The following is a 57,671-nucleotide window of genomic DNA, read 5'->3' as shown; positions in this document are numbered from 1 at the left end:
AAAGAAGAAGATATCGAGCTTTTCAAAGACATTGCCGACAAAGTAAAACAAACAAATAGTTATGATCTAGCGTTTGATGAATTAGAAAAAGAAAAAGACTTCCTGCAAGTCATTGTCAAAAACGATGACAAAAACTTACCTACTAATCAAAATGTCGCTCAACTAGTAGAAGATTTACGTCTAGAAATCCAGAAAATGCGCGAAGAACGTCACCTACTTGGTCAAATGATGAATCAAGTACATCAGCAACAACAAGAATTAAAAGAACTTCAAAATCAACTTACAACTAAAATCGATTCAAATAGCGAATCCTTAAAAGCCATCCAAACATCACAAGAGGCTATCCAAGAAGCACAAGCATCTCAAGCAAAAGTATTAGCTGAATCAACAAATAAAGTTGAAAGTTATGCTGTTACTGAAGATAAAGCTGACAGCAAAGATTCAAAAGTTGCTGGAGTGAATACATCAACAGACGCCAAGACGGATACTAAAGCAGAAAATGCAGGCGATGGCACCGCTACTAAAGTAGATAAAGAGGATCAAATTTCTGCAACTGAAGCAATAGAAAAAGCCAGCGTTGAGCAGTCTAAAAATGACAAAGCAGCTGAGACTTCAAATAAAGAAGCTACAGTAGATGCAGAAGCGCAACATGATGCTGAACAACAAGTAGCAGAAGCCCATGCAGAAGCTTCTAAACAAGCTACTTCGAACGATTCATTGGAAGCGAAAGCAGAAAATGACAGCAAAGCTTCACAGGCTGAAATGGCAGAACCTAAACCTCAAGAAGAGAAAAAAGGTTTCTTCGCACGTTTATTCAACCTGTAAACTTGTGATTTGAACACAAGTTTAAGACTCAGTAATATATAGCTATGATTTAAATCTGATCTTTTATAAACCTATAGAACTGTAATTTATTTTCAAATTTAATACTCAATTCATAAAACCTGAAACAAGCTGATATACTCCTTTCAATATCTACTTTGAAGAGAGCATATCAAACTAATTTGTTTCAGGTTTTTTAATTATTCATTATGATTAATATTGAATTTTGAATAAATTTTTGTAGTATGTTACTTTTAAAAGGGATGGCTTCTGTGTACTCCTAAATAGATTCATCTTAATAAGCCCATTCAATTTAAATGTTTGGCTTTGTTAGTAACTGAAGAATCGCACAAGTGCACACTCATATTCACATTTACTACAAACGCCTTTTTGCTCAAACAAAAATATTTGTTTACGGTAGCTTTTGAACTACCACCTGCACACACGAACCCTCAAAAGATGCTAATTTTGATTCGACAGAATTTTTTACAACGTGTTTGTTCGAAGCGTCTTTTCCAGGTTGATCATTTATTATCTTTTCATTCAATAAATATGAGGTTAGCAATTTTTATCAAACCGCCATAGCCACATCTCGATTCAAGGATACATTTGTTTTCTCAAATCTTATCTCTCATGACAGTGCACGATATATATCTTTTCCAAATATTCATCACTTTTTTCCCGTTAAAATCATTTCTAGTATTAACACTGTAATGACAACTTATTTAATTTATTGCATTTAATACCTTGCTTCATTTTCAAATATTAACTTTAATCGACTAGCTCACAACGCTATTAACCCTTTTCACCTTTCTCTACTGAATTCAAAACGATTTGTTTACAAATTCCCTTATGCCAACGGTCGAATTTCATCATGTTTACATTTAATTGCAAATGCCCTCTTGAAATATTTTAAAATTAATATTATTCTTAGCATACTAGTCGGAATTATATTCAAAAATTTGAGGAGTGACGTTCATGAATGCTTTTCTTACACTGATTAATATTATTGTATTGATGATTTTCATCGTAATATTGCACATGATGGCTCGTAAACATATATCTTTTGCGAAACGTGTGTTTACAGCTTTAGGTATCGGCATTGTATTTGGCGTGTTACTACATCTTGCCTATGGCACACATTCTAATATTATTACATCAACAAGTGACTGGTTCAACATTGTCGGACAAGGTTACGTTGCTCTGTTGCAAATGATTGTGATGCCTTTAATTTTCATTTCTATTGTCGCTGCATTCACTAAAATTCAAATCGGAGAAAAGTTTGCTAAAATTGGTAGTCTCATTTTTATCTTTTTAATCGGCACTGTCACGATTGCTGCGATTGTAGGAGTTGTGTATGCCTTGGTGTTTGGTTTAGACGCATCAACAATTAATCTTGGCAACGCTGAACAAGCACGTGGAAGCGAAATTGCTAAACAAGCAAAGGATTTAACAGCACATACGTTACCACAACAAATTTTGGAATTATTGCCTAAAAATCCATTCTTAGATTTCACTGGACAACGTGCAACTTCCACTATTGCTGTCGTGATATTTGCTTCGTTTATAGGATTTGCTTATTTACGCGTAGCACGCAAACAACCTGATCATGGTGAATTGCTTAAGCGTGCGATTGACGCTATCTATTCACTAGTAATGGCGATTGTGACGTTCGTCTTACGTTTAACGCCATACGGTGTATTAGCAATTATGGCCAACACGTTATCGACAAGTGACTTTGGCGCCATTTGGACTTTAGGAAAATTCTTAATCGCATCGTACGCTGCATTAATTACGATGTATATCATTCACTTAATTATTTTAAGCCTGTTAGGCATTAGCCCTATTCGCTATATTAAAAAGACTTTGGAAGTATTAATCTTTGCATTCACATCACGCTCAAGCGCAGGTGCTTTACCACTGAATGTACAAACACAAACAAGACGTCTAGGCGTGCCAGAGGGTATTGCCAATTTCGCTGCGACATTTGGATTGTCGATTGGACAAAATGGTTGTGCAGGCATTTATCCTGCCATGCTTGCAATTATGGTCGCACCCGTCGCTAATGTAGAAATTGATTTACAATTTATTGTAACGTTAATCGCTGTCGTGATTATTAGTTCATTCGGCGTTGCTGGCGTCGGTGGCGGGGCTACATTTGCATCCATATTGGTGTTGTCAACGTTAAACTTGCCAGTCGCTTTAGCCGGCGTGCTCATCTCCGTTGAACCCTTGATTGACATGGGTAGAACAGCATTAAACGTGAACGATTCAATGCTAGCTGGTACAGGTACCGCCAAGTTAACTAAACATTGGGACAAAGATACTTTCGAATCAAATGATAATGCTGCATTAACTTCACACTAATTCATTGCAAGAAATACCCGCCCCCTCTAGCTATACTTATCATTTTAAGCTAGAGGGGGCGGGTTATTTTGGTGTCTTGCTATCGCTGTATTAAGCCTGATTTTTGCAATTGTTCTAACATATCTAATCTTGCTTTGTTTCCTAGGAACATCTCAATTTGCTGCGACCATGTTTCTTTGCGATTCCCGTTTGTACGTTGATCATAGTACTCACTGATTGTCTGATCGTAATCTGCCATTTGTGCATACTGTGTTTCCTTATCAGCATGATACTTATTATGATGGAAGACATGGTCAAATGGTAATCGTGGCTTGGCTGCACCATTTTCGTCATCTGCGGGTTCCCCTACTGCCATACCAAATACCGGGAAGACATAGTCAGGTAAGTCTAAAATTTCTCGAACTCGTTCAACATCATTTCTTAATGATCCTAAAAAGACAATGCCATACCCCATATCTTCAGCAGTTACCGCAATATTTTCGGCAACTAATGCTGCATCGATTGCACCTACTAGCAAACCTTCCGTTGAACCATATGCATTTTCCATATCAGTTTCAGCATGTTGATCAACTAAATGATGATGATAATAATCAATAACAAAGACGAATAAATAGCCATTTTCTACAACATAAGGTTGACCAGAAACTTCTCGTAAATTTTCTTTAATCTTCTCATCGTCGATACCAATAATTGAGTATGCTTGTAGGAAACTTGACGTCGAAGCGCTTTGTCCAGCTTCTACCAATTTCTTAACAACGTCTTCACTTAAAGGTTTATTCTTAAATTTTCTAACAGAATGATGCTTTTTCACAAGATTATATACATGATCTGACACGTTATCCACTCCTCGATACTTTACAGTTAATTAAAAATCTTCATATTGCAATTGTACACGTCCAAACTTTTTTATAGCAATTATTTGCTTATAAGTTAATAATCGAACTTTCGAAAATATTGTCTCGTACTTAAAAAATCCAGTTTCTCACGCATTACCTTCATCCATCTCGAACAAATATTCTCACACCATTATCAATAAGGTTGACTTAGTTGAGAATACAAATCTTCTTTTTTTACATTTTTTACATTAAAATCAAGATATTAAATATAGACACAACCTTTTAAATCATCGACTACAAAATCCATTATCAAAGCACTTTATATTATCTTTCTTTATTTTAAAAGTAATCATTCACTTTACAAAGTTATCCAGTTGACTATTCTGGATCAAAATGTAATAATGCTAACTAAGAGATTAGAATTATTATAATTAAGCACAATCAATTGATAGTTCTAATTCATACTTAAATTCTTAGGAGGAAGATATTTATGTCATTAATTAACAAAGAAATCTTACCATTTACAGCGCAAGCTTTCGATCCAAAAAAAGATCAATTTAAAGAAGTTACACAAGAAGATTTAAAAGGTTCTTGGAGCGTAGTATGCTTCTATCCTGCTGACTTCTCATTCGTTTGTCCAACTGAATTAGAAGACTTACAAAACCAATATGAAGAATTACAAAAATTAGGCGTAAATGTATTCTCAGTATCAACTGATACTCACTTCGTACACAAAGCATGGCATGACCATTCAGATGCAATTAGTAAAATCACTTACACTATGATTGGTGACCCATCACAAACAATCACTCGTAATTTTGATGTATTAGATGAAGCTACTGGTTTAGCTCAACGTGGTACATTCATTATCGACCCAGACGGTGTTGTACAAGCATCTGAAATTAACGCTGACGGAATTGGCCGTGACGCTAGTACATTAGCTCACAAAATCAAAGCAGCTCAATATGTTCGTAAAAACCCTGGCGAAGTATGCCCAGCTAAATGGGAAGAAGGCGCTAAAACATTGCAACCTGGTTTAGATTTAGTAGGTAAAATCTAAGGAGGCATTACAACCATGCTTAATGCTGATTTAAAACAACAACTTAAACAACTATTAGAACTAATGGAGGGCAACGTTGAATTCGTTGCCAGCCTTGGTTCAGATGATAAATCTAAGGAACTCAAAGAATTATTAACAGAAATTTCTGATATGTCACCTAGACTTTCACTTTCTGAAAAGTCTTTAAAACGTACACCAAGTTTCTCAGTCAATCGTCCTGGCGAAGAAACAGGTGTAACATTTGCAGGTATTCCATTAGGTCACGAGTTTAACTCACTTGTTTTAGCAATTTTACAGGTTAGTGGTCGTGCACCTAAAGAAAAACAGTCAATCATTGACCAAATTAAAAACTTAGAAGGTTCATTCCATTTTGAAACATTCATTAGTTTAACGTGTCAAAAATGTCCTGATGTCGTTCAAGCACTTAACTTAATGAGTGTGATCAACCCTAACATCACGCATTCTATGATTGATGGTGCAGTGTTCCGTGAAGAATCTGAAAACATCATGGCAGTCCCTGCTGTCTTTTTAAATGGCGAAGAATTTGGCAATGGTCGTATGACAATCCAAGATATTCTTTCGAAACTAGGCAGTACGGCAGATGCATCTGAGTTTGAAAATAAAGAACCTTATGATGTCTTAATCGTTGGTGGTGGTCCTGCTAGTGGTAGTGCAGCGATTTACACAGCACGTAAAGGTTTACGTACTGGTATAGTTGCTGATCGTATCGGTGGCCAAGTTAATGATACTGCTGGTATTGAGAACTTCATTACTGTTAAAGAAACAACTGGTTCTGAATTTTCTTCTAACTTAGCAGCGCACATTGATCAATATGACATTGATGCAATGACAGGTATACGTGCTACAGATATCGAAAAGACTGACGAAGCAATTAAAGTTACATTAGAAAACGGTGCTATCTTAGAAAGTAAAACAGTCATTATCGCTACTGGTGCAGGTTGGCGTAAGCTAAACATTCCAGGTGAAGAGCAATTGATTAATAAAGGTGTTGCATTCTGCCCTCACTGTGACGGACCTCTATTTGAAAATAAAGACGTAGCAGTTATCGGTGGCGGTAACTCTGGGGTTGAAGCAGCAATTGACCTTGCTGGTATCGTTAATCATGTTACATTATTCGAATTCGCTAGCGAATTAAAAGCAGACAACGTGTTACAAGATCGTTTACGTTCTTTATCAAATGTTGATATCAAAACAAATGCCAAAACTACTGAAGTTGTCGGAGAAGACCATGTTACAGGTATACGTTACGAAGACATGAGCACCGGCGAAGAACATCTACTTAACTTAGATGGTATCTTTGTTCAAATTGGTTTACTTCCAAACACATCATGGTTAAAAGATGCTGTTGAATTAAACGAACGTGGTGAAATTGTTATTGATCGTAACAATAATACGAATGTTCCTGGTATATTCGCAGCTGGTGATGTCACAGATCAGAAGAACAAACAAATTATTATTTCAATGGGCGCAGGTGCAAATGCAGCATTAAATGCCTTTGACTATATTATCAGAAACTAAAGTTTTCACAGTTTCATTGACAGTATCTTACATTTGTTAAGATGCTGTTATTTTTTTATCCTACATAAAATCATGTTATGATAAACTTAATATATACAGCGAGATGTGCGATAATGCTTAAAGTATGTACCTCTTGCAAACAAATCAATATGAAAAATGATATTGAGAAGGAAAAGTATGTGAATGAAATCATTATGCTTTTACGTACGATACCTACGTCTAAATTAGTACAACCAATTATGCAGTTATTTATAGATAATGCTATCCTTAACAACGTTTCAAGCGACGCATTATTGATAGAAAAAGCAACTCATGCACGTAATCATTTACGTCTATGGTCATTGCAAGGTCATCGTGACATTCCACACTAATTCAACGTTACTCTATTAGCATGAATACATATTTTTTCAATTAAAGATAAACTAAGGAGTTATATTACATTATGAAAAAGAGATTACTACTAAGTACATTTTTAGCATCGACATTAATTCTTACAGGTTGCGCGTCCGATCAATCTGATAACGAAGATCATCACACAAGTACTGGCATCCATGCACCTAAAAGCGCTAAAAAATTAGAAACAAAAGATATCTTTAACTCAGATAAGAAAAATAGTGATATTAGTGATGCAGAGATGAAGCAAGCTATAGAAAAGTATTTGTCTGTAAATAGCGATATACTTGATAACAAATATATAATGCAACATAAACTAGATAAACAAATTGACAGTCAAACAAAAGTGACTGAAAAACAAGCAGAAACACTTAGTCACTTATCTAACTTAGCTGTTAAAAATGATTTGCATTTCAAGAAATTTGTCACTGAAAACAATATTCCTAAAGAATATAAGAAACCCGTTGAATTAATGATGAATTACTTCAAAGCTTTAAATAGTACAATCGCCAATGTTGATGAAGATATTGAAAAGCTTAGCTATCAACCGCAAAATAAAATCAATGTTGTCGATGTGCCAACAAAATATGCCGGTGATGTTAATAAAAAGCAACAAGATAAAATTAAAGATTTCTTAAAATCTAAAGGTATCAAGAGTGATGTTATCGATAAATAACTGAATGCCATTATTGCGACATGTAACACATCATTACATGAGCTTTAATTCATGACAATTCTTTATCTTTAAAAGTGACTAATCTTTGAGACAATACATTTTAACCAATACCATACCATTTTGGGAGTGGGACAGAAATGATATTTTCGCAAAATTTATTTCGTCGTCCCACCCCAACTAGCATTGTCTGTAGAAATTGGGAATCCAATTTCTCTGTGTTGGGGCCCATCCCCAACTTGCACATTATTGTAAGCTGACTTTTCGTCAGCTTCTGTGTTGGGGCCCCTGACTAGAATTGAAAAAAGCTTGTTACAAGCGCATTTTCGTTCAGTCAACTACTGCCAATATAACTTCGTAGAGCATAGAACATTGATTTATGTCCCAGCCTGTTTTTTATTGGTTTTAAATTCTCTATCCATCCTAAAATCCCCATTAGTTGACGCATTTGACTATATCCCTAACATATTCCATACTTATATTGACTCTATAAACAAAGGATGGTCATGATGAAAGTTCGAATTACTTTTATTATTTTAGCAATTTTATCGACGATTGTTTGCTTGTTCTTAGCAGCAATGCATCCAACAGGACCAAACACAGTAACTTTTGAACAGCCATATTTATTCACCCTCAACATCATTATAATGGTATTAGTCGCATTACCTTCACTTGTTTTAGCTATATATGATTATATGAGTTTTAGAATTTCTTCTGCTATTTTACAATTTCTAGGGGCTATCTCTTGGTTCTTTTTATCATTGATATTATCGCTCACACAATTTACACCTTTTACATTAGCGTCATTTATAACTTCAATTATTTTGTTCGTAAGCGCAATTATCACATTAGCTATTGGTGATAAGTCTGTTGATAAGAATGATTCCCATTAAATTCCAAATGCAAAAAAGGTTCTGAAGGCCGCTATAAAACACAGTTTTTCAGAACCTCTATACTTCTATTCAATGATATATGGTTTGCAATTTTCAACTTTTAAATCCACAGCTTCTTCCCGTGAAACGTTATTAAAATAAACCATTAAACAACGAATGACAACTTGATGTGCAACAATGACGATATCATCTTTTTGTGTATCTTCATTGACAACATGATTCATAAAATGTTCTACGCGTTGATATACATCTTCATAACTTTCTCCTTTAGGCGCTTTTTGTGAAAAACTATGCCGAAAGTCTTTAAACTTTGGATCATTGAAATACTTTTCATATTTCGGATTCGCACTGATTTCATCTTTATATTCACCCTCAAATACGCCAAGTGAACGTTCTCTTAATAAAGGCGTAGTCGTTGATGCAATGTCATATGGAAAAATATGTTCAAACGTTTGCTGTGTTCTTAATAAGTCTGAAACATATACATGTTTAATCTGTTTCTCTTTAAAATAATCACATAAATCGTCTGCACTTTTTGTGCCAGTTTCCGTTAACGGCACATCTAATTGTCCACAAAAATAAGATCTAAAATGTTTATTATCATAATTCGATTTTGATTCGCCATGTCTAACTAAATAAATCGTCATAATATTACTCCTTACCTTATGTATTTCATATCTACCATAACACTTTGACTACTAATTCGATATCAATCTCAATATTCTATTTGCAGTGTGTCAATAGAAAAGAAGAAATTTATTGAAAAAACTTTATAATTTTTACAGTTAAAGATCTAAATTGAGAAAAATAAAGGATTTTCAAATATAAGAACAGAAAGCGAATAATAAAGATTAATTTTAACATAACTACTTATACAAGAAATATACAAAGTATATACATTTAACGCTTCCGCACTCACGGCAAGCCGTTCGCTTAGACCAATGCATATTTACTGATGAGTTCTTTCAGAACATAATCAATAAATATGCATTCACAAAAGTTTCAGCGATACACTTGAATAACTTCCTCACTCGTTAAATAACCCAACACTGCACGTGGTCTTGTATTTATTCTATTTACCGCATGAATTAGTGCCTCATCAGTAATCATTTTAAAGTCAGTGCCTTTCGGGAAATATTGGCGTAATAAACCATTCACATTTTCTATTGAACCACGTTGACCAGGACAACCAGGGTCACTAAAATATACACGACAATTTAATTCGTGTTCTATCAATTCATATAAGGCAAATTCTTTACCTCTATCAACTGTTATTGTTTTAGGTTCTAAATCACGCATTAATTCAATAATCGCACGACACACTTCTTTTGAACACCTTGAATTCAATCGACATGCATATAAATATCTTGTTTTACGTTCGATAATTGTAACTAAACAAGCAACAGAAGGACGAGCACTTAAAACAGTATCAATTTCATAATGGCCATATTCTTTACGATCTCTTACAGAATCTGGACCGATACATAATTGCGCGATTTCCTACTTTAATCTTACCTCTTTTCTCAGTGGATTTATTATATTTCTTTCCACCTTGTCTTAAATCTTTTTTGACGTATTCAACTAAACCCTCACGCATATAACGATATATAGTTGGATAACTAATATAAATACCGATATCTTGTTCAATTCTTTCTGCTATCTGTCTGGGTGACCATTGGCACGCTAGTTTCTTTTCAATATATACTTTTGTTCTATCATCTAATTTACGTGATTCTTCTTTATGTTTTTCTGTATGATTGTAAGCTTTAGATGCAAGCTCATGAGCTATAATAGGGTCATATATATCATTAAATGTATATCGCTTTAATTCTCTCCATACAACTACATAATTTCTATTTAAAAGTCTTGCTATATCTGACGTAGAATTACCGTCATAAAGATATTTCGCAATAGCTAAACGAGTATTTAAGTCAACTTTTCGGCGTTCTGTCGTTTCTTTAGACATCAACATCTTCTCCTTTACATTTTTAAACATAGTTTATAAAATATAATAGAAGAAGATGGAAAAAGAAAGCAACTCCAAAGCTTATAGGATGCTGTCGGAGTTGCTTTTGTTTATTCTTTTAAATTTTCTTCTTTATAATCTGGTTTGTGTTCTTTCATATAACGCTCTTTTTTCGCATCATAATCTTGCTCATATTTTCCAGTTGTTTCATTTTTACGATATAAACGTGTTACTAGTGTATCACTGCCTTTTCTAAACTTATATGTTAAAGTAATCACTTTCCCATCTTCATATACGTAAACATTAGTCGTCTCTCGCTTGTATTTACGTTCATCAGGTGTTTTTAATTCCTCGACTTTCTTCGCTTCAATTTTAGAAACTTCATCAATTTCTTTATCGTACTTCTTACCACATGCGATTAATGCTACAGATAAGATTAGAATAAATGTTATTAATAAAAATCTTTTCGTCATGATATAATCATCTCCTTTTTATTAAATTATATCATTATTTTATATTTTATCCACGTCCGTTTTTCTGTAAATTAAAGCGTTGTACATTATCTATTAACCACTTATCATTAGTTCTCACTAAATCAAGTTGTATAGATGTTTTACGATGTTCCACTTCTTTTTGTCCTTCCGTATCTATGCGCTCATCAAATTGCACAAACACTTTATACTTATCTTTCTTTGGGTCAAATTGTTCAAAATAGACATGCATATTGCTCACTGTCACATCATCAAAAATACTAAACTTTTCTCTGCCATCACTAAACAATTCATCGTAATATTTTTGCGTAATCATTGGCTTTAATACTTTTGATTTCTGCTTAAATGATTCACCTTTTTTCAATGTGAATAATTCGGTTGTAAATCGATGTGCTGTTTCTCTGATTTGTTTTTCTTCATCTGCGATGACGGTTTTAGATTGTCTTTGCACTCGTTTACTCAATGTTTCATTGGTTTCTTTTTCATGTTGTAATGTATCTTTTAACTGTCTAACTTCACTTTTTTGTTCAACAATTTGTTGTTTCGTTGTTTGATGCCCTAAAAAATAAGCACCGATCGTTAACACACATACAATTAAAAACAATACTAGTTTTGTTTTCATTTCATCTACTCCTTATCATGAATAAAACTAATCCCGGGCTCTACTTTCATTTCTCGTTGTGACACAATATAAGGACCTTTAATATTCATTTCAGTGACTGTGAATGTCTTATCGTCCTTGACACCAATAACTACAGCCACATGACCTGTCACAGCCGGACCAGGTCCAGGCTCCGCAATCATTAACGCACCAACTGCGGGCTTCGTATTCACCTTATAACCTTCTTCTTTCGCTCTATCGTTCCAATATTGCGCATGGAACCAATACGTAGATATAGGTTTACCCATCTTTTGACGGATACCATAGGCATACCACGTACATTGTCCTGCTGTATATAAATTGTTTTTTCCTGGGTCTGAATCGCTCCACTTTGGAATTTTACCATCAAATTTAATGTCTTTACCGCCTTTAGATTTACATACAGCACTATCTTTATCACTTAATTCTTTCATAATTGATGTAACTGTCGGTATCCAACGTTTATTCATATTACTAGGGTCATTAGATGCACCTACAGGCGCATACTTAGGTCCTATCTTATCAGGCGTTGTTAAGCCTTCTTTGATATATAAATCATACAAATTTTTAGCACCCGCATTTAAACCATCTTCAACCGAATTATAAACTTTTAATGGTCCGTTCCCCATAATGGATAGGGGATTCTTTTGTTTTGTCGCATTCATGCCTTTACCCCATTCAGACTCAGACGCAATAATTGCCACAAATAAATTAGGTGGTATTTTATGCTTTTCAGCGATTTTCACAATTGTTTTGCCTTTCCCATCTAATGCGCCACCTTTCGCATTTTTGTTAAATACCGAAATACCTTTATCTTTAACATGACCACCTTCACATACAACATCACCATCTGTTTGTTCTTCTTCTTTCTCTGGACTAAATACAAATAACAATATAACTGGAAATAAAAAGAAGGAAATACACAACACAATAAAAATCCATTTAAGTAATCGTAACTTTACGCCGATAGGCGTATGTTGTATCACTTGTTTGGCAACTTCTTTTTTATTTACCATGTTTACTAATGTCCTTTTGTTCTTTTAATCGCTTTTCTGCCTCGTTTTTATTATTATGCTGTGCGCTACGTCTATATTGATCGCCATTTGTATTTGAATGATGTTGATTTTGATGCGTTTGATGATTTTGAATACGTCGTTTTTCAATATCTTTATCGTAAGATGATTGAACTTCTCTTGTATTTGAGCTTAATTCATTCGGCGTTTGACTCGTGCGTGATATCTCTTTGGGTGGTCTTGATAAATTAGAATAATTGGACATATCTTGTTGAGGGTTCCGTTTAATCTCCGTATTTCGTTTCACTTCACGTTGTAAACCTTGATCTTCTTGTGATTGTTTCGATTTCTGTAAATCATGACGCGATGATGTATTAGGACCATCTGAATTTGATGACATATGCATCTCTTCTTGTTGATTACGTCGTTTAATATTTTGATTAGGCGTTGTTGAATGTGATACTTCTTGTTGTTGATTCCGCTTGGGTTTGTTATTATCATCTTGATTTACAATAAATACAGGCATTGGCTTATCACGTTGATTTTCACGCTTTTGTTGTTTATCTTCAGACTGCTTTTTACGTCGCTTATTCCATTCATCTTGTCCTTTCTTGATTGTCTCTTCACCAATCGTTTGAGGTGATAAGCTCAAATTACCACGTGTCACAAAATCAATGATTTCACGTCGCTTTTTATACAATACAAACAAAACAATCATTAAGAAAATCACGTTTAAAAAATAAGCCTGTTGGCTTTCCGGTTTAATAACTGCGTCCGCAATATCAATACTTAAGCCAATTACCACAAATAAAAACGATACACACGTACTTAAAATAATATAACCTAATGTACGCGCTAACGCTTTAAATACAGATAATTCTAAATTAGGTAAAAAGCTTAATAGCCAACTAAACACTAGAAATAAGAATAGAAATAGGGCGAAAGCTGAAAATATGACTTTCGCAAAACTAATCGCAAGGAAAATCACAGATACAGAAATTGTAATAATTAATGTAAACATCGCAATACCAAGCTGCGCAAACACACGACTTTGTTTCATAGCACTATTATCATGTTTAGTAACTTCGTCTTTAACTCTATCATCTCGCTTTCCTTGTGTATCTTTATCTTTAACTTTAATATCTAAAATATCATTAATACGCTTGTTATCTTTCTTTTTGATTGCTTCTTCATTTACAGTACCATAATTCATAATCAAATAAGGTTTATATAATGTCATGTCAAAATATTGATTACGGATTTTATTTATCCCTGAATTTTCATTCACATAATCGACATTGCCATTAATTGCGCTTGTACTATTCATAATGACATTATTGAGCCCTTTACCGACATTGTTTGTACCTTTAATAATAAAACTTGCATTCGCAAGCACACCCACACCAAAGCCAATTAAACAAAAGATTAAGAAACCACGTTTTAATGCCTCTGCCATATTACCTTTAACAGAGTAAATAATAAACGCGTTCAAACAAATAATAATAAACAATGTCATCACAATATTACTTAATAACTTTTGGTAAATATCACCCACAAATTGACCAATTTTATCTGCGAAATCATCTAATACATCCAATTGATATAAATTCTCTATACCGTAATCAGTGATACTTACAATCAATTTATTAATCTCAAAGAAAAAATTTGTCACATTATTAACTGTCTCAGCTACTTCATCTTTGCCAAATGGGTTCCAATCTGATTCTTTATGAAAGAGGGCACGATATCGATCTAAATCAATATCACCATCGGCTTTATTATCCACTTTATACTTTTCAATTTTCGCATTAACCGCATTTGTCGGTTGTCCTACTGGATTAGCAACCGCATAAGCCGTTGCCCCCATGACAAGACACAGAGGCAAAATTAAAAAGCATAAAAGATATAAACTTTTACGCTTCATTCAATCACTCCTTATTCGATTATTAATTAATAAATTCTAATTTTCCTGTAAATACATAAGTAGCGTCTTTTACTTCTAAATCATTCAATACAACTTTCTCTAAAGGCTTTAAATCTAAATTTTGTTTTGATAAAACCATAATTTCTGAACCTAAATCAACCGAAGCTAACCGATAAGCATAACAATCAAAGTCACGTCTCACATCTTTCTTGCCTAAAAAATAAAAATCTCCATTTTCATTAAAATCGATTTTCATTACACTTTCACTCCTTATTTAAAGTTTTTCAATTTGACGCTGTATTTTAATTAATTTTTCCACTTCATCAGAACGTAATGTACCATCTTCTTTAATCGCTAAATCTAAAGCTATTAAAATAACATTTTTCATTCCGATTTCTTCCGCTAATTCTAATAATAATTTTTCTATTTGTTCTTTATTCATTATTTATCGCTCCTTATTTAATATTTGTTTCACATCTTCTACAAAGTCATATTGTTCCATGAGTGGCGCATCAAATAAAATCGGTTCATTATATTGTCCCAATATCGAAATGTAACCACGTCCAATATCTGACTCATGAATAGGTTGGAATACTTTATCTGTTTGACCAAAGGTCATACGGTAACCATCAGCTGACAAATTACCCATTGATACACGCAAGCCTAATTGGTCACGTACATTACCTTTAATCACATCTGCGTCTGGTCGTTGTGCTGTTAAAAACATGAATACGCCAGCTTGACGACCTTTCATAATGATGTTGATTAAATAATCATTCATTTCTTGAAGTTCTTTTTTATCTAAAGTAGAAGTGAACGCTGTCACTTCATCAAAAATCACAAAGTAGGGTGGTAAGTCGAAATTTCTGAAATTACTACCTAATTTATAATGTTCGCTTTCACTCATCATTCTAAAACGGCGTTCCATTTCTTCATTTGCTTCTCTAAGTTGTTTAAAAATTTGTCCGGTTGTATCTGCCACTTTTTCAGTGCCAATCACATTTTTCATAAATGATAAATCAGATACTTTCGGGTCTAATAATCGCACTTCTGCATTACGTTTAAATAACTCCCTAATCATGTAAAATAAAAAGTATGTTTTACCACCACCCGTTACACCTGTAATTAATGCATGTGGTGCTTTCACAAAATCCCAAAGGATTTGATGCGTAATATAAATCTTTGTATCGTAATAAGTCGTCTCTGGTGCCTCTGTGCCTTCCATAACGATACGTTTTTTTATATTTAAGAGGCATAAACTCATATCTGAGGAAACGTCCAATATGACGCTTCTCAACAAGCTCACAGTTAAACATTGGTTCGATGATTTGTTCCAACTCTAAATAATGATCTTGGAAACGTGAACCGTCTTTCTTTACATGTATCATAAATGATTTACGTTTACGCTTATAAAATAACGTAGGGTAGTAGTCATATTCTGTCTTCTTATAATCAATATCTAAGTACTCTGTTGTCTTCTTTATAACTGTACGATTATGGAAACCTTGGGTTTCAATCATTTCAGCTAAATCTTTTTCGCGAAATCTTAAAACAAATTGTGAAAATAATTTCGCAATTAAAAACACAATCGCTGTACCAATCACAAGATATAAAAAATGTGGTTTAAAGTACTGATATACTTCAACCACATTTAACGCTTTTTGTTGTCTAATATAATCTTGCCATAATGTTAATATTCGATATGCTAAAAAGATAAATGCGAACACACCCGCAAAGATAAAATCAATATGTTTAAAATACGGTTGAATACGCACACCTTTAAATAAAGCAATCTCATTCATTGCCATATCTTCACTCCTTTACTACCTTTTTATTAAACAATAATAATGTATTATTTTTAATCGTCATAAACAAACCTTTAATATCAAAACTAATACGCAAAAGAGCATTTATCATCCAAAATGATAGTAAATACATACCTAAACATAAAACACCTAAATAAACATTAATAAATGCATCTTTTCCATTAATCGCAATGTCTTGTATCGCTAGCACAACAGAAACCATAGCCAATATATGAAAAGCTAACCATATCATTAAATAAAGTAATAACATGATTGTAGTAAAAACAACAATGACTCCATTAGTAAATTTACTCTTAAACAAAAAGTCTAAAATTTTCATTGTTTATCACTCCTATATTCATGTCTTTCTAAAGCTTCAAGAATAATATCGATTTTTTCTGATCGCTGTTTGGATTCTAAACTTTTATGCCATTCATGTATTTTTGCCATTTCAGCTTTATGTGCCTCAAGTTCTCGCAACTCCGCATATCTATATCTTTTTTTGAACAGTTTTGCCGAAACTAAAAGAACAATAATAAAACTAATTAAAATAATGTAATACATCATCGTTTATTTCACCTTCTTAATACAATGATTAAAAGCATGCCCATTTAATCTTAATTTAAAATACGATGTATCAATATTAAATTTTCTACATATATTTTTTACATAACGCGCTTCTTTCTTAATATGTTCATCTATCGTACGCATTAATTGAACATAATAATAACCATAAACAAGCGCAATGGGTAAACCAACAACATAAAATAAAATAGGTAGTACCGTCATATAAATCACCTCTATATCGCAAATTTTTCTTCTGCTTTTGAACTTGCTGAGTCTTCTTGTGTTCTAAATGCTTCTGTCATTTCTTCAAATGGACAATGTACAGCCATTTTGCCTACACGTCCGTAGAAATCACTGAAAATACATTGACCTTTCTTCAAGTCTTTCAACATTTCCATGTTTTCAGGACTTTCTTTTGAATATTCTAAGTCAAGAGATTTTAAAATATCTTCTCGTTCATCTTTTTCATCAAACGCAAAATGACAGCCAAAGTTACCGCCGTCTTCGTCGGCTTTATCTTTAACAGATTGTGTAATAAAGACAAGCGAATTATTTTCAGATCGACCCATACGTTTAATGCCTTTCGCTACTTTCTTACCTTGACGTGACGCACTAAACGCCCAACCTTCATCAATAAATATGGTCGTTTGAATTTGTCTACGTGAGCCAAATTTTTGTAAGAATTTACCGATTAACAACATTAATGTAATACCGTTTTGTTCACTTGTACTATATGTGGAAGGGTCATCATCTGCTTTTGGAATATCCAAGCCTTTAACCTGTAATATCGTTATCTTTTCTTCAATATTTAATGCTGGATTTTCTCCATTACCAAATACCAACTTTAAAATATTATTTTGTGTTTTCTGATACAACAAATCACCCGCATTACGTACAGCTTCATCATCATGGTTTTGTAGCTTTTCTATCACGCTAAGTGAACCAACGGTTTCACCGTTTTCGCGTTCATCTATCGTATCTGAAATCGCTTGATGTATCGCTGTTTCAATATGATGATAATTTTCAAATGATTTAATTTCATCAAAAACAGATTTCAACATCTCATTAGCTTCAATCCCATTTAAAAAGACGATCGGGTCTAAACAACCAAAGTTATTTGATTTATTATAATCTAATGTCACATATTTAAATCTCTCTAAATGACTAACAAACAAAGGATATTTTCGTCTCATTTCTTCGCTTTCTGTAATCTTATTAAACCAGTCCGCAAATTCACTTTTCGGGTCCCAATAAATCATTTGCCCTTTAAAGAATGAGGTATATAGCCAAAGTAACTTAGCTAAAAACGACTTACCTTTACCCGTTTGACCTGTAATTAATACGTGTGGACTATCGCTCACAGCGCCTTTAATACCTTTTGCCGCAAGTAATAAACTAAAAAGAATAATATCTCTTGAACTTGCGACGGCTTCTTCACGTGAAACGGAACGTATAAATTTATCAATGCGTCCGATATAAAAACCTGTTTTCGTACCTAAGCTTTGTGATACACCAAAAAGATTTTCGGCGATACCTGTCGCCGTCGTGCGTTGTACCCAATACTTATTAATAAATAAGTCATTGCCATGTAAGACTTGATAATATAATTGTAATTGGTCAGCTAGAGGATTTACGGCGTAAATCTCCGTCTCTTTCAAGCGTTTCACTAAACGCTTAGCTTTACGCTTACAATCTCTTAGGTCATCACTCTTAATCACAAATAAACAAGACCATTCCATAAACACGCCTGAGCCTGTCACTTCTTTTTCCATTTGTTCTAACACAAATAAATTATCTTGTATTTCTTCTGAAGCATTATCGCCAGTCGCTTGTTTTTCTCTAGATTGTGCTTTGTGGTTAATTTTTGCGCGATCGAATTTCTTTTTCACTTTATCATTTTCAACAATCTTTGCTTTAATATGACATTCAACTGGAAACGGCATATTTTGCGCTTTTTCAAAGATATGTGTATATTCCATATCTAATGGAAAATCATCAACAACAACGGTTGTTGTATAAAATGTTTCATTTTCATTCGTCACTTTCAAAACACGCATTTGTGTAGGGTCTATCACCACATTACAAACATCAGTGACAGCACGTCGTGCTGACTCTTCTTGTACATCATGTGTTGCATTTGAAATAAATGGCTTTCTCACTATATAAGCGAGTTCATTTTCTGTTAAACGTTCGCCTTCAATACTCAGAAAATTATCCGCAAGTTCACGTTCAAAACTTTCATAACGACTTAATACTTTATCATCTAACGAGACATTAAAGCCTAAATTTGAAATCATGCGCTCCGCTGTATCTGACAACGTACTTTTTACCATTTCTTTAATTGAAACCGCGTCATCACTTAATTCTCTAAGCTTAACACCCATTACAAATGAATTATGTGTTATCATTTGTAATTCTTGTTCTAACACATCGATCGTTTCTTGCGCATAATAATTTGCAACATCAAATGTTGTATCATCAAAATCTTTACTAATTTCTTTGAACTTATTTCTAAGATCCAAATCATGTTCATACATTTCAAAATGAAAATCTTGATAACCTTTAATCGACTCAAGAAAGTATTTCATACGCTTTTTAGACGCTTCTTTAGCATCATAATTCGCTGTTGAAATAGATTCCGAACGTATACGATAATACGCCCAGACTTCACCGTTTTTAGTTAATAATAAATTGTTTTTTATCCCTGCGTAGGGCGCTTTTAAATCCATGTCATCCCTCCATAAAAAATAGCCCCAACAGGGACTATTTCAATTTGATTAATTTCTTGTTGTGATATTTCACTTCTTCATCATACGCATAGTGGACATTACGCATTTGAATATTAAACACATAAGTTATAAAATCCCAAAGGAAAAAAACTAATTTTTTACCATCTTGTTTTAACTTCACTAAATACTTTGTCATATAGTAGGGGAGCGCTGTAAAATAAATAATTTTCATACCACTAATCAATGAAGTTATATAATGAAATCCTAATTTAAAATACAGTATCGCAAGTATTAACTCTAAGGCTACAAATGTAGCGACCCAATCAATACGAATACCTTTTGAAAAACGTGCGTTGTTAGTAAATTCATACATAACGATAGGCTGTTCAAATGTTCGTTTTAAGTTATAGGCTTTTTTATCCATCGGATTCAGCCTCCAAATATTAGTTTCCAAAGCCCAGATAATGCATTAAACACAGTTTCAGGACCTTTAGAAACCAAGAACATGAAGCCACCAACAACAAATAACAAAACCATATGTCCATATTTACCACCAGCCCATTTCATACAACCAACAACTAATACAATAATCCCAATTGCTGACCCAACTTCTCTACTAACTAAATCTTTTAGTGGGTTAATCGTAGGTGTATTACCTAACACCATCATCAAATTTAAAAAATTATCCATAATTTTAACCTCCAAATGTTGTTGTTAATTTCTTAACGTAATATTTTCCGTCTTTCTTTGTCACTTCCAACGTATAATGTTCTAAATTCTCAAGTGGCGACCCTTTATCTTTCATTAAAACCTCTGCCTTAATGACATAATCATTCTTCTTAGGATAAATACGCAAATCACTAATTTTAGATACTTCTCTTGTATCTTCTAACCCTTCGGGGTTATCCATTAAATAAGCCATATCATCGGCTTTGCTTTTCGTGTATTTATTAAAAAAGTCTTCAACGAATGCTTTTAATTTTGGATTATCCTCACGTTTTTCATTCTCCAAATTATCTTTTACAAGCTTCGCTTGTTTCAATTGATTATTTGGGACAATTGAAAAGTGGGGGTATTCCACAACGACATACTTATTATTTTCACTTTTAACAGGAATATTTAACAATGCTTTCTTACTTTCTGTACGTGTTTTTTCTTCTGTCTTTGTCTCATATTCCTCTTTTTTATCTTTATCCTTCTTATCTTTTTTCTTCTTGACTTTAATTTCCTTTTTCTCCGTAATTTTCAGATCGTAATTGACAATATACTGAATAATTGTCTGTTTATCTTTACGTTTAATATTAAAAAATTCTTTTTCATTTAACTTACGTTCAACATTTTCAGTATTTTCTGTAGGCGTTTTATAGTCAGAAGGGTAAAAGTTTTCTAATGCTTTTTGTCGTTCTTCTTTTTCTTTACCGCCTTTAGGAATATTCATATACGTATCAATATATTTATCTGCATATAACTTAAGATTTGGATTATACTGAACCGTTTCAGCATTATCTTCATATTTCTTTTTGATTTCTTCTGTGTTATTAACGGCTTGTTTACTTTCATTATTCGCTTTAGAAGCTCTAACAAAAGCAGCCAATAATAACACAGTCAAGATAATTAAAACGGTATAAAAAATAACCACAATCTTTTTTCTGTGATTGCGATACTTCGGTAATTCTTTACGCTCTGCTTCTGGCACATCAAACTGTTTGCCTTTTTTCGAAAATCTAGATAATATCAATTTATGAATGATATTTAAAAAGATTTTTCGCATATTAGTAAAAAAAGTTTTAATAAATATCGACTCCTTTCCATTTATTTGCATTTCCTAAACAAATAAAATTAATGATTGCTAAAATACTCAAATTCATATATAATGAGATCCTAATCACTTTCTGATTAGATATAGATAGCAATTCTTTTTTAAATGAGCACTAAAACTTAGAACTTGTCTTTAAGTCAAGTTCTTTTTTCGTTTTAATTCTTCTAAATAATGGTCTATGCGCTCTGTATGTTCATCAGTAAATGATGAATGCGCTAAGATTTTATTTAGAAAATCAGTATTTTCAAGTAGTCCTTCTGACTGTGCCATTGCTTCAGCTGTTAAAACCGTGTCTAACGTTGTAGCCACTTGTTTACACAGCCAATCAATGTTATCTTCAATCGATTTCAAACTCGGCTTCATACTCAATGTAATTTTATTAGCACCATTTATAAAATGCTTCCATTCTCTATATACTTCCCAGCGTCTTTTGTCGCTATCTTTTCCATCTTTCGGCTTTGTTACAAAGCGCATACTATTATTTAATACGCCTTTAACAATATCCGATATACTTGATGTTTCAGTTAAAATCTTAGCGCAATTTTCTGCGTTTGTTCTACGCATTTGTATTTCGTATCTATTCCACAACCCAAAATCTTCAACAGGCTTTTTAAGTTTATATGCCATTTCATAATTCTTTTCATAAAAACGACAATACATATCACTTTTTTTAGAACCAATATAAAAAGTTGAACCCTTTGATTGACCGTCAGAAAGTTTAAAGCCAGCGATTGAACTCGCAGTTCTAAATTTTGAAATACATTCACCATGTTCAGCTTTTTTAATTAATCGCGGTATTTTTAAATATGTTTTGGTATCATCTATCGCTATATCAATTCTTGTAAAACGTGCTTTTTTAACCGCACAGCGCTTAAAAAAATCTTGCCACGTTTCACCACAATTAGTTAAATAATGTTCAAGCTCTCGACAACCTGAACCAGATAACTGTAAATGATAACCCATACTATCATCTTTATCAGAATAAAAGATTTGAATGTTTCCAAATGTATAACCACGATTGTAAAAATACAATCCACTATTACGATGTTTAAACACTGCCCGAGGCAGTTTCAAAACATCTTCCATTATTGCAAAAATCGAGGGCAGTTGGAATGTCACTTGAACCCAGTCAACGACTGCCTCCAAGCCACATTTTTTTGCGCTCGCTACCCCCCTATTAGTAAGGGGGGTAGAATCTTGATTTTCCATGAAAAAACCTCCTATCAAATCGCAAGCGATTTGATAACTTAAGGCATACGCCTCCCTTTCTTAACGCGCCTTTGTCGCAGGCTCCGCCCAAATGCTTAACGCCGTCCCGGCTTGCATTTCTGCGCCTGCAGGCGCTAAAAGTCCAGCCCGCCTTAAGTTAATCAATAACAGTCGTAGTTTTACGCATCTATATCACCAATATAGATACAATCCTTTAAATCGACTTGTAGTAATCGCCCATGTCCGGCTTCTTTCAAACTAAAACACAATAAGCAGACGTCGGTATAAATCCTTGGTCTGCCTGATGGTAAACTGCTTTTAACATAGTCACCATTGAACTTTTTTTGTATTTCTTGAGCGATCGCCATTAATGACAATTTCTCTCCTGTGTTAATTCTAGCTGCAATATATGACAACATGTCTTCAGATAATTTTAATGTACGTGCATAAGGCGCTAGATTGTCAGCTGTATAAAATTCCATACATTAACCTTGTGGTGCGCCTTTTTTAACTGAGATTGTACCGATTTGTTTAATATCATCAGCCTTAATACTTGGTTGAATTGAATTAAAATCACCTGAAGATTGTACATATTGTTTTGCCTCTACACCTACAAGTTCACACAGTGACATCTGTTCAATTTCTACTTCTTTAGGAACCTTTACTGTTAATTGTTCACCTTGACCAGTTGACGCTAATTTGTATGCGTATACTTTTTCGTTTGTCTTTTCACCATCTTCATATTTAAACTTCTCATCTACACCCATAAAATATAAATCACCGAATGTTTCTTTTAAATCAAATTTTGGATTCCATGCCATAATAAATGCCTCATTTCTATTTTTTATTTTTGTTAATTTTCTCTATTATCTAAGCTGTAAATATCATCAGCTGAAAAACTTGTATATAAATTACAGTAACCTGTATTCATATCTTGATATACTCTTGGCTTAATCGAAATATTGTCAAATCCCACATGTTCTAAAGGTTCAAATGATTTTTCATTTGATAATCTGATTTTAACTTGTTCACCAATATCAACACATATAATCGTGTACAAGTAGTATATTTCATCAAATCGTGATATTTTTTCAACATGTGATAAATAACGAAATTCTTCGCCTAATGTTGCTTTAACATCAATCACTGGTTCAATCATAAAGTCACCTCAATCTTAATTAAAAATAGGCAGACTCATACAAATTTAAGGTTTTTAGGGTCGCACGAATAGGAATAACTCCCGCAAATCCGTACCACTGCATTTTTGATAATGGAGTGTCTATGCTTCTCCTGATCTATTTAGTTTTTTTGAAACCTATCGGTTCATCACCTCAAAAAATTCTAAGTCAATTTTATTAATATGATACATCTTGCATATAAATGCGTTCGATACACCATGTTTTTTTAAAAACACATAATCCTTATAAGTAAATTGATAATCATTTTCTTTGATTTTATTGCACACGTCCAATATACAAAAGTATGCAATTTTATACATCTTACAGATATGACGTTTAGAATATCCATGAAATCTTAATACAACAAAATTTCTATAATCTAGATGCTTAAAATCATAAAAATAAGGTGTAAACTCAGTCATAATTATCAATTCCTTTCCTAAGAATTAATTTCTAACTAAAGTTTACACCACAATTCTAAAAAAATAATTAATTCATATTTTAAATTAATGACTCTAAAAATAGTATTGTCTTTAATCAAGTGATGTGTTACTATATGGGTGTAGTTCTTAAATGACTACACAGTCTTTTATATTCATGAACATAATACTCCTGGATGGCGCAACCCAACGTCATCCTTTTTTTTATTTGTCAAATACTCGCTTTTTTATTTCCAACCTCTCCTCATGTTAATTTATTACTTTTCAATCCTATCTTACCTACATTTTCAAATATTATAATACATATTGACCATTTTCACGCAAATAAAAAAGATGACAACTGAATGCCATCTTTATTTCAATTCAACCTAAGTTGAATATTTTATTTTTTACGAACAGCTCTTAAAATTAAAGTTACCAGTGCAATTAAGATAATTGAACCAATTAAAGCTGGTAAGATGTAAATACTTCCTAGTTCAGGACCCCAATGTCCTAATAATGTTCCACCTAACCATGATCCAATAATACCTGCGATAATATTACCTAAAATACCACCTGGGATATCTTTACCCATAATAGCACCAGCAGCCCATCCAATTAAGCCACCGACAATTAACATTCCAATAAATCCAAACATAATTTTCAGTCTCCTTTTTCTATTTATTTTGCGTTATTCTAAGTAGTACCCGTTATTAGACTTTCTAAAACAAATTCAAATTATTTTTATCTAAATATTTTTCAAAGTAGTAATTGAATATCAATTTTATTCAATGTAGCTATCGTTATTTAAAGTCTCTGTACCGGCAATATCAAATACATTATTTTTTCTGGCGAATTCATAGCTTGATTATTTTATGTTATAGGACTAGAATATACACATATTATTAGAGCATCTTTGAATTTTAAATCAAGAAGCGAGGTTAATGAACAATGAATATGCATATTTTATATAACTTACGAACTAAACATAATTTAGAAATTGACGAATTAGCACAACAATTAAATGAGAAATATGGTACTAAATATGAAGCACATCAAATTTGGGAATGGGAGAATCATCACCATGAACCTAAATTTAAAGATGCCATGCATTTAGCTGACTTCTTTGATGCACCATATGAAATGTTTTTAGAAAGTAAGGTTAAAGAATATCAGAAACATTTAGAAGAAGTCGATATTCGCATGGATAAATAGATGCAATTAAACCCTCACAACACGTTAGGCATATATCCTTTCAAATCTATACTGGATATATTACATTGCGTTGTGAGGGTATTTTAATAATTAATATGAATTAAGACATGTTATTATCATTAGTATTACGACATATTTTAGTGATCTTGCTCACTCTTTAATACTTTACCGTTTTTAGCATCAACAGTAACTTCTTGTTTTTTATTACCTTTTTTCAAATCGATATTGTAAACAAGTTTGCCATCATCTTTTTCAAGTGACCATTCTTTAATATCACCATCAAATTCTTTTTGTCCTTCTTTAATGGCTTTTTTGTAATCTATAGCATCGCTATATTTAAAGTTATCATTTTCATTCACTGTATCTTCTTTTTCAGTCTTTTTGTTAATCACTTTTTTATTTTTATCAGCAACAAGTACTTCTGACTCTTCACCAGATTTTTGTTGCGTCACTTTATAAGCCCATTCACCATTAGAATTTTCAAATGAAATTCCTTTCAACTTTTGGCCTTTGTAAGTTTCTTCAGCTTTTTTCACAGCATCTTCTGGGCTTGTTTTAACATCTTTTAATGCAATAACATCTTTTGTTGTATTAGTGTCTTGATTAGTATTTGACTCTGTTGATTTTGTTTCATCTTTTGGAGTATCATTGCCACATGCAGTAAGCACCACCGCTGACATTGATAACACTGCTAATGATTTTAATTTCATAATATCACTCTCTCTTCCTTTTTTTGAAACTCATAACAAAAGCTTATATGCTATATAGATTGTATTACCCCTTGTTTTTAATTCTATTCATAATTATTACAAATTTTTTTAAATTACTCTTCATGTGTCACTTCATTTCGTACTCATCTTTAAAATGAACCATGTAATATAAACCCGTTATTATCGCCTCAATTTGGCTAATGCTTTCTTTGGTACTTCTTCCTTTTCAACTTCTTCAAAAGTTTCTACATGATGACCTTTATGTGTAATTTTCAAGTATCTATGCGGTTTAACATCAAATGTAGCAGTATACATTAATTGCGTCTCTTTCCCTTCTTTATTAAAAGCACTTTGACTATAACTTCGGAGTTGATCATCCATTCTAGTAGACACCTCTGTCGTTTTAACATAAGAATCATCTTCCTTTACTAATGGGTTAAATTGATCTGTTATACCATGAGAGTCTATTGTTTTTAAAATGAATAAAGCAGCATAAGCGCCAATGATAGTAAGTGCGAGATATGTTATTGTTTTTAAAATCGTTTTCAAAAGATCACCTCTGACAAAATATAAAATAGGATGTCTCTGAAAACAACTTACATAATTGTAATTAAAATGTAAGTCTTAGGAGAAAATAATGGTATTTGAATCTGAAAGATACGAATCGTTTTTAAACTAAGTTATTTTATAGAGACTTTATTATTGAATTGAAAGAAGTTAATTTTAAGGTTGTCGAATGTAAAAACATATTGATTAACCATAAAAGAGAAATTATTTTTGTAGATTTCGGCATAAACGTCATTAAAGAATTTTCTATATGATGGTGCTAATCATAACAAAGAAAGCTAGGCACCTTTAGATACCTAACTTTCAAAGTATTAGCGATAAAACACTGTATATACTAATTTAACTTAATTTCAAACTTGTTCAATGTCATTAACACTTTTCACAAGTTCGAAAGTTACATTTTTTATATCATCAGTATTATTTTTTACATTTTCCCTATCTTTTTGTAGCTCTTTATGCGACTCTAATGTATATTTACCACCATTCTTTGTATTTATGACGATGTTACCTTTAGGCAAATGTTCTCCCATATATAAGCCATAAGAAATATGAGCAAATCTTATAATATGATCCAATTCTTTTAAAGTGACAACTTCTTTATTAAGAGTAATATTTCTCTTAGGTGTATACACTCTATCAGCAACTGTGTATGTACCTTCTAAATGTATGCGAACTTGATTTTCATTTAAAGGTCTCTCTGAATAAACCCAATTCCTAGATTTATTAGATTTTCCGTTTATTGTATTTTGGCTGTATCTATCGTACAGTTTTTTAACCAAAGCTTTTTCTGAATTATTTGGTACTTCTTCAACTTTTTGGAATTGTTTATCTTGTACACTTGAGGAATTTTGTGTTGACGCGTCTGCTTTTGGATATATTCCAAATGTTCCCCCATAGATGATACCTAGCGATAGAATAGATTTTAATACGATTGAATTTTTTGAGTCATATTTTTTGAACATATTTAATTACCTCCTTGATGTAAAGCTTTATTTGCTACAATTATAAAAATAATAGACGTGTTCATGAATTAAATTCATCTTAACTCTTGATTAACTTTAATTTGCTACCACTCTGAATTTAATAACTATAAATCGTCTACACACAATTGGAGTAAATCTAAGAGAATAGAATTTGTTAATTTAAAATAGTAAGCAATTCAAAGTTATATGTGTAATAGATAAAATAGATATCCCTATAGTGATGCGTTACTAGCTAAACGTAATAACACTTTAGAAGATAATGTAGTGAAAGAAATACCGGATTGTTTCGACTATGTAATTAAGTATAAAAATATCCAACGAGAAAGCGTAATTATAAAATGGTAAAAGCTATGGTACAGTTTCAAATTGCTAATGGCATGCGTATCGGTGAGCTACTTGCAATAAAGAGAGAAAATATAAACCATGAAGATAAAACGCTAGATATCGATGGTACAATTAATTGGATAACTGAAAAATGACGGGAGTATCCGGAGTAAAAGAGACAACTAGAACAAGTAACAGCTATAGGGCTATAGGCCTCACTATCCATAGTGATAAGTTTATTAATATAGGTTACATATTCACAAATGCAGCTGGTGGCCCTATCGACTCGAACAAAATTAGCAACATTATTAAAGGGGGCACTATCAAAGAGACAACTGAGATTAGTTCTATTAAGAAACCTGTAACGACGCATACATTATACATCATTCGCATATATCTGCACTTGCTCAATTAGGAATTAACTTAAAAGCAATGCAAGAGCATGTAGGTCATTCAGATTATAAAAAAATCTAGAGATATACACACATGTTACTAATCAGATGGCGAAAGATATGATGAATAAATTTGAACGACTGGGGAGTTAAAAACTATGAACAGAAAAACACCTAAAACTACTGATGGTTTAATGAGACATATAAGAGACAATAAAGGTATCCAAATAAATGGTAGCACGGAAAAAATCCAGTTACGAAACATCGGCTATTTTCATGGATTCAAAGGGTATAATTTCTTTTTAAACAAAGAGGAAGAACTTAATTTTGAAAAATTCAGCGAATTACACGCTTTATACAGTTTTGATACAGAAATTAAAAGCCTTTTCTATAAACACGTTATGTTCTGTGAAACGGCTATTAAAAATAGATTGCTAGAAATAGTTTGTGTAAACTCTGGCTTTGATTTAGATAGTTTATTTCAAAAATCATTAACATATTATAAAAGTTATAGTCCCGGTAGCTCAAAATATAAAAAGCATTTAAAAAATACTACTAGACTAAGAAGAGATATTTACGACATGATCCATGAACATTGTAATTCAAAACCTTACATTTATCATTACATACATCAAGATAGAACCGTGCCACTATATGCCGTATTTGAATTGTTCACTTTAGGAAATCTGGTATTTTTCACTCGTTGCATGTCCCAAAATTTGAATATAGAAGCTCAAAAGCAACTAAAATTATACTCCCCAGCATTTGATCAAAGTAAAGATATACTAGGTGACATCATTGATTGTATGAAAGGCTTAAGAAATGCTATAGCTCACAATGGTGTACTTTATGACTGTAGATTTAAAACTGGAGAGACAAGTAATAGATTAAAAGAATATTTAGCAGTAAAAATGGATATACACAATTTAGATTTCGACAGAATAATTGATTATCTCATTTTATTAATTCTAATTTGTTCTGGTCTCTCTTATTCTAAAACAGAACTCCAAAGAATTATAAAGCAATTCGAACAAAACCTTGATTTTTTACGATCAAAGATAAGCGAGTCGACTTATGATAAAATTATAGGCGTTCGAGCAAGACCTAAATTAAGAAGTTTAAAGAACTTTATCAATAACCTTGATTTTTATCTAAAAACAGATTAATATTATACATAAATAGCGGTGCATATCTGCGGAATGCACTTGAGGTTAACTGTTACTGACGGTTGCCTCTTTTTTTATTCATCTAAATTCATATTATTTTTGTAATATAAACATATCTTTGTGCAAATCCCAAACACAAAACTTCACCTCCTCTTTTTTACCCTTTTCTGTCCCTTTTCTATATCCCAAAGCATAAAAAAATCCCCCATAAGCCTATGCCTACGAGGGTTATAATATATTAAATATTATTGTTCTTCTTTAACATATGGTAATAATGCCATATGACGAGAACGTTTGATAGCTGTAGTCAACATACGTTGATATTTAGCTGAAGTACCAGTTACACGACGTGGTAAAATTTTACCGCGTTCTGAGATAAAACGTTTTAATAATTCAGTGTCTTTGTAGTCGATATGTGTAATACCATTTGCTGTGAAATAGCATACTTTTTTACGACGACGTCCGCCTCTTCTTGGTCCACCTGCCATGATTGTGTGCCTCCTTTGATAATTTTTTCGCTTTAATTTCGTTAATTTTTATTAGAATGGTAAGTCATCATCACTTATATCAATCGGTCCGTTTGCATTTGCAAATGGATTATCAGATTGTTTCGTGTTTGATGAATTATTGTACGAATTGTTTTGTCCTGATTGTTGACCACCGAATCCTTGACCGTAATCTTGGAATTCATTTTGTTGACGTTGGCCACCATTTTGTTGCGCATTTTTAGGTTCAAGGAATTGAACACTATCACACACAACTTCAGTAACAAACACACGACGACCTTCTTGATTTTCATAATTACGGGATTGTAAGCGACCATCTACACCAGCTAAACTACCTTTAGATAAATAGTTATTTACATTATCTGCTTGTCTTCTAAAAACAACACAGTTAATAAAATCTGCTTCGCGCTCCCCTTGAGCATTCGTGAACGTACGATTTACTGCAAGAGTGAATGTCGCTACACTCACACCTGAGGGAGTGGTTCTGTATTCCGGATCTTTCGTTAAACGACCTACTAATACAACTCTATTTAGCATTTAAACGCCCCCTCTAATTATTACTTGTCTTCGTCTTCACGAATAACCATGTAACGAATGATATCGTCACTGATTTTAGCTAGACGTTGGAATTCGTCAGTAGCTTTGTTGTTATCAGATTTAACACGTACGATGTTATAGAAGCCATCTTTGAAATCATTGATTTCATAAGCTAGGCGACGTTTACCCCAGTCTTTTGCTTCTAAAACTTCTGCACCTTCAGTAGCTAAGATACCGTTGAAACGTTCAACTAACGCTTTTTTAGCATCTTCCTCAATGTTTGGGCGTACGATGTACATAACTTCATATGTTCTCATTTTATATTTGCACCTCCTTGTGGTCTATACGGCTTATCAATCTTAAAACAGATAAGCAAGGAATAATTTTCATTACTCACAATAAAGAATTATATCATGCGTCATTACTTTTTACAATAATAATTCAAACTACTCTTCATATCATTTTTGACATTAATTCATTTGAAATTTTCTATGATATTTTTAAAAATACACTTCACAAAAGCGAACACATGTTCTATAATAGCTGTGAGGTGATAAGGAATGAATTTAAATATTGATTGGTCTAAAGATTTTCAAGAATTCCAAGAGATACTTAATAGTGGCATTCATCCTGAATGGCTTTATTGTGCAAAGGCTAATCTTGTTTTAGAGCCTGCTTATACTGGCGAAGGCAAACAATTTTTCAGCACTCAAGATATTATTAACGCGAGTAAAATTATTCCATTCTTTTAATAAATTATAAGCATAATTAAAAGAGGCGAACAATTGATTCCGCCTCTTCTACATATATTCTATTTAATTAACTTCACTCTATCGTTTATACATTAAATCTGAAATGAACGATGTCGCCATCTTGCATAATATATTCTTTACCTTCTAATCGTTGTCTGCCCGCTTCTTTAGCGCCACTTTCGCCACCATATTGTACATAGTCGTCATAACTTGTTACTTCGGCACGGATAAATCCACGTTCAAAATCAGTATGAATGATACCAGCACATTGAGGTGCAGTCATACCTTGTTTAAATGTCCAAGCACGTACTTCTTGCACACCAGCAGTAAAATATGTTGATAATCCTAATAATTCATAAGTTGTTCTAATTAATCGATCTAATCCTGGTTCTTCGATACCTAAATCTTCTAAGAACATTTCTTTATCTTCATCATCTAATGTAGCAATTTCTTCTTCAATTTTTGCACTAATAACAATCACTTCAGAGTCTTCTTGCGCTGCATATTCACGAATCGCTTTTACTTTATCATTATCATCATCACCAATTTCATCTTCACCAACATTAGCGATATAAAGCATTTTTTTAGACGTCAGTAATTGCGCTTGATTCACCCATTTTTGATCTTCTTCATTAAAGTCAATACTACGAGCGGGTTTACCATTTTCTAAAGCTTCTTTAATAGTTGTTAAAATACGCACTTCCATTTCAGCAGTCTTATCTTTTTGACGTGCCAATTTTTCAATTCTAGGTAAGCGTTTTTCAACTGATTCTAAGTCTGCAAGTACTAATTCCATATTGATAACTTCGATGTCATCAATTGGATCAACTCGACCAGCTACATGTGTTACATTATCATCGTCAAAAGCACGAACAACCTGACAAATTGCATCTACTTCTCTAATATGTGATAAGAATTTATTACCTAAACCTTCACCTTTAGAAGCACCTTTAACAATTCCGGCAATATCTGTAAATTCAAATGTAGTAGGTAATGTTTTTTTAGGTTGAACCATTTCTTCTAATTTAAGTAGTCTTGCATCTGGCACTTCTACAATACCCACGTTTGGGTCTATAGTTGCAAACGGATAGTTTGCTGCCAAGGCACCCGCCTTTGTAATTGCATTAAATAATGTTGATTTACCAACGTTTGGTAAGCCAACGATACCTGCTGTTAAAGCCATGAATCATTCTCCTATCTTTGTGTATCATCCTGAGATACGATGATTTTTTTTAGTTTTTTATCAAACGTTTGACGTGGAATCATAATGCTTCGTTGACAATTTTCACACTTAATTCTAATGTCAGCACCCATTCTAATAATTTTAAAACGATTGGTTCCACACGCATGTTGTTTTTTCATTTCTACTATATCATTTATTCCATATTTTGACGCCATTAAATATGACCTCCATGTATTATAAACTACTAAACACCGTTTTCACTATGATTAAAAGGTGTCATTATTGGTTGTGGTGTCTTAATACCTTCTTGTAAAAACATTTTTTGTACTTCTTTACGAATAATACGCGCACCAGAGAAACCTTCACCTGGTATAGTTTCTGCTGAAACCCTTAATATTACTCTAGTATCTTCAAAGGCATCAATACCAATCACAACAGGATCACTTACAAATAAATAATATTTACTACGCAGAGATGTAAATAATTTGTTTAATTTCTTCTCAACATTATCAATATTTTCATCTACAGATACTGGAATTTTAACAATTGCTGTTCCATTCGTAATTGAGTAATTCGTTATTTCACCCATACTACTATTTGGCAAGATTGTAAGTTCCCCAGATATTGTATTAATGCGTGTTGAACGGAGTCCAATTGATTTAACTGTTCCCTCTGCTACAGTTGTACCACCGTTATTTATCTTAACATAATCACCTACATCAAATTGGCTTTCAAATATAATAAAGAATCCTGTAATTACGTCTTTAACTATAGTTTGAGCACCAAAACCTACTGCTAAGCCTACGACACCAGCACTGGCAATTACCCCTTCAACACTAATGCCAAATTTACTTAAAATGGTAGTGATAACTATAAACCACACGATATATTTAACAACATTTTGCACCAATGATATTAATGTTTTGGAACGTTTTTTATTACCCTTTTTACTCTTGTTTTGTATTTTAAATCCTTGGGCAATCATTTTATCTAGTATTTTAATTACGATTAATGCAACGATAATATATATAATTATCATCGCTAATTTAGTAGCGACACTTTCATATGTTTCAATTTTAGTTAATGGTTCGAATAGCGATGAAATAATACTCATAACTTGATCCATAATTAGCGTTACTCCTTTCTATATAGCCTCAAATAATTTTATTAATATTGTTGTATTCTTCCAACCTACTGAAGTCGCATCATCTTCAAAGAATATAGATAACTATCGATATATCTATAGATTCACAAAGTGATATTATATAAAATTGTGTAACTATTTACCATACTTACGATTTAATTGTTCAATGATTCTCACAAAGTCATCTTGTGATTCAAACTCAAATGAGATTTTGCCGACTGATTTTTTTATCGATATATCTACTTTTGCGCCATACTGTTCTCGCAGCTGTCGTTCTTGTTGCTTTATAAATTTAGGCTTAGTTATATCTACTTTGTCTGTTTCCGACTTTGACGAAACATTTTTTAATTCATTAACATGATTTTCTAAATATCTGACACTCCACTTTTCTTTAACAACCCGTTTCGCTAACCTAAGCATTTGTTGTTCATCTTTAATTGCCAATAACGTTCGTCCATGTGCACTTGTCAGTCGCCCATCTTTTACCATGTCAGCAATCTTTTTCGGTAAATGTAATAACCTCAACATATTCGCTATATACGGGCGCGACTTACTCAATCGCTTCGCTACTTCTTGTTGTGTAATTTTCAAATCTGTCATCAAACGTTGATAACTTTCAGCTTCTTCAATCGCATTTAAGTCTTCTCTTTGTAAATTTTCGATGACCGCCAGTTCCATCATATCTTCATCTGTTAAATCTTTGATAATCGCTGATACGTATTTTAGACCAGCAATTTTCGAAGCTCTAAACCTTCTTTCACCAACTACAATGTAATAGCCTTGTACTGTTTTTCTAAGCACAATTGGTTGCAAAATACCATATTGCTTAATTGAATCTGCCAAATCATTTAAATGATTTTCATCGAAAGTTTTTCGGGGCTGATACGGATTCGGTTTGATATCCGATATATCTATTTGCTTAATTTGTTCATCTTTTGTTTTAGTAATACGTTGATCTTCACTTTTTGACAATTCACTCACATCACTTTTTATTTGATAACAACAGTTAAATATATTTTATGTATTCTAAATGAGTCAGACAACCATTAACCACACTTTATTTAAAAAATAATTCATTTTTCAACTTCAAGATACCAATTACAATTTCACAAACAAATTAACTTTTAAATCAAAATTTTCTGAATAATTGTTGACAAATCTTTTTTTACTCTGTAAGCTAATTAATATCTTATAACAGTTTAATGAAACGTAAACACAATAAAGAGGAAAGTAAAACACACCCTGCTTATACAGAGAGTCTTTAGTAGCTGAGAGAAGATTTTGAAAGCGTGTTTGAAAATGGCCTTGGAGTGTTGATGCCAATATGAGGTGTCTACGGGTTCGCCCGTTATAGCGATACAGTATTAACATTGATGTTAAATGGCGTACTGGATTCTTTACGCACGATTTTTGTTAATAAGTATGGGATATCACATTACTATATCCTTACTTACTGACTTTAATTGTGATAATTGTTCAGTAAGCATATTTACTTTTAATGCGTACTGAATAAGGTTATTTCAGCGATGGAATAACAAATAAAGGTGGTACCGCGAAACATAAGCTTTCGTCCTTTTTATCCGATTCATTCGGGTACGAAGGACGGAAGCTTTTTATTTTTTCTTACAGGAGGGTCTTAATATGAAGGATACACAGTTAGCCCAAATCACATTAACTGATGATTCAACCGGTGCTATAGCGAATCCAATCCATTTATCTACTGCCTACAAGCATCCAAAACTAGGACAATCGACAGGATTTGATTACACACGTACTAAAAATCCTACACGTTCAACATTTGAAACCTGTTTTGCCAAACTCGAACATGGTGTTGCTTCATTCGCTACATCAAGTGGAATGTCCGCCATTCAATTAATATGTAATTTATTTAAACCACACGATGAAATTTTAGTTTCATTCGATTTATACGGCGGCACATTTAGATTATTTGAATTTTACGAGCAACAATACGATATAAAATTTAAGTACGTTGATTTTACAGATTATGAACAAGTTGAAAAAGAAATCACTGATAAAACAGTAGCATTATTCATTGAACCAATATCTAACCCACAAATGATTGCTATTGATGTAAAACCGTACTATCAACTTTGTAAAGCTAAAGGCTTATTGTCAATTATCGACAATACTTTTTTAACACCTTATCTTTCAACACCATTAGCAGAAGGTGCTGATATAGTCTTACATTCAGCTACGAAATATATTGGTGGACATAACGATGTACTAGCAGGTGTCGTAACCGTCAAAGATGAATCACTCGCGCAACAGTTGTTTGATTTTCACAACATGACTGGCGCAACACTTTCACCAATAGATAGGATAGTTATTTGTTGTTACGTGGACTTAAAACTTTGCATTTACGCATTGAACGTGCGCAATCAAACGCAAGAAAACTTGCTAAAAAATGTCAGTCACTTCAAGCAATTGACGAAGTACTATATAGCGGGCAAACTGGCATGCTTAGTTTAAGACTTAACAAGGCCTATAGCGTCGCTAAATTATTAGAAAATTTAGACATTTGTATTTTTGCAGAAAGTTTAGGAGGTACTGAAACATTAGTGACCTTCCCTTACACACAAACACATGTTGATATGCCAGATGCTGAAAAAGATAAACGTGGCATTGATGAGTATTTAATCCGCTTATCACTAGGCGTTGAAAATTATGAAGACATCGAACGCGATATCATCCAAGCATTAGATAAAGCTCAGATTGGAGAGATTGTATGACACTTTCAAAAGAGACAGAAGTGATATTCGATTGGCGTAGAGGTGTGGAATATCATTCAGCTAACCCACCACTCTATGATTCTTCAACATTCCATCAAACAAGTCTTGGTGGCGATGTTAAATATGATTATGCACGAAGTGGGAACCCTAACCGTGAACTTTTAGAAGAGAAGCTAGCACGATTAGAACAGGGAAAATTCGCTTTTGCTTTTGCATCAGGTATTGCTGCTATTTCAGCAGTACTTTTGACTTTCAAATCTGGTGATCATGTCATCTTACCCGATGATGTATATGGCGGTACTTTTCGCCTCACTGAGCAAATTTTGAATCGTTTTAATATTGAATTTACAACCGTAGATACTACCAAGCTCGAACAAATCGAGGGTGCCATTCAATCAAACACAAAATTAATTTATATCGAAACACCATCGAATCCCTGTTTTAAAATTACTGATATCAAAGCTGTTTCTAAAATAGCCGAAAAGCATGAACTACTGGTAGCTGTGGACAATACATTTATGACACCGTTAGGTCAATCACCTTTATTACTTGGCGCTGATATTGTCATTCATAGTGCTACAAAATTTTTAAGTGGACATAGCGATTTAATTGCTGGTGCTGTCATTACTAATAATGAGGCAATTAGTGAAGCTCTTTATTTAATACAAAATGGTACAGGCAATATGTTATCTGCTCAAGATAGCTGGACGCTTGCTAAACATTTAAAAACATTTCCAATCAGATTTAAACAATCTGTCGAAAACGCTCAAAAAATCGTGTCATTTTTAATAAAGCAAGATGAAATTTCAGAAGTTTATTATCCGGGACTCACTGCTGCTCATTTAGAACAAGCTAAAAATGGCGGTGCCGTTATTGGCTTTCGTTTAGCTGATGAGTCTAAAGCACAACAATTTGTCGATGCACTGACATTACCACTCGTTTCAGTGAGTCTGGGCGGTGTTGAAACGATCCTTTCACATCCAGCAACAATGTCTCACGCTGCACTACCTGAAAAAGTGAGACAAGAACGTGGTATCACTTTCGGTCTATTCCGATTAAGCGTTGGTCTCGAAGATCCTGATGAACTCATTGCAGACATCAAATACGCATTAAAGGAGGCATTCAATGAGTCAATTCCTCACACAATTGAAAGATAATGTTTTAGTAGCTGATGGCGCTATTGGAACCATTTTATACTCTGAAGGTTTAGACACCTGCCCAGAAGCATATAACCTTAGCCATCCAGATAAAGTTGAACGCATCCATCGTTCATATATCGAAGCTGGTGCTGATGTCATTCAAACCAATACTTATGGTGCAAATTTCGAAAAGTTAAAACGATTCGGTCTCGAAGATAAAGTTAAAGCAATACATCAAGCCGCCGTTCGCATCGCAAAAAAAGCAGCAACTAAAGATACGTATATATTAGGCACAGTTGGTGGGTTTAGAGGTATCAAACAAGAGGATATCAGCTTACAAACTATTCTTTATCATACTGAAATTCAAATAGACACCTTAATTGAAGAAGGCGTTGACGCGCTACTTTTCGAAACGTATTACGACCTAGAAGAGCTAACAAATGTCATTTCACGAACGAGAAAGAAATACGACATTCCAATCATTGCTCAATTAACCGCTTCAAACACAAATTACTTAGTTAATGGTCAGGCAATCAATGAAGGATTAAAACAACTCGTTCAATGTGGTGCAAACATCGTGGGACTCAATTGTCATCATGGCCCGCACCATATGCAAGAGTCTTTCACACATATTGAATTACCAGAGCACGCATACTTATCTTGTTATCCAAATGCCAGCTTATTAGATATTGAAAATAGTGAATTTAAGTATAGTGACAATGCACAATATTTCGGTCAAGTTGCTCAAAATCTAATTCGCGAAGGTATTCGTTTAATTGGTGGTTGCTGTGGTACAACGCCTGAGCACATCAAATTTATTAAAGAATCTATTCAGACACTTAAACCTGTTAATGACAAAAAAGTGATTCCGATACCAACGAAAGCACTTTTCAATCCATCTCAAAATAAAGTTAGACAATCATTAACATCTAAGGTTCAAGAACGTCCAACCGTTATTATCGAATTGGATACACCGAAACATTTAGACACGGATAGATTTTTTGAAAATATCGCTAAACTTGATAAAGCTAATGTAGATGCGGTAACACTCGCAGATAATTCATTGGCAACTGTCAGAATTAGCAACATTGCTGCTGCAAGCTTAATTAAACAATATTACAATATTGAACCACTCGTACATATTACATGTCGAGACCGAAACTTAATCGGCTTGCAGTCCCATTTACTTGGATTATCGCTCATTGGCGTTAACGAAATATTAGCCATAACTGGTGATCCTTCAAAAGTTGGTCACTTACCAGGTGCAACCAATGTCTATGATGTTAATTCTAAAGGATTAACTGAACTCGCTCTAAGATTTAATCAAGGTATTAACACTGACGGTGATGCGCTGAAGAAACGTACACACTTCAACATCGCTGGCGCCTTTAACCCTAATGTTCGTAAATTAGATGGTGCCGTAAAACGACTAGAGAAAAAGATAGAAAGCGGAATGTCTTATTTTATAACACAACCCGTGTACAGCAAAGAGAAAATCATTGAAATTTACCATGCCACTAAGCACTTGAACAAACCATTTTTCATAGGCATTATGCCTATCGCAAGTTACAAAAACGCACTCTTTTTGCATAATGAAGTGCCAGGAATCAAGATGTCAGATGAAATTTTACAACAATTTGAAGCAGTTAAAGATGATAAAGCCAAAACACGAGAACTAAGTCTTAAGCTTTCAAAGGATTTAATCGATACTGTTCATGAATATTTTAATGGTTTATACATTATCACACCGTTTCAAAATGTCGAAGATTCATTAGAACTTGCAGCATACTCAAAATCTATTACTGCTCACAAGGAGGCAATATTATGACAACAATTAAAACATCAAACTTAGGATTCCCAAGATTAGGTAGAAAAAGAGAATGGAAAAAAGCCATCGAAAGTTATTGGGCAAAGAAGATTTCTAAAGAAGAATTAGATCAAACATTAACAGATCTACATAAAGAAAATTTATTATTACAAAAGTACTATCACTTAGATAGCATCCCAGTTGGTGATTTCTCTTTATATGACCATATTTTAGATACGTCATTATTATTCAATATCATCCCTGAACGTTTCCAAGGTAGAACTATCGATGATGACTTATTATTTGATATTGCTCGCGGTAATAAAGACCATGTTGCAAGTGCACTTATAAAATGGTTTAACACTAACTATCACTACATCGTACCTGAATGGGACAATGTTGAACCTAAAGTGAGTCGCAACGTATTATTAGATCGCTTTAAATACGCGCAATCTTTAAACGTTAACGCTCACCCTGTCATTGTTGGTCCGATTACTTTTGTTAAATTATCAAAAGGCGGTCACCAAACTTTTGAAGAAAAAGTTAAAACGTTATTACCACTTTATAAAGAAGTGTTTGAATCATTAATTGATGCAGGTGCTGAGTACATTCAAGTTGATGAGCCAATCTTAGTTACAGACGACAGTGAAAGCTATGAAAATATTACACGTGAAGCTTATGACTATTTCGAAAAAGCTGGTGTTGCTAAAAAATTAGTCATTCAAACATACTTCGAACGTGCACATCTTAAATTCTTAAGTTCTTTACCTGTTGGTGGTTTAGGTTTAGACTTTGTCCATGATAATGGCTATAACCTTAAACAAATTGAAGCAGGAGATTTTGATAAATCAAAAACATTATACGCTGGAATTATTGATGGTCGTAATGTATGGGCAAGTGACATTGAATCTAAAAAAGTCTTAATCGATAAATTGTTAGCACACACGAATGAGCTTGTCATTCAACCATCATCTTCATTATTACATGTTCCAGTATCTTTAGATGATGAAACATTAGATACAAGTGTTGGCGAAGGCTTAAGCTTTGCAACTGAAAAATTAGACGAATTAGATGCATTGCGTCGCCTATTTAATCAAAACGATAGTGTTAAATATGATAAATTAAAAGCACGTTATGAGCGTTTCCAAAATCAATCATTCAAAAACTTAGATTATGATTTCGAAAGCGTGCGTACTTCAAGACAATCACCATTCGCGCAACGTATTGACCAACAACAAAAACGTTTGAACTTACCGGATTTACCAACAACAACTATTGGATCATTCCCACAAAGCCGAGAAGTTCGAAAATACCGTGCAGATTGGAAAAACAAACGCATTACAGACGAAGCATATGAAACATTCTTAAAAAATGAAATTGCTCGATGGATTAAAATTCAAGAAGACATCGGCTTAGATGTATTAGTTCACGGTGAATTTGAACGTAATGACATGGTTGAATTCTTCGGAGAAAAATTACAAGGTTTCTTAGTAACTAAATTCGGTTGGGTGCAATCATATGGTTCACGTGCCGTAAAACCACCAATCATTTATGGTGACGTAAAATGGACAGCGCCTTTAACTGTTGATGAAACAGTTTATGCACAAAGCTTAACAGATAAACCAGTTAAAGGTATGTTAACTGGACCTGTAACAATTCTAAACTGGTCATTTGAACGTGTTGATTTACCACGTAAAGTTGTTCAAGATCAAATTGCTTTAGCAATCAACGAAGAAGTATTAGCACTTGAAGCTGCAGGAATCAAAGTTATCCAAGTTGACGAACCTGCATTACGTGAAGGCTTACCATTACGCTCTGAATATCACGAACAATATCTTAAAGATGCTGTTTTATCATTTAAACTTGCAACGTCTTCAGTTCGTGATGAAACTCAAATCCATACACATATGTGTTATTCTCAATTCGGTCAAATCATTCATGCTATTCATGACTTAGATGCTGATGTTATTTCAATTGAAACATCTCGTAGCCATGGTGATTTAATTAAAGACTTTGAAGATATTAATTATGATTTAGGTATTGGTCTAGGTGTATATGATATTCATAGTCCACGTATTCCAACAAAAGAAGAAATTACTACAGCAATCAATCGTTCACTACAACAAATCGACCGCTCATTATTCTGGGTAAACCCTGACTGTGGATTGAAAACGCGAAAAGAAGAAGAAGTTAAAGATGCATTGACTGTACTTGTGAATGCTGTTAAAGCTAAACGTCAAGAATAATCGCAGCATTTATCATATAATAAACTAAAAACGGGTGATTTTATGACACAATATCCTTTATGGCAACAATTAAATACTTTAAAACAAGCAACTTGGGTTGATTTAACGCATACATTTGATCCAGAAATACCACGTTTTAGTGAGTTTGAAAAAGGTGAAGTTTCAACTTTATTCACGGTTAAAGATCATGGTTTCTATGTGCAACGTTGGAATATTGTAACGCAATATGGTACTCACATTGATGCACCAATCCACTTTGTCGAGAACAAACGTTATTTAGAAGACATTGATTTAAAAGAATTGGTATTGCCGTTAATTGTATTAGACTTTTCAACAGAAGTAGCGAACAACAATGATTTCATCGTAACACGTGCGCATATAGAAGCATGGGAAAAAGAGCATGGTACTATTGAACCTGGCACTTTTGTTGCACTTCGTACCGATTGGTCAAAACGTTGGCCTAATATTGAAACGTTTGAAAACAAAGATTCGAACGGACAACAACATGCACCGGGTTGGGGATTAGATGCTTTGAAGTACTTAATTGAAGAACGCCGTGTTGAAGCTGTTGGTCATGAAACATTCGATACCGATGCATCTGTGGACGTTGTAAAAAATGGTGATTTAGTTGGCGAACGTTATATTCTTGGTCAGGATAAATACCAAGTCGAGTTATTAACTAATTTAGATCAATTACCAACTCGTGGCGCCATCATTTACGCTATCAGCCCTAAACCAAAAGATGCACCTGGGTTCCCTGTTAGAGCATTTGCAATTAAACCATCAAATGACTAATATTACCCAATAAATCCATAAACAAATAAAAACAGGTTATGCCAACATGTAATTAATACTGTTGTGATAACCTGTTTTCTTATTATTTATACTTTGATACAACTGCAGCGATAGCTTGACCGCCACCAATACACAATGATGTTAAACCAGTTTCGACTTCATCATTCAGTTGATGCAATAATGTCACTAATACTCTAGCACCAGATGCACCAATAGGGTGTCCTAATGCAATGGCACCACCTTTAGCATTCACCTTTTCAGGAGGTAATTTTAATTCGCGATCTACAGCTAATGATTGTGCTGCAAATGCTTCATTTAATTCAAATACATCAATATCGCTTAATTCTTTTTTACTACGTTTCAAAGCCTTTTCAACAGCGCCAACTGGTGCAATACCCATAATAGAAGGATCTACACCATGACTTCCAAAGCCATCAAGCACTGCCAATGGTTCGATATTTAATTCTTTAGCTTTGTCTTCTGACATGACTAACATCATCGCAGCACCATCATTGATTCCTGATGCATTACCTGCTGTAACTGTACCGTCTTTTTTGAAAGCTGATCTTAAGCGACTTAATTTTTCAACTGATACATTTTTACGTACACCTTCATCCTTAGTGACAACGATTGGTTCACCTTTACGTTGCGGAATCGATACTGGAACTATTTCACTATCAAATTCACCATTTTGTTGTGCACGTACTGCTTTTTGTTGTGAGTTTACAGCAAATGTATCTTGTTCTTCTCTTGAAATACCATATTGCTCTACTAAATTTTCAGCAGTAATACCCATATGATATTGATTAAATACATCTGTTAAACCATCATATACCATGCTATCAACCATTGATTGATGTCCCATTTTAAAACCAAAGCGACTGTTGTTGACAAGCATTGGTGATTGAGACATATTCTCCATACCGCCAGCTAGCACGATGTCATTTTCATCAGTCACAATAGATTGATATGCTAATTGAATCGACTTTAACCCAGAACCACATACTTTATTCACTGTAAATGCAGGTACTGTCTCTGGTAAGCCACCTTTCATAGCAGCAATTCGTGCTGGATTTTGTCCTTGTCCTGCTTGTAGTACGTTACCGATGATGACTTCATTAATCTCACTTGGATTCAAACCCGTCTCTTTAATAATATGTTCTATTAAAGTCGCACCTAAATCATAGGCTGGCACGTCTTTAAACGCACCTCCAAAAACGCCAATAGGTGTCCTGTATGCTGCTGCTAATACGACTCTCGTCATGTCATATTCATCTCCTTATGATATATACAATTTTATTACTAATACGTCTAATGAACCAATACGCCACTAACATCCAATTTATGAAACCAATTGCTACGTATGTTACATTTTCATTCTTGTTATGCATTTAACAAATCATATTATACAATGATGTAATTTGTTTGGGCAATCGGGAACGTAAACGGTTTCACTTTAACATTTCACACTCTTAAATATGCTCTATCATCCTCATCTATAGTACAAAATTATGCTTTGATTTACCACAAATTATCATTAATCATTTCGCGTAATGACTCTAATTAAATACTATCTATCATTGCATCGCTATTCACAGCTTGTTTCACCATCAATTTCACCATCTACTTTTTCAAACCATGACGTCTCTAGTCAAATATTAAATCGCTGATGATTGTTAATTCCGCAATTACCTTGCAGTCACCTCTCCTTCCACTTCATCGCCAAATCTGCCCCTATTCACTAGAAAAAATAAATAGTATACTTAGTAAATTAATTACACATATTAAAGGAGTTAAAATTTTATGGTTAATGCATTAACACCAAAACATTTAGCTGAAAAGCGTGCAGGATTCCATGAGTTGTTCTTTGATTTAATTTTCGTCTATGCCATTCAAAAAATTGCACATGTGATTTTAACAACACAAAATGGTTCCATTTCAGCTGATTTATTTTTCAAATACATCGTCATGAGTTTGTTCTTATGGTTAATGTGGTCTCATCAAACATTTTTTACAAATCGATTTGGTCAAGTTACATTCAAAGACGTCTCGTTTATGATGTTTAATATGTTTATCATGGTCTTCCTATCTAACAGCCTATATCCGGACTTTGAAAAGACATTCTTCCCATTCTTCTTATGCGTGGCAATTATGTATTTAAGTATCGGATTACAGTATTTATTACATATACGTACAGGATTAGATTATGGCGATAAGCGTACATGTCAAGCTTTTGCGACCGTAGCCTTTGTGATTTCATTTTTATCATTTCTATCATTAGTACTACCACAAAGTATCCATTACATCCCTGGATTTTTAGGCGTATTCATTGCAGCGACAGGACTTATTCCATTTCAGAAATATCTTGTATTATCACCTGTTAATATGATGCATTTAGTAGAACGTTTTTCGTTACTAACAATTATTATCTTTGGCGAGGTACTGGTTGGTTTAGCTTCGTCATCATTTAGCATTGATCATTTTAGTTACATTTATATATTCCAATTTATGATTTTAATTAGTCTTTTCGGTGTTTATTGGATCATTACTGAAAATTACATCAATCATAAATTGTCATCTATCGGTTTTCGTTTATCGTATACGCATTTATTAATCAATATCGCTTTAGGTGTGATTAATGCCGCAATTGTTTTTAGTAATAACAATAAACTAAATGACTTGTTTGAAATTAATATGATGTATATCAGTGTTTTAATATTCTATATTGGATTATGGTTAATCACGCCTTATTTCCATAATGAACTGACAAACGCAAAATATATTTCTTCTTCACTAGGCATACTTGTAGTATCATATATCATCAGCCTTATCTTTAAAGGGCATGACCAAGTAATGATTATCTCGGTATCCGTTGCGACTTTCTGCATCATGCTCATCTATTTTAAAAATCAACGTCTACGTCAAAGTGATGAATAGATAACATTAATCTCGATCAATGTATTTGAACTGCATCCAAAAATATTGTGCTTCACAGTATACTTTTGAGACAATCATCAGTTATGATACATGATCGAGTTTTTATATTTCCAAGGAAATCATTGGCATATACCATCATCAATTGATACACACAAATAAATTTCAGCAACATACTCAATAATATATACACGTTAATCCTCACTATAAAAGGATACAATTCCCACACAACCTAATCTTCTAAAAACAAATGATATGATATAGAGATGTCACCTCAACCTATCATCCCGCATTTCATTCCACAACACCAAAAAGAGCCTGAGACATAAATCAATGTTCAATGCTCTACAAAGTTATATTGGCAGTAGTTGACTGAACGAAAATGCGCTTGTAACAAGCTTTTTTCAATTCTAGTCAACCTTGCCGGGGTGGGACGACGAAATAAATTTTGCGAAAATATCATTTCTGTCCCACTCCCTAAATATTATTTCAATGACTAGCTTCACACCAAGAATATTGATTATAGTTCTTGTTTGTTAAAAATTTTAATAGACAATATATAAGAAACGCTCGTTATAACTATACCAATGACCGCATATGCTATGACAACTAGCCATCCTTCAGTGCTAATTTTTTCAAATTCTAATGCAGATGCACCACTAACCATACCATATATAAAGAAAAAGACCACGAAAGAAAAAAGTAGTAGTATAGATGCAAATATCATAATGACATTAGAGTTTTCAGCGCCAAATTTAAATGTCAATGGGAAAATGATAGAGTATGCCCCTATGATACCAAAACTCATTAAACCTGACATAATACCAATCATCACACTTTGGGTCACGATCGTAGTCACAACTAATCCAATCATTAAACTTGCACCGAATAAGATTAAATAAAAGGCAAAGTATGACTTAATATAATCACTACGTTTAACCGGTAAAGTAGATACATAATACATCCATCTTGAGTCTTTTTCATGTTTAATATTATCAGTAATAGGTGTGATTAACATAACCCCAGCCATTGCCGAACTCATCAACGGATTAAACACTGCAAAGTATCCCGCAGCTATGATAGCGACTATAAAATAAATATATGTTTGCTTTCTCGTTGCATAAAAACTACTTAGGAACATACCTTTCATTATACTTCACCTCGCATTATGATTTTCGTAGCGTCATCAATGTGTTTTAAAGGTTCTGCATTTTCAATTTCTGCATAATCTTTAACTAAAATTTGATATTTCCCCTTTGACAATCTAGAAGCTATAATTAAATGCTTAGGAATTTCAACATCTTTATCTTCTGTCGTAACAATTCCATATTGTGCTAAAAGTATATCTTTCTGTTCAGTTAAAATCATTCGTCCATCTTTCATAAACACTAATTTATCCGCTAATTGTTCTATATCTTCAGAAATATGCGATGATATTAAGATGCCTCCACCTTGCGCGACAAAATCTTCTAATAGTTCCATTACTTCTTCTCGTCCAGAAACATCCATACCCGCAGTTGCTTCATCTAAGATCAATAGCTTCACATCATGAGAAAGCGCAATCGTCAAAGCTATCTTCATTCGCATCCCTCTTGAAAAAGTTTTAATTTTAGTTTGTAGTGGCAACTCGAAATATTTGATTAAATCAAAGAATTTTTGACTATTCCAAGTCGTATAAATAGATTGAAATACTTTATCTATATCTTTAATAGTCAATTTATTAGGTACTCTCAAATCATCAAACACAACACCTATGTGTTCTTTATATTCGACATCACCCGCAGCATGCTCTTCCCCAAAAAATGTGATACTACCGTTATCTTTATGTCGATTACCTACTAGAATATTAATTAATGTCGATTTACCTGAGCCATTTTTCCCGATTAATCCTACTGTCTCATTAGTAGCAATCGTTAAAGATGCATCTTGTAATTTAAATTCCGAATCTTTGTATTGTTTGTTCACACGATCTACGTTTAACAATGTTGTCATATCCATGCTCCTCTTTGTTTAATTTTAATAAAAACGTCTTCTCTTCAATAAATAACTAAAGGCGTTATATATGAAAATAGCAATGATAAGTAGCAAACTAAAGCTTTGATTAATTCCTGTAGCAATTGAATAAGACCCTATAAAAATAATGGCTAGTATCAATATGGATAAGTTGATCGCATATGTTTTAAATAATGCAATTAATTCTATATGGCGTTCACCTTCATCCAATATTTCCAATCGCTTTTCAGTGTAATTCTTATCTGCAATTTTTGGCATTCTATCATCAAATCTTCTATTAAACAGCGTAAATTGTGTATTGAAAATAGCACTAGCAAAAAATGGTATTAAAAAGAATAGTATTGCATCTGCTTCAGCATGCCCTACCACAAAAATAAGCAATACTAAAAAAGCAATAACTGTCTGCAGAATACTTAATATACTTCCATTTAAAACATAACGATTCGCAAGCAACTCATATTGATCTGTTGCATCGATATCTACCTCTTCATCTACAAGTCGCTTATACTTCAATGCACGTTTTTGATTCATCAAAACAATGGCTTCTACCAATATGATAATAATAGTCGCAACAATCGATATTACAACGACATTGTTATATGTCGCAAACGTCAAGTTCTCAATACCCAATCCATCAAAGTTACCTAAAATTCCACCTATGATACCTCCTACAAGTCCACCCAGTAAAAGATATCCGATATATCTTAGTATTTTCATGCCTCATCCTCCTCAATAATAAAAATAGTTTCCACCGTTTCATTGAAGATACGAGCAATCTTTATTGCCGTTAATACTGATGGCATAAAATTGTTTCGCTCAATTAGAGAAATGGTTTGTCTTGAAACACCAGCTAGTTTGGCAAGCTGCGTTTGATTTAAGCCATCTCGTGCTCGTAACTCTTTCAATCGATTACGCACATCGCATCAACTCCTTAATCCTACTGTAAATGATATTTGTCTTTTTGACAACTATATTTGTCAAAAAGACACAAAAAAATATAAATGTCCACCTATGTATGACATTTTGAAACAAACACCTCAACGCCTACAAGTCATAATTGTTTACATTCGTTACACCTTCCTGCATAATTAACAGCATTCTAATTTTAGTATGATGCACGCATTTTCACTAAATCAAACCATTCAAAGGAGACTATTATGGCATTTACATTATCTGAAATCCAACAAGCACATCAACAATATACTGGTGTCGATTTTCCAAAACTATTCAAAGCATTTAAGGATATGGGTATGACGTACAATATTGTTAATATTCAAGATGGCACTGCAACATACGTACATCAATCAGAAGATGATATTGTTACTTCATCTGTAAAAAGTAATCATCCTGTCGCTCCAAGTTCAAATCAATCTATCGTTCAAGATGTATTAACTAGACATCAACAAGGACAAACAGATTTCGAAACATTTTGTGATGAAATGGCTGAAGCTGGTATTTATAAATGGCATATCGATATTCAAGCTGGTACTTGTACTTATATCGACTTGAAAGAACAAGCTATCATTTCAGAATTAATACCTCAGTAAAATGTGTTTATAGCAATATTTTAATTATTATATAAAATATTGTTGATAATCATTATCGTTCGGTATAAAGTAAATACTATATACTACTTATGAGTGAGGTTGATTATCATGATAACTAACACTTTTATTTTAGGCATCACAGGCCCAACAAGTCTTGTCGTCATTAGCATTATCGCTTTAATTATTTTTGGTCCGAAAAAATTACCACAATTTGGTCGTGCTATCGGTTCTACTTTAAAAGAATTTAAATCTGCAACAGAAGATTTAGATAAAGAGTCTCACGATACACCCAGTAAGGAATCGAAGCAACAGCGAGAGCAATAGTACTGATGATACATTAATGGTTCACTTTAGCGAACTACGCCAACGGTTAGTAAAAATTTTATTGTCGTTCGGCATTACGGTCATCGTCGTATATGTTTCATCATTTTGGTGGATGACACCATTCATAACGTATATTACCCGTGCACATGTGTCCTTACATGCATTTTCATTCACAGAAATGATCCAAATATACGTGATGATTATATTTTTCATCGCGTTTTGTTTCATTTCACCAGTCATGTTTTATCAATTGTGGGCATTCATTGCGCCTGGATTACATAATAATGAACGTCAATTTATTTATAAATATAGTTTTTTCAGCGTGTTATTATTCTGTGCTGGCGTCGCTTTTGCATTTTATGTTGGCTTTCCAATGATCATTCAATTCGCGTTAAAATTATCATTAACTTTAAACATTTCGCCTGTCATTGGCTTTAAAGCATATTTGATTGAACTCATACGTTGGTTATTTACATTTGGCATTCTATTTCAATTACCAATATTATTTATGGGTCTTGCAAAATTCGGTCTTATAGATACATATTCTTTGAAACATTATCGTAAATATATTTATTTTGCTTGCTTTGTGCTGGCGAGTATCATTGCACCACCAGACATAACATTAAATATATTACTCACATTGCCACTCATATTGCTCTTTGAGTTCAGTATGTTCATCGTTAAATTCACATGCCGCGGTGAACCACCAACGCAATGACCTTATACGAATCAATACTGCAATACTTACAATGCAACAACATCACAATAGCCAATAAAAGAACAATGTAGCACCTCAGATTATATCAATACTGCAGCTAACTAACATTGCGTTAATCAGAATACAGCATCGGATTAAACCGTGATATCTACATCTCTGCAATGCAACGAGAACCAACAATGCCGCGATATCTGCAATGCTACGATAATCCGCCATACAGCAACAAAAAAAACAGGCACTCGGCCTGTTTTTTATTTTTTAAATTTAAAGATTAAGATAGCAACTACCATAATATAGGCAGCTTGTGCTATTAATGGTTCATAACTTGGATAGAAGCCCAACCAGTTAATCGTTGGGAATCCTTCAATAACATGTCTTGGCATCACACCTAATAATTGTAATTTTTGAATACTTACGCCAAGCATTTTGAATCCCATAATAAAAATAAAGATCGACAATACTCTAAATATATAAAATATAGGTATCAATCTGACGATAAATCTAAATAATAGCGCAAAGACAATTAATATCACGATGGCCAAGGCGATACCTATGACAAAATCTTTGGTCGCTAATTCGCCTATCATTCCCATATAGAAAATGATAACCTCAACACCTTCACGCAACACAGATATTAAACCAATCGTCGCTAACAATACCAAATTACCATTACTAATCGCATTGGCATACATATTTTTAATCATATCATTCCAGCGTTTCGCATTCGAACGTTTATGCATCCAAACACCAACGATAAACATTAATATGACCGCAACGATACCTAATCCCGCTTCCATACTCTCACGAAGCATACCGCTATTCCCTAGTGTTTCTACGAATGTAATTGCTAAAACGATACTCAATACAAGTCCGGCAATTGCACCACCAATTACACTTGCAGTACCCTTCTTATCTTTGACATTACGCGTCATAGTAGTCAATGTCATTACAATTAATAACACTTCTAGTCCTTCACGTAAAAAGATAATCATCACATCGACGAAGCTATAACTATGGCCAACAACCTCTTTAATTTGGTTATTTAATTCTACTAAGCCATCTTTCACATGTGCTTTATTATGTTCGTCTAATACACTTTGATAATATGGTATTTTATCTTCAATTTTCGTATACAAAGCACCGTCTTTAGTTTGAATTTGCCCTTCAACATACGGCCAAATTTCTATAAAATGTGTAAGCGCAGCATCAGCATCCGACAATTGATTGTTGTCGATAGCTTTAATCGCCTTCTCTAACTCATCATTTAATTGTGATACATGGTATTGATCATTTGCAGACGTACCACTTTTTTTATCGACATGATCAATATTTGATTTAAAAGTTGTCCAAGCATGTGACACTTTTGCCGTATCTAATGGTGACTTATGAATTGCAATTCTAAGTTGTAATAATGCGACTTCAATTTGTCCATATTGATTTACGTCATAATTGCGAATCACTGTTTCATTACTAGTCCAAATCTGATTCAAACTATTGTTCAAAGATTCTAATTCCGCTTTATTTTTGTCTTTAATCGCTTTTGTCATCGCAGCATCTTTGGCATCGACTTGCTGTTGTAATAGTTTAATTTTAGAACCCGCATCTTTACTAGCCAATTTCTCTTCATAAGCAATTAATGACTTCGTTAATTGCGAAAGTGTATCTTTTTGATTATCATTCGCTTTTGCATCTTCAAGCTTTCTCACATTTGATTTGACAGCATTACCTTCGCTATTATCTTCAAGCGATAATTTCTTAACTGCACTTACCACTTGCTCAATTGCTTTCTGCTTATTGTCATTCGATATCGAATTATTAGAAAGTGCAGATTTCGAATCCGTTATCACACTATATACATCACTAATACTTTGTTGTTCTGCTGCCTGACTTTTCAATAACCCAAAGTTACACACCATAGCAGCAGTAATTAGCATTGCTATAATTTTAGTCAAATAATGTTTCACCAAGGTATCCTCCCTTACTAACACCTGGTAATACTATAAATGAAGCAGAACCTCTATGTGTAATATATTCATTTAACTTATCATTACTACCTAAATTGTTTTGAATATCGATAAATTGTTGGGTCGCTTTTTGAAAAGCAATGAACAACAAGCCTGTTTCAAAGTTACCTGTGCGGTCATCCGTACCATCAACATAATTAAAGGCTCTACGTAAAATTGACGTATTTGCTTCTTTCGCTAGTCTCGTATGGGCATCTTTATCAATAATATACTCGCCATGACTATCTTTCGCTTTTAAGTCAATTTCATCAAACTCTTTCCCACCTGTTAACGGTGCACCACTATGTCGCTTGCGACCAAATGTAGCCTCTTGTTCTTCCAGTGCAGTACGATCCCACGTTTCAATGTGTATTTGAATACGTCTGACAACACAATAAGTTCCATGTTTCGCCCATCCGTCATCAATAAACACATAATCTTTAAGTTGATTACTCTTTCTAGGATTAATTGTTCCATCTTTAAATGCCATTAAATTTCTAGGTGTTTCCTTACCTTTAGCAGAGATAAAACCAGATTGCGCCCAACGTACCTTAACAATATCTCGAAATGGACGAACTAAATTATGAACCGCATGAAAGGATACTTGCGAATCATTTGAGCATGCTTGAATCATAATATCACCATCGCTGTAATCGTCTATTAACTGATCATTCGGAAAATGCGGTAAATCTTTAAAGGCATCGGGAATTTTACTAGATAACCCAATTTTCTTCATCAAAGACTTACTAATCCCAAAGGTAATCGTTAACTTGCTTGCACCTAATCCTATCGATTCACCGGTATCTACTGGTGGCATTAAAGGATTGTTACTCGTCTTGCCAACTGTATCACCATCCATCATACGATCAGCCATAAGCGTCCACTTTTTAAACATTGCCTTAATTGCATCTCTATCTTTTGACTTCAAATCTAACGCAACGAAATTGCATGTTTTTTGCGTTGGTGTGGTAATGCCTGGTTGCACTTTACCATAAAATTCATACGCATCTTTTTCCGGATCTTCTGGTGTATTGAACATTGATTTGAAAGACCACATGCTACCAACACCACTTGCGCCAATTGCAACACCGGCACCGCCAATACCTAACATTTTCAAAAATGTACGTCTTGAAAATTGCGTACTATCGTTAACTTGTTCATAATTTGTCATTCAGTAATCACAGCCATTTTACTTAGTGGCTCTCCTAATGCATTAACAGCATCCGCAAATGCTTTACGGTCTTTCTTAGATACTTTTTCAAATGACTCATAACCGCCGTTGTTATCTTTATACTTATCCAATAATTGATTCACTTTATCGAAGTTCATTTGAATATCATCACTTAATTTTTTATCTTTTTTCTCTAAAATAGGTTTAAATAAGTCATAAATTTTTTGTGCGCCTTCAACGTTCGCTTTAAAATCATATAAATCTGTATGTGAATAAATTTCTTCTTCACCTGTGATTTTAGAAGTTGCAACTTCATTTAATAGGTCAACAGAACCTTGCAACATTAATTTTGGTGTGATATCTAATGTATCAGCTTTGGCATGCAATTCTTTTGCATCTTTCAATAATTGTTGTGCATCTTTTTTAGTCATATCATCAATTTTCTTATCTTCGTATAATGCTTTTTCAATCTTATGATATCCTGACCATTCTTTTTCCTTTTTCTCTTCTTTCATATCTGCAAGACGTGCATCAATTTTAGGATCTAAATCTCCAAATGCTTCTGCAACTGGTTCAGAGCGTTCATAATACATGCGAACTTTTGGATATAACGCTTTTGCTTGGGCCATATCATTATTTTCAATCGCTTTAACAAATTTTTCTGTACCTTTTAAAAATTCATTTAACTGTTCATCAGTATATTTATCATATGCTTTTGTTGCTTGTTTTAATTCTGCTTTAACACCATCATCTTTTTTCGATGTCTTTGAATCATCCTTCTTACTATCGTCGTTCCCACATGCAGCAATTAATAACGTTGATGCTAATAATAGCGTTGTTAACTTTTTCATTTTGACACCTCATTATAGAAATTCTATTATCCACATAGACATGCCCTCATTCGTACTATCTCACACTCCCTAAATGCCAAGATAATACGTGGCTCTTAAAATGATGATTTTAAGGCATCCTCCCACGAACATTATCTAGTTGATAATAATTATCAAAATCATTATATTGTTATAAAATAATACTGTCAACAACCTTTTTAGTTTGAAAATAAATAAAAGAGTAACACTTATATGTAAGTCATTACTCTTTTGTAGTCTGATTTATCATCCTTCATTATATTCTGATTTTAATAAACTATAGATGTAACTCGATGAATAAATACCATTTAGTAATTCATTGTCACGTAACATACCTTCTCTAGTAAATCCCAGTCTTTCAGGAATAGCTTGGCTTTTTTCATTATTAACTGCGGCACTAATCTCAATTCGGTTTAAGTCAATCTCTTCGAAGCAATACTTTATCAATGCCTCAACTGCTTGCGTCATAATCCCATGACCCTCATATTGTTTATCTAAATAATACCCTAATGAAGTTTTTCTGTGCATGTGATTAATTTCATGTAAACCTATGACACCAACTAGCGTTCCCTCATACCAAATACCACACTGAAATCCATTACCATCAGCAAATTGCAAAAGTCCTCTTTTAATAAACGCATGCGTATCTGATGGCTGCTCAGTTGCATCTACCCAAGGTAACCATTCCCTAAGTGAATCTCTTGAACGATTGACTAAATTGAAAAGTGCCTCTGTGTCATGGGCCTCTAAAATTTTTAACCTTATTAGTTCATTCACTTTCATTCCAAACATACCATCACATCCTCATTCATTTTTCATATAATTCTGTAAATTATCACTATAATAACATATTGTTATTTCACCTTGCATATTAAATTTGTTTTCTATCAACTAAGGGAGTGAAATAGAATTGATAAAGACCCACTAATGATTTATTATGTAGCGCTTCTTACACATCACCCTATTCCGTATCACACAACTCAATTTAAATACCATTTTATTATTCATTCCAAATTTATATTTAAAAATACGACAAAACAGTGCTAAAATGCTATTAAAGGAGGCACTGCTCATGGCATCATTGAAAAATAAGCATTTTATGATTGGACTATCATTAACATTTATAGTCGCATTATTTAGCTTTTTAGCAGCTAAATTGCCAATCTTAGATAAGGTTGGCGCATTAACTATCGCGATATTAATCGCTATTCTATATCGTCACTTTAGAGGATATCCTGAACAATATAGCTCAGGTATTACGTTTTCATCTAAATATTTATTAAGATTTGCAATCATCCTATATGGACTTAAACTCAATATATTCGATATTATCGGTCAAGGTAGTAGACTATTAGCCATCGATGTAGGTGTCGTTATTTTCAGTATTGTAATGATGCTCTTTGTCAACAAACTGTTGCATGGTGACAAAAACATCGCATTATTACTAGGTGTAGGTACAGGCGTTTGTGGTGCTGCCGCTATTGCTGCAGTAGCTCCAATATTCAAATCACGTGAAAAGGATACAGCTATTAGTATCGGTATCATCGCATTGATTGGTACGATATTTTCACTTATATATACAGCTATCTACGCTATCTTTTCAATGACGACAAATGTTTATGGCGCTTGGTCCGGCGTTAGTCTTCATGAAATTGCACACGTTGTCTTAGCTGGTGGCTTTGGTGGTAGTGATGCACTTAAAATCGCACTTCTTGGTAAACTTGGTAGAGTATTCTTACTGATTCCATTAACCATCGTACTTATTTTAATTATGCGTTTCCGTTCATCAGAATCATCTAGCAAGGGTCGAATAAGCATTCCATACTTTTTAATTGGATTTGTCATTATGGCCTTAGTGAATACATATGTAACTATTCCATCAGCATTGCTAAATATTTTAAATACCGTATCAACAATTTGCTTATTAATGGCCATGGTTGCTTTAGGGTTAAATGTTGCTTTTAAAGATCTTAAAAATCGCGCACTTAAACCGCTTATGACAATCATTATTACCTCAATATGCTTGTCATCACTTGCCTTTATCGTCGTTCACTGGCTATATAGTTAATATAAAAAGACGCTCAAACACTTACAAATATAGTGTGCCGAGCGTCTTATTTTTATACTTTAAAAGTCGTATTGGTTGTTTTCTTCTTCAAGCACTTGTTGTTGTACTTTAGCAGTTCGCATTGTGGATTGTGCCAACGCTTTCAAACGAAATACAACATCATCATTGACAATTTGTTGATTTGAAAAATCTTTCTCTTCAATAAATACATACGTTTGCATCGTATGTGCTTTCATGTAACTCAATATTGGTTTTAAATGCATTTCAGGAATTAAATAATGTTTACTAGAACCTGCTGTCGCTACAAGTCCTATTACCTTATCACGAAACGCATTGACTGGAAGTAAATCAAACACATTTTTCAAAGCACCAGGGATGGAAGCTTGAAAAATTGGAAAACCAATAAAAATCACATCAGCCTGCATTAAAGACGTCGTTAATTTATATACATCTCCTGTAGTATCTAGATAATTCTTTCCAACACTAAATTCTAATTCGAGATCTCGTAAATCCATCAATTCTATTTGGTGTCCCTCATTGATGACTTCTAGTTCATTTTTTAAATCATCCATAGCAATTCTCGTTTTAGAACCTACTGTGGAACCTGACAATAATACAATATTCATGATGACGCCCCTCCTATTTTGATAAATGCTTTTTAATCGCCGGTATAATGTCGTTGCCAATTAACTCTATATTCTTCATTACATTTTCAAATGGCACACCGCCAAAATCAAGCTGTGCCATAAAACGTTGATGACCATACAACTCGTGTTGATACAATATCTTTTCAATAATTTGTTGCGGGCTTCCAACCATTAGCGCTTCTCTATAATCTGGTGAATTAGCAAATTGCTGTTTCGGATAACCAACGCCACGAATAAATGACATCCCTGTATTCAAATGTGGATAAAATTCTCTCATAGCATCCTGAGTTGTTTCAGCTGTATAAAACAGACTCGCTGTACTTACTGGTAAAGACTTGGGCGAAGCATCGAAACCTGCTTCAGTTGCTGCTTGACGATAAGCATCTATAGAATCTTTAAAGTTCATTGCTGGGCCACCAAGGGTTGTAATCATCATTGGCACACCTTGTTTCCCCGCTTTGATAGCACTTGCAGGTGGACCACCAACAGCACGCCATATTGGCAATGTATTATCGATTGGTCTTGGGAATATTTTCATATTTCTAAGTTCTGGACGATATTTTCCAGACCAAGTAATACGTTCAGTTTTATTTAACTCTAAAAGTAAACCTAATTTTTCTTCAAACAATTCATCATAGTCTTTTAAATCATAGCCAAACAAATCAAAAATACCTGTTCTTGATGCTCTACCAGCCACAATTTCGGCTCTACCATGAGAAATCAAATCTAATGTCGCGAAGTCTTCAAATACTCTTACAGGATCTGTTGCACTAATAATCGTTGAAGAACTTGAAACTTTAATATGCTTTGTCGCTTGG

The 57,671-nt window shown here is 33.5% G+C and carries 63 protein-coding genes, 5 pseudogenes and 1 other annotated feature (2 of these 69 running past the window's edge); of the genes and pseudogenes, 22 read left to right on the top strand and 46 right to left on the bottom strand.

What is annotated here, in order from left to right:
- A protein-coding gene (locus JV528_RS00905) for a prolipoprotein diacylglyceryl transferase (RefSeq protein WP_065315812.1) crosses the window boundary here: on the top strand, window positions 1-825 show its 3' portion. The gene continues 132 nt to the left of window position 1, outside the view; 825 of the gene's 957 nt are visible here — the last part of the coding sequence; the start codon falls outside the window, past its left edge; its stop codon occupies window positions 823-825.
- Window positions 826-1,617: 792 nt separating this feature from the next.
- On the opposite strand, the gene JV528_RS00900 is transcribed toward JV528_RS00905, so the two are convergent.
- Window positions 1,618-1,716, bottom strand: coding sequence for a hypothetical protein (locus JV528_RS00900; RefSeq protein WP_041201245.1), 99 nt, complete (start codon window positions 1,714-1,716; stop codon window positions 1,618-1,620).
- Window positions 1,717-1,800: 84 nt separating this feature from the next.
- On the opposite strand from JV528_RS00900, the gene JV528_RS00895 reads away from it, so the two are divergent.
- On the top strand, window positions 1,801-3,189 hold the full coding sequence (locus JV528_RS00895; RefSeq protein ID WP_204177130.1) for an L-cystine transporter: 1,389 nt from the start codon (window positions 1,801-1,803) through the stop codon (window positions 3,187-3,189).
- 79 nt (window positions 3,190-3,268) lie between these two features.
- Here JV528_RS00895 and nfsA read toward each other — a convergent pair whose 3' ends face one another.
- Entirely contained in the window at window positions 3,269-4,024 is a 756-nt protein-coding gene (gene nfsA, locus JV528_RS00890) for an oxygen-insensitive NADPH nitroreductase (RefSeq protein WP_204177129.1), read from the bottom strand.
- A 491-nt stretch (window positions 4,025-4,515) separates the two neighbouring features.
- Between nfsA and ahpC the strand changes: the two genes are divergently transcribed.
- The 5 genes and pseudogenes from ahpC to JV528_RS00865 all read left to right on the top strand — a co-directional run bounded on the left by ahpC (window position 4,516) and on the right by JV528_RS00865 (window position 8,583).
- Window positions 4,516-5,085 (top strand): alkyl hydroperoxide reductase subunit C, encoded by a 570-nt coding sequence (gene ahpC, locus JV528_RS00885; protein WP_000052781.1) that lies wholly within the window; start codon window positions 4,516-4,518, stop codon window positions 5,083-5,085.
- A gap of 15 nt (window positions 5,086-5,100) precedes the next feature.
- Window positions 5,101-6,624, top strand: coding sequence for an alkyl hydroperoxide reductase subunit F (gene ahpF, locus JV528_RS00880; RefSeq protein WP_000930498.1), 1,524 nt, complete (start codon window positions 5,101-5,103; stop codon window positions 6,622-6,624).
- A gap of 137 nt (window positions 6,625-6,761) precedes the next feature.
- Window positions 6,762-6,995 (top strand): annotated as a pseudogene (locus tag JV528_RS00875) (hypothetical protein); the annotation flags it as partial.
- A gap of 71 nt (window positions 6,996-7,066) precedes the next feature.
- Entirely contained in the window at window positions 7,067-7,693 is a 627-nt protein-coding gene (locus JV528_RS00870) for an NDxxF motif lipoprotein (protein WP_000746687.1), read from the top strand.
- Window positions 7,694-8,199: 506 nt separating this feature from the next.
- Entirely contained in the window at window positions 8,200-8,583 is a 384-nt protein-coding gene (locus tag JV528_RS00865) for a hypothetical protein (RefSeq protein ID WP_000868249.1), read from the top strand.
- A gap of 65 nt (window positions 8,584-8,648) precedes the next feature.
- Here JV528_RS00865 and JV528_RS00860 read toward each other — a convergent pair whose 3' ends face one another.
- The 22 genes and pseudogenes from JV528_RS00860 to JV528_RS14620 all read right to left on the bottom strand — a co-directional run bounded on the left by JV528_RS00860 (window position 8,649) and on the right by JV528_RS14620 (window position 24,346).
- A complete protein-coding gene (locus tag JV528_RS00860; RefSeq protein ID WP_000158384.1) occupies window positions 8,649-9,230 on the bottom strand; it encodes a histidine phosphatase family protein in 582 nt (193 codons plus the stop codon).
- 355 nt (window positions 9,231-9,585) lie between these two features.
- Window positions 9,586-10,017, bottom strand: a complete 432-nt coding sequence (locus JV528_RS00855; RefSeq protein ID WP_237269176.1) for an IS30 family transposase — start codon at window positions 10,015-10,017, stop codon at window positions 9,586-9,588.
- Window positions 10,018-10,036: 19 nt separating this feature from the next.
- On the bottom strand, window positions 10,037-10,549 hold the full coding sequence (locus JV528_RS00850) for a transposase (RefSeq protein WP_000032528.1): 513 nt from the start codon (window positions 10,547-10,549) through the stop codon (window positions 10,037-10,039).
- A 110-nt stretch (window positions 10,550-10,659) separates the two neighbouring features.
- Entirely contained in the window at window positions 10,660-11,022 is a 363-nt protein-coding gene (locus JV528_RS00845) for a cystatin-like fold lipoprotein (protein ID WP_000166622.1), read from the bottom strand.
- A gap of 46 nt (window positions 11,023-11,068) precedes the next feature.
- Window positions 11,069-11,662 (bottom strand): hypothetical protein, encoded by a 594-nt coding sequence (locus tag JV528_RS00840; protein WP_000850647.1) that lies wholly within the window; start codon window positions 11,660-11,662, stop codon window positions 11,069-11,071.
- A 5-nt stretch (window positions 11,663-11,667) separates the two neighbouring features.
- On the bottom strand, window positions 11,668-12,696 hold the full coding sequence (locus tag JV528_RS00835) for a CHAP domain-containing protein (protein WP_000247483.1): 1,029 nt from the start codon (window positions 12,694-12,696) through the stop codon (window positions 11,668-11,670).
- Window positions 12,686-14,617 (bottom strand): CD3337/EF1877 family mobilome membrane protein, encoded by a 1,932-nt coding sequence (locus JV528_RS00830; RefSeq protein ID WP_000824167.1) that lies wholly within the window; start codon window positions 14,615-14,617, stop codon window positions 12,686-12,688. Before JV528_RS00830 ends, JV528_RS00835 begins: the two co-directional genes overlap by 11 nt.
- Before the next feature lie 22 nt (window positions 14,618-14,639).
- Window positions 14,640-14,873 (bottom strand): hypothetical protein, encoded by a 234-nt coding sequence (locus JV528_RS00825; RefSeq protein ID WP_000686779.1) that lies wholly within the window; start codon window positions 14,871-14,873, stop codon window positions 14,640-14,642.
- 18 nt (window positions 14,874-14,891) lie between these two features.
- Complete coding sequence (locus JV528_RS00820) at window positions 14,892-15,059, bottom strand: hypothetical protein (protein ID WP_001031397.1); 168 nt, start codon at window positions 15,057-15,059, stop codon at window positions 14,892-14,894.
- Between the two features lie 3 nt (window positions 15,060-15,062).
- A pseudogene (locus tag JV528_RS00815) lies at window positions 15,063-16,425 on the bottom strand (FtsK/SpoIIIE domain-containing protein).
- 4 nt (window positions 16,426-16,429) lie between these two features.
- Complete coding sequence (locus JV528_RS00810; protein WP_000696095.1) at window positions 16,430-16,762, bottom strand: hypothetical protein; 333 nt, start codon at window positions 16,760-16,762, stop codon at window positions 16,430-16,432.
- Complete coding sequence (locus JV528_RS00805) at window positions 16,759-16,989, bottom strand: hypothetical protein (protein WP_000990409.1); 231 nt, start codon at window positions 16,987-16,989, stop codon at window positions 16,759-16,761. The genes JV528_RS00810 and JV528_RS00805 overlap by 4 nt, the downstream gene beginning before the upstream one ends.
- 3 nt (window positions 16,990-16,992) lie before the next feature.
- Window positions 16,993-17,211: a hypothetical protein gene (locus tag JV528_RS00800; RefSeq protein WP_000217371.1), complete on the bottom strand. Its 219-nt coding sequence runs from the start codon at window positions 17,209-17,211 to the stop codon at window positions 16,993-16,995.
- 11 nt (window positions 17,212-17,222) lie between these two features.
- On the bottom strand, window positions 17,223-19,718 hold the full coding sequence (locus JV528_RS00795; RefSeq protein ID WP_204177128.1) for an ATP-binding protein: 2,496 nt from the start codon (window positions 19,716-19,718) through the stop codon (window positions 17,223-17,225).
- Window positions 19,719-19,752: 34 nt separating this feature from the next.
- Window positions 19,753-20,142 (bottom strand): TcpE family conjugal transfer membrane protein, encoded by a 390-nt coding sequence (locus JV528_RS00790; RefSeq protein WP_031903554.1) that lies wholly within the window; start codon window positions 20,140-20,142, stop codon window positions 19,753-19,755.
- A 5-nt stretch (window positions 20,143-20,147) separates the two neighbouring features.
- On the bottom strand, window positions 20,148-20,384 hold the full coding sequence (locus JV528_RS00785; RefSeq protein WP_398572686.1) for a TcpD family membrane protein: 237 nt from the start codon (window positions 20,382-20,384) through the stop codon (window positions 20,148-20,150).
- 28 nt (window positions 20,385-20,412) lie between these two features.
- Window positions 20,413-21,489 (bottom strand): conjugal transfer protein, encoded by a 1,077-nt coding sequence (locus JV528_RS00780; protein ID WP_204177127.1) that lies wholly within the window; start codon window positions 21,487-21,489, stop codon window positions 20,413-20,415.
- A gap of 180 nt (window positions 21,490-21,669) precedes the next feature.
- Window positions 21,670-22,746: a replication initiation factor domain-containing protein gene (locus tag JV528_RS00775; RefSeq protein ID WP_204177125.1), complete on the bottom strand. Its 1,077-nt coding sequence runs from the start codon at window positions 22,744-22,746 to the stop codon at window positions 21,670-21,672.
- A 179-nt stretch (window positions 22,747-22,925) separates the two neighbouring features.
- Window positions 22,926-23,228: a hypothetical protein gene (locus tag JV528_RS00770; RefSeq protein ID WP_204177123.1), complete on the bottom strand. Its 303-nt coding sequence runs from the start codon at window positions 23,226-23,228 to the stop codon at window positions 22,926-22,928.
- Window positions 23,229-23,231: 3 nt separating this feature from the next.
- A complete protein-coding gene (locus JV528_RS00765; RefSeq protein WP_031903559.1) occupies window positions 23,232-23,567 on the bottom strand; it encodes a DUF961 family protein in 336 nt (111 codons plus the stop codon).
- 32 nt (window positions 23,568-23,599) lie between these two features.
- A complete protein-coding gene (locus tag JV528_RS00760; protein ID WP_031903560.1) occupies window positions 23,600-23,905 on the bottom strand; it encodes a hypothetical protein in 306 nt (101 codons plus the stop codon).
- Between the two features lie 156 nt (window positions 23,906-24,061).
- A complete protein-coding gene (locus JV528_RS14620) occupies window positions 24,062-24,346 on the bottom strand; it encodes a hypothetical protein (protein ID WP_031903561.1) in 285 nt (94 codons plus the stop codon).
- Window positions 24,347-24,497: 151 nt separating this feature from the next.
- Here JV528_RS14620 and JV528_RS00755 point away from each other — a divergent pair.
- Window positions 24,498-24,708, top strand: a pseudogene (locus JV528_RS00755) (hypothetical protein).
- Window positions 24,709-24,746: 38 nt separating this feature from the next.
- Here JV528_RS00755 and JV528_RS00750 read toward each other — a convergent pair.
- Window positions 24,747-25,001 (bottom strand): GlsB/YeaQ/YmgE family stress response membrane protein, encoded by a 255-nt coding sequence (locus tag JV528_RS00750; RefSeq protein ID WP_000466742.1) that lies wholly within the window; start codon window positions 24,999-25,001, stop codon window positions 24,747-24,749.
- Between the two features lie 293 nt (window positions 25,002-25,294).
- Here JV528_RS00750 and JV528_RS00745 point away from each other — a divergent pair, with 293 nt between their 5' ends.
- Window positions 25,295-25,558: a helix-turn-helix domain-containing protein gene (locus tag JV528_RS00745; RefSeq protein ID WP_001055897.1), complete on the top strand. Its 264-nt coding sequence runs from the start codon at window positions 25,295-25,297 to the stop codon at window positions 25,556-25,558.
- A gap of 137 nt (window positions 25,559-25,695) precedes the next feature.
- On the opposite strand, the gene JV528_RS00740 is transcribed toward JV528_RS00745, so the two are convergent.
- The 3 genes from JV528_RS00740 to selX all read right to left on the bottom strand — a co-directional run bounded on the left by JV528_RS00740 (window position 25,696) and on the right by selX (window position 27,797).
- Complete coding sequence (locus JV528_RS00740) at window positions 25,696-26,268, bottom strand: PepSY domain-containing protein (RefSeq protein ID WP_000769722.1); 573 nt, start codon at window positions 26,266-26,268, stop codon at window positions 25,696-25,698.
- Window positions 26,269-26,448: 180 nt separating this feature from the next.
- On the bottom strand, window positions 26,449-26,817 hold the full coding sequence (locus tag JV528_RS00735; RefSeq protein WP_000849161.1) for a YxeA family protein: 369 nt from the start codon (window positions 26,815-26,817) through the stop codon (window positions 26,449-26,451).
- Between the two features lie 368 nt (window positions 26,818-27,185).
- Window positions 27,186-27,797 (bottom strand): staphylococcal enterotoxin-like toxin X, encoded by a 612-nt coding sequence (gene selX / locus JV528_RS00730; protein WP_065315809.1) that lies wholly within the window; start codon window positions 27,795-27,797, stop codon window positions 27,186-27,188.
- A 205-nt stretch (window positions 27,798-28,002) separates the two neighbouring features.
- Between selX and JV528_RS00725 the strand changes: the two are divergent.
- Window positions 28,003-28,687: pseudogene (locus JV528_RS00725) on the top strand (tyrosine-type recombinase/integrase); the annotation flags it as partial.
- A gap of 5 nt (window positions 28,688-28,692) precedes the next feature.
- Window positions 28,693-29,700, top strand: coding sequence for an Abi family protein (locus tag JV528_RS00720; RefSeq protein ID WP_001080631.1), 1,008 nt, complete (start codon window positions 28,693-28,695; stop codon window positions 29,698-29,700).
- Window positions 29,701-29,945: 245 nt separating this feature from the next.
- Here the strand turns inward: JV528_RS00720 and rpsR are convergent, their stop codons facing one another.
- The 3 genes from rpsR to rpsF are packed head-to-tail and all read right to left on the bottom strand — an operon-like array spanning window position 29,946 to window position 31,060.
- Window positions 29,946-30,188: a 30S ribosomal protein S18 gene (gene rpsR, locus JV528_RS00715; RefSeq protein ID WP_000897044.1), complete on the bottom strand. Its 243-nt coding sequence runs from the start codon at window positions 30,186-30,188 to the stop codon at window positions 29,946-29,948.
- A gap of 51 nt (window positions 30,189-30,239) precedes the next feature.
- Entirely contained in the window at window positions 30,240-30,743 is a 504-nt protein-coding gene (ssb, locus tag JV528_RS00710) for a single-stranded DNA-binding protein (protein WP_000934799.1), read from the bottom strand.
- 20 nt (window positions 30,744-30,763) lie between these two features.
- Complete coding sequence (rpsF, locus tag JV528_RS00705) at window positions 30,764-31,060, bottom strand: 30S ribosomal protein S6 (RefSeq protein ID WP_001261460.1); 297 nt, start codon at window positions 31,058-31,060, stop codon at window positions 30,764-30,766.
- Between the two features lie 243 nt (window positions 31,061-31,303).
- Between rpsF and JV528_RS00700 the strand changes: the two genes are divergently transcribed.
- Window positions 31,304-31,495 carry a hypothetical protein gene (locus JV528_RS00700; RefSeq protein WP_001052483.1) on the top strand — a complete coding sequence of 64 codons (192 nt, stop codon included), beginning with the start codon at window positions 31,304-31,306 and terminating at the stop codon, window positions 31,493-31,495.
- 85 nt (window positions 31,496-31,580) lie between these two features.
- Here JV528_RS00700 and ychF read toward each other — a convergent pair whose 3' ends face one another.
- From ychF to JV528_RS00680, 4 genes are all read right to left on the bottom strand, one after another.
- Window positions 31,581-32,678, bottom strand: a complete 1,098-nt coding sequence (gene ychF / locus JV528_RS00695; protein ID WP_001218732.1) for a redox-regulated ATPase YchF — start codon at window positions 32,676-32,678, stop codon at window positions 31,581-31,583.
- Window positions 32,679-32,689: 11 nt separating this feature from the next.
- Complete coding sequence (locus tag JV528_RS00690) at window positions 32,690-32,893, bottom strand: DUF951 domain-containing protein (protein ID WP_000157348.1); 204 nt, start codon at window positions 32,891-32,893, stop codon at window positions 32,690-32,692.
- Between the two features lie 29 nt (window positions 32,894-32,922).
- Window positions 32,923-33,804 (bottom strand): mechanosensitive ion channel family protein, encoded by an 882-nt coding sequence (locus JV528_RS00685; protein ID WP_000373075.1) that lies wholly within the window; start codon window positions 33,802-33,804, stop codon window positions 32,923-32,925.
- A gap of 153 nt (window positions 33,805-33,957) precedes the next feature.
- The gene (locus JV528_RS00680; protein ID WP_001621659.1) at window positions 33,958-34,803 is read right to left on the bottom strand and encodes a ParB/RepB/Spo0J family partition protein; all 846 of its coding nucleotides are present in this window, start codon (window positions 34,801-34,803) and stop codon (window positions 33,958-33,960) included.
- 228 nt (window positions 34,804-35,031) lie between these two features.
- Window positions 35,032-35,400: a binding site (T-box leader), on the top strand.
- 63 nt (window positions 35,401-35,463) lie between these two features.
- Here JV528_RS00680 and JV528_RS00675 point away from each other — a divergent pair.
- The 5 genes and pseudogenes from JV528_RS00675 to JV528_RS00655 all read left to right on the top strand — a co-directional run bounded on the left by JV528_RS00675 (window position 35,464) and on the right by JV528_RS00655 (window position 42,559).
- A pseudogene (locus tag JV528_RS00675) lies at window positions 35,464-36,572 on the top strand (PLP-dependent transferase).
- Window positions 36,569-37,729, top strand: a complete 1,161-nt coding sequence (gene metC / locus JV528_RS00670) for a cystathionine beta-lyase MetC (protein ID WP_000175850.1) — start codon at window positions 36,569-36,571, stop codon at window positions 37,727-37,729. Before JV528_RS00675 ends, metC begins: the two are co-directional and overlap by 4 nt.
- Window positions 37,698-39,539, top strand: coding sequence for a bifunctional homocysteine S-methyltransferase/methylenetetrahydrofolate reductase (locus JV528_RS00665; protein WP_196931806.1), 1,842 nt, complete (start codon window positions 37,698-37,700; stop codon window positions 39,537-39,539). Before metC ends, JV528_RS00665 begins: the two co-directional genes overlap by 32 nt.
- Window positions 39,536-41,764 (top strand): 5-methyltetrahydropteroyltriglutamate--homocysteine S-methyltransferase, encoded by a 2,229-nt coding sequence (gene metE, locus JV528_RS00660; RefSeq protein ID WP_000207627.1) that lies wholly within the window; start codon window positions 39,536-39,538, stop codon window positions 41,762-41,764. The genes JV528_RS00665 and metE overlap by 4 nt, the downstream gene beginning before the upstream one ends.
- Before the next feature lie 42 nt (window positions 41,765-41,806).
- Window positions 41,807-42,559, top strand: coding sequence for a cyclase family protein (locus JV528_RS00655; protein ID WP_000195910.1), 753 nt, complete (start codon window positions 41,807-41,809; stop codon window positions 42,557-42,559).
- 82 nt (window positions 42,560-42,641) lie between these two features.
- On the opposite strand, the gene JV528_RS00650 is transcribed toward JV528_RS00655, so the two are convergent.
- The gene (locus JV528_RS00650; RefSeq protein WP_204177122.1) at window positions 42,642-43,823 is read right to left on the bottom strand and encodes an acetyl-CoA C-acetyltransferase; all 1,182 of its coding nucleotides are present in this window, start codon (window positions 43,821-43,823) and stop codon (window positions 42,642-42,644) included.
- Window positions 43,824-44,362: 539 nt separating this feature from the next.
- Here JV528_RS00650 and JV528_RS00645 point away from each other — a divergent pair.
- Window positions 44,363-45,496 (top strand): low temperature requirement protein A, encoded by a 1,134-nt coding sequence (locus JV528_RS00645; protein WP_000245691.1) that lies wholly within the window; start codon window positions 44,363-44,365, stop codon window positions 45,494-45,496.
- A gap of 517 nt (window positions 45,497-46,013) precedes the next feature.
- Here the strand turns inward: JV528_RS00645 and JV528_RS00640 are convergent.
- Genes JV528_RS00640 through JV528_RS00625 form a run of 4 tightly spaced genes read right to left on the bottom strand, consistent with a single transcriptional unit; the run spans window position 46,014 to window position 48,423 of the window.
- A complete protein-coding gene (locus tag JV528_RS00640; RefSeq protein WP_000677720.1) occupies window positions 46,014-46,643 on the bottom strand; it encodes an ABC-2 transporter permease in 630 nt (209 codons plus the stop codon).
- Window positions 46,643-47,485, bottom strand: coding sequence for an ABC transporter ATP-binding protein (locus JV528_RS00635; protein ID WP_000209556.1), 843 nt, complete (start codon window positions 47,483-47,485; stop codon window positions 46,643-46,645). Before JV528_RS00635 ends, JV528_RS00640 begins: the two co-directional genes overlap by 1 nt.
- Before the next feature lie 24 nt (window positions 47,486-47,509).
- Complete coding sequence (locus JV528_RS00630) at window positions 47,510-48,223, bottom strand: DUF3169 family protein (protein ID WP_000698759.1); 714 nt, start codon at window positions 48,221-48,223, stop codon at window positions 47,510-47,512.
- The gene (locus tag JV528_RS00625) at window positions 48,220-48,423 is read right to left on the bottom strand and encodes a helix-turn-helix transcriptional regulator (protein ID WP_001246007.1); all 204 of its coding nucleotides are present in this window, start codon (window positions 48,421-48,423) and stop codon (window positions 48,220-48,222) included. The genes JV528_RS00630 and JV528_RS00625 overlap by 4 nt, the downstream gene beginning before the upstream one ends.
- Before the next feature lie 240 nt (window positions 48,424-48,663).
- Here JV528_RS00625 and JV528_RS00620 point away from each other — a divergent pair, with 240 nt between their 5' ends.
- The 3 genes from JV528_RS00620 to tatC all read left to right on the top strand — a co-directional run bounded on the left by JV528_RS00620 (window position 48,664) and on the right by tatC (window position 50,095).
- Window positions 48,664-49,053: a DUF1398 domain-containing protein gene (locus JV528_RS00620; RefSeq protein ID WP_046597216.1), complete on the top strand. Its 390-nt coding sequence runs from the start codon at window positions 48,664-48,666 to the stop codon at window positions 49,051-49,053.
- A 99-nt stretch (window positions 49,054-49,152) separates the two neighbouring features.
- On the top strand, window positions 49,153-49,377 hold the full coding sequence (locus tag JV528_RS00615) for a twin-arginine translocase TatA/TatE family subunit (protein ID WP_001794540.1): 225 nt from the start codon (window positions 49,153-49,155) through the stop codon (window positions 49,375-49,377).
- A 16-nt stretch (window positions 49,378-49,393) separates the two neighbouring features.
- Window positions 49,394-50,095: a twin-arginine translocase subunit TatC gene (tatC, locus tag JV528_RS00610; protein ID WP_014532563.1), complete on the top strand. Its 702-nt coding sequence runs from the start codon at window positions 49,394-49,396 to the stop codon at window positions 50,093-50,095.
- A gap of 251 nt (window positions 50,096-50,346) precedes the next feature.
- Here tatC and JV528_RS00605 read toward each other — a convergent pair whose 3' ends face one another.
- From JV528_RS00605 to JV528_RS00590, 4 genes are all read right to left on the bottom strand, one after another.
- On the bottom strand, window positions 50,347-52,059 hold the full coding sequence (locus tag JV528_RS00605) for an FTR1 family iron permease (protein ID WP_065315599.1): 1,713 nt from the start codon (window positions 52,057-52,059) through the stop codon (window positions 50,347-50,349).
- Window positions 52,040-53,269 (bottom strand): iron uptake transporter deferrochelatase/peroxidase subunit, encoded by a 1,230-nt coding sequence (gene efeB / locus JV528_RS00600; protein ID WP_065315600.1) that lies wholly within the window; start codon window positions 53,267-53,269, stop codon window positions 52,040-52,042. The genes JV528_RS00605 and efeB overlap by 20 nt, the downstream gene beginning before the upstream one ends.
- Window positions 53,266-54,120 carry an iron uptake system protein EfeO gene (gene efeO, locus JV528_RS00595; protein WP_000737192.1) on the bottom strand — a complete coding sequence of 285 codons (855 nt, stop codon included), beginning with the start codon at window positions 54,118-54,120 and terminating at the stop codon, window positions 53,266-53,268. Before efeO ends, efeB begins: the two co-directional genes overlap by 4 nt.
- Window positions 54,121-54,384: 264 nt before the next feature.
- On the bottom strand, window positions 54,385-54,930 hold the full coding sequence (locus JV528_RS00590; RefSeq protein WP_000467631.1) for a GNAT family N-acetyltransferase: 546 nt from the start codon (window positions 54,928-54,930) through the stop codon (window positions 54,385-54,387).
- A 280-nt stretch (window positions 54,931-55,210) separates the two neighbouring features.
- Between JV528_RS00590 and JV528_RS00585 the strand changes: the two genes are divergently transcribed.
- Entirely contained in the window at window positions 55,211-56,206 is a 996-nt protein-coding gene (locus tag JV528_RS00585; RefSeq protein WP_000157635.1) for a YeiH family protein, read from the top strand.
- Window positions 56,207-56,265: 59 nt separating this feature from the next.
- On the opposite strand, the gene JV528_RS00580 is transcribed toward JV528_RS00585, so the two are convergent.
- The gene (locus tag JV528_RS00580; RefSeq protein WP_001028426.1) at window positions 56,266-56,832 is read right to left on the bottom strand and encodes an NADPH-dependent FMN reductase; all 567 of its coding nucleotides are present in this window, start codon (window positions 56,830-56,832) and stop codon (window positions 56,266-56,268) included.
- 13 nt (window positions 56,833-56,845) lie between these two features.
- A protein-coding gene (locus tag JV528_RS00575; RefSeq protein WP_001086100.1) for an LLM class flavin-dependent oxidoreductase crosses the window boundary here: on the bottom strand, window positions 56,846-57,671 show its 3' portion. Its footprint extends 236 nt past the window's final position; only the last 826 of its 1,062 coding nucleotides appear in the window; its start codon lies off the right edge, out of view; the stop codon is at window positions 56,846-56,848.

It is taken from the genome of Staphylococcus sp. GDB20D11A (genome assembly GCF_016893255.1).
In the GTDB taxonomy this organism is placed as follows: domain Bacteria; phylum Bacillota; class Bacilli; order Staphylococcales; family Staphylococcaceae; genus Staphylococcus; species Staphylococcus aureus.
This window is presented reverse-complemented; position numbering and strand designations above follow the sequence as displayed.

What these genes read in the sequence shown, in the direction of transcription:
- JV528_RS00585 (WP_000157635.1), top strand. Translation starts at nt 55,211, where the DNA reads ATGGCATCATTGAAAAATAAGCATTTTATGATTGGACTATCATTAACA.
- JV528_RS00765 (WP_031903559.1), bottom strand. Translation starts at nt 23,567, where the DNA reads ATGGCATGGAATCCAAAATTTGATTTAAAAGAAACATTCGGTGATTTA.
- JV528_RS00805 (WP_000990409.1), bottom strand. Translation starts at nt 16,989, where the DNA reads ATGATGTATTACATTATTTTAATTAGTTTTATTATTGTTCTTTTAGTT.
- ahpF (WP_000930498.1), top strand. Translation starts at nt 5,101, where the DNA reads ATGCTTAATGCTGATTTAAAACAACAACTTAAACAACTATTAGAACTA.
- JV528_RS00860 (WP_000158384.1), bottom strand. Translation starts at nt 9,230, where the DNA reads ATGACGATTTATTTAGTTAGACATGGCGAATCAAAATCGAATTATGAT.
- JV528_RS00700 (WP_001052483.1), top strand. Translation starts at nt 31,304, where the DNA reads ATGAATTTAAATATTGATTGGTCTAAAGATTTTCAAGAATTCCAAGAG.
- JV528_RS00655 (WP_000195910.1), top strand. Translation starts at nt 41,807, where the DNA reads ATGACACAATATCCTTTATGGCAACAATTAAATACTTTAAAACAAGCA.
- rpsF (WP_001261460.1), bottom strand. Translation starts at nt 31,060, where the DNA reads ATGAGAACATATGAAGTTATGTACATCGTACGCCCAAACATTGAGGAA.
- JV528_RS00835 (WP_000247483.1), bottom strand. Translation starts at nt 12,696, where the DNA reads ATGGTAAATAAAAAAGAAGTTGCCAAACAAGTGATACAACATACGCCT.
- JV528_RS00820 (WP_001031397.1), bottom strand. Translation starts at nt 15,059, where the DNA reads ATGAATAAAGAACAAATAGAAAAATTATTATTAGAATTAGCGGAAGAA.
- rpsR (WP_000897044.1), bottom strand. Translation starts at nt 30,188, where the DNA reads ATGGCAGGTGGACCAAGAAGAGGCGGACGTCGTCGTAAAAAAGTATGC.
- JV528_RS00720 (WP_001080631.1), top strand. Translation starts at nt 28,693, where the DNA reads ATGAACAGAAAAACACCTAAAACTACTGATGGTTTAATGAGACATATA.
- JV528_RS00800 (WP_000217371.1), bottom strand. Translation starts at nt 17,211, where the DNA reads ATGACGGTACTACCTATTTTATTTTATGTTGTTGGTTTACCCATTGCG.
- JV528_RS00870 (WP_000746687.1), top strand. Translation starts at nt 7,067, where the DNA reads ATGAAAAAGAGATTACTACTAAGTACATTTTTAGCATCGACATTAATT.
- JV528_RS00850 (WP_000032528.1), bottom strand. Translation starts at nt 10,549, where the DNA reads ATGTCTAAAGAAACGACAGAACGCCGAAAAGTTGACTTAAATACTCGT.
- JV528_RS00630 (WP_000698759.1), bottom strand. Translation starts at nt 48,223, where the DNA reads ATGAAAATACTAAGATATATCGGATATCTTTTACTGGGTGGACTTGTA.
- JV528_RS00760 (WP_031903560.1), bottom strand. Translation starts at nt 23,905, where the DNA reads ATGATTGAACCAGTGATTGATGTTAAAGCAACATTAGGCGAAGAATTT.
- ssb (WP_000934799.1), bottom strand. Translation starts at nt 30,743, where the DNA reads ATGCTAAATAGAGTTGTATTAGTAGGTCGTTTAACGAAAGATCCGGAA.
- JV528_RS00785 (WP_398572686.1), bottom strand. Translation starts at nt 20,384, where the DNA reads ATGGTGTTAGGTAATACACCTACGATTAACCCACTAAAAGATTTAGTT.
- metE (WP_000207627.1), top strand. Translation starts at nt 39,536, where the DNA reads ATGACAACAATTAAAACATCAAACTTAGGATTCCCAAGATTAGGTAGA.
- JV528_RS00740 (WP_000769722.1), bottom strand. Translation starts at nt 26,268, where the DNA reads ATGAAATTAAAATCATTAGCAGTGTTATCAATGTCAGCGGTGGTGCTT.
- selX (WP_065315809.1), bottom strand. Translation starts at nt 27,797, where the DNA reads ATGTTCAAAAAATATGACTCAAAAAATTCAATCGTATTAAAATCTATT.
- efeB (WP_065315600.1), bottom strand. Translation starts at nt 53,269, where the DNA reads ATGACAAATTATGAACAAGTTAACGATAGTACGCAATTTTCAAGACGT.
- JV528_RS00685 (WP_000373075.1), bottom strand. Translation starts at nt 33,804, where the DNA reads ATGGATCAAGTTATGAGTATTATTTCATCGCTATTCGAACCATTAACT.
- JV528_RS00830 (WP_000824167.1), bottom strand. Translation starts at nt 14,617, where the DNA reads ATGAAGCGTAAAAGTTTATATCTTTTATGCTTTTTAATTTTGCCTCTG.
- JV528_RS00795 (WP_204177128.1), bottom strand. Translation starts at nt 19,718, where the DNA reads ATGGATTTAAAAGCGCCCTACGCAGGGATAAAAAACAATTTATTATTA.
- ychF (WP_001218732.1), bottom strand. Translation starts at nt 32,678, where the DNA reads ATGGCTTTAACAGCAGGTATCGTTGGCTTACCAAACGTTGGTAAATCA.
- JV528_RS00780 (WP_204177127.1), bottom strand. Translation starts at nt 21,489, where the DNA reads ATGCGAAAAATCTTTTTAAATATCATTCATAAATTGATATTATCTAGA.
- JV528_RS00650 (WP_204177122.1), bottom strand. Translation starts at nt 43,823, where the DNA reads ATGACGAGAGTCGTATTAGCAGCAGCATACAGGACACCTATTGGCGTT.
- JV528_RS00770 (WP_204177123.1), bottom strand. Translation starts at nt 23,228, where the DNA reads ATGGAATTTTATACAGCTGACAATCTAGCGCCTTATGCACGTACATTA.
- JV528_RS00645 (WP_000245691.1), top strand. Translation starts at nt 44,363, where the DNA reads ATGGTTAATGCATTAACACCAAAACATTTAGCTGAAAAGCGTGCAGGA.
- JV528_RS00775 (WP_204177125.1), bottom strand. Translation starts at nt 22,746, where the DNA reads ATGGAAAATCAAGATTCTACCCCCCTTACTAATAGGGGGGTAGCGAGC.
- JV528_RS00640 (WP_000677720.1), bottom strand. Translation starts at nt 46,643, where the DNA reads ATGAAAGGTATGTTCCTAAGTAGTTTTTATGCAACGAGAAAGCAAACA.
- JV528_RS00750 (WP_000466742.1), bottom strand. Translation starts at nt 25,001, where the DNA reads ATGTTTGGATTTATTGGAATGTTAATTGTCGGTGGCTTAATTGGATGG.
- JV528_RS14620 (WP_031903561.1), bottom strand. Translation starts at nt 24,346, where the DNA reads ATGACTGAGTTTACACCTTATTTTTATGATTTTAAGCATCTAGATTAT.
- JV528_RS00825 (WP_000686779.1), bottom strand. Translation starts at nt 14,873, where the DNA reads ATGAAAATCGATTTTAATGAAAATGGAGATTTTTATTTTTTAGGCAAG.
- JV528_RS00590 (WP_000467631.1), bottom strand. Translation starts at nt 54,930, where the DNA reads ATGTTTGGAATGAAAGTGAATGAACTAATAAGGTTAAAAATTTTAGAG.
- JV528_RS00895 (WP_204177130.1), top strand. Translation starts at nt 1,801, where the DNA reads ATGAATGCTTTTCTTACACTGATTAATATTATTGTATTGATGATTTTC.
- JV528_RS00620 (WP_046597216.1), top strand. Translation starts at nt 48,664, where the DNA reads ATGGCATTTACATTATCTGAAATCCAACAAGCACATCAACAATATACT.
- tatC (WP_014532563.1), top strand. Translation starts at nt 49,394, where the DNA reads ATGGTTCACTTTAGCGAACTACGCCAACGGTTAGTAAAAATTTTATTG.
- efeO (WP_000737192.1), bottom strand. Translation starts at nt 54,120, where the DNA reads ATGAAAAAGTTAACAACGCTATTATTAGCATCAACGTTATTAATTGCT.
- JV528_RS00580 (WP_001028426.1), bottom strand. Translation starts at nt 56,832, where the DNA reads ATGAATATTGTATTATTGTCAGGTTCCACAGTAGGTTCTAAAACGAGA.
- JV528_RS00845 (WP_000166622.1), bottom strand. Translation starts at nt 11,022, where the DNA reads ATGACGAAAAGATTTTTATTAATAACATTTATTCTAATCTTATCTGTA.
- JV528_RS00810 (WP_000696095.1), bottom strand. Translation starts at nt 16,762, where the DNA reads ATGAAAATTTTAGACTTTTTGTTTAAGAGTAAATTTACTAATGGAGTC.
- JV528_RS00840 (WP_000850647.1), bottom strand. Translation starts at nt 11,662, where the DNA reads ATGAAAACAAAACTAGTATTGTTTTTAATTGTATGTGTGTTAACGATC.
- JV528_RS00690 (WP_000157348.1), bottom strand. Translation starts at nt 32,893, where the DNA reads ATGGCGTCAAAATATGGAATAAATGATATAGTAGAAATGAAAAAACAA.
- metC (WP_000175850.1), top strand. Translation starts at nt 36,569, where the DNA reads ATGACACTTTCAAAAGAGACAGAAGTGATATTCGATTGGCGTAGAGGT.
- JV528_RS00745 (WP_001055897.1), top strand. Translation starts at nt 25,295, where the DNA reads ATGAATATGCATATTTTATATAACTTACGAACTAAACATAATTTAGAA.
- JV528_RS00865 (WP_000868249.1), top strand. Translation starts at nt 8,200, where the DNA reads ATGAAAGTTCGAATTACTTTTATTATTTTAGCAATTTTATCGACGATT.
- ahpC (WP_000052781.1), top strand. Translation starts at nt 4,516, where the DNA reads ATGTCATTAATTAACAAAGAAATCTTACCATTTACAGCGCAAGCTTTC.
- JV528_RS00635 (WP_000209556.1), bottom strand. Translation starts at nt 47,485, where the DNA reads ATGACAACATTGTTAAACGTAGATCGTGTGAACAAACAATACAAAGAT.
- JV528_RS00665 (WP_196931806.1), top strand. Translation starts at nt 37,698, where the DNA reads ATGAGTCAATTCCTCACACAATTGAAAGATAATGTTTTAGTAGCTGAT.
- JV528_RS00790 (WP_031903554.1), bottom strand. Translation starts at nt 20,142, where the DNA reads ATGGATAAAAAAGCCTATAACTTAAAACGAACATTTGAACAGCCTATC.